53 protein-coding genes and 4 pseudogenes (1 of these 57 running past the window's edge) are annotated in these 57671 nt (G+C 43.8%); 22 read left to right on the plus strand and 35 right to left on the minus strand.

The genetic code is table 11. The features are described from left to right. Positions 1-162 (minus strand): helix-turn-helix domain-containing protein (locus F6K63_RS25125; RefSeq protein WP_353813095.1); only part of this gene is annotated, 162 nt, incomplete at its 3' end. Between the two features lie 29 nt (positions 163-191). On the opposite strand from F6K63_RS25125, the pseudogene F6K63_RS25130 reads away from it, so the two are divergent. After that, positions 192-473, plus strand: a pseudogene (locus F6K63_RS25130) (glycosyltransferase); the annotation flags it as partial. A gap of 68 nt (positions 474-541) precedes the next feature. Next, the gene (locus F6K63_RS25135) at positions 542-649 is read left to right on the plus strand and encodes a four helix bundle protein (RefSeq protein WP_008179236.1); all 108 of its coding nucleotides are present in this window, start codon (positions 542-544) and stop codon (positions 647-649) included. A gap of 1442 nt (positions 650-2091) precedes the next feature. Here F6K63_RS25135 and F6K63_RS25140 read toward each other — a convergent pair. Further along, a complete protein-coding gene (locus tag F6K63_RS25140; RefSeq protein ID WP_287313415.1) occupies positions 2092-3165 on the minus strand; it encodes an IS630 family transposase in 1074 nt (357 codons plus the stop codon). 108 nt (positions 3166-3273) lie between these two features. Between F6K63_RS25140 and F6K63_RS25145 the strand changes: the two genes are divergently transcribed. Then, positions 3274-3798 carry a phytanoyl-CoA dioxygenase family protein gene (locus F6K63_RS25145; protein ID WP_287313416.1) on the plus strand — a complete coding sequence of 175 codons (525 nt, stop codon included), beginning with the start codon at positions 3274-3276 and terminating at the stop codon, positions 3796-3798. A 29-nt stretch (positions 3799-3827) separates the two neighbouring features. Then, positions 3828-4079: a hypothetical protein gene (locus F6K63_RS25150; RefSeq protein ID WP_287313417.1), complete on the plus strand. Its 252-nt coding sequence runs from the start codon at positions 3828-3830 to the stop codon at positions 4077-4079. 552 nt (positions 4080-4631) lie between these two features. Here F6K63_RS25150 and F6K63_RS25155 read toward each other — a convergent pair. Beyond that, positions 4632-4871, minus strand: a complete 240-nt coding sequence (locus F6K63_RS25155) for a hypothetical protein (protein WP_131826983.1) — start codon at positions 4869-4871, stop codon at positions 4632-4634. A 15-nt stretch (positions 4872-4886) separates the two neighbouring features. Here F6K63_RS25155 and mraY point away from each other — a divergent pair, with 15 nt between their 5' ends. Continuing rightward, complete coding sequence (gene mraY / locus F6K63_RS25160) at positions 4887-5996, plus strand: phospho-N-acetylmuramoyl-pentapeptide-transferase (RefSeq protein WP_008179230.1); 1110 nt, start codon at positions 4887-4889, stop codon at positions 5994-5996. A 649-nt stretch (positions 5997-6645) separates the two neighbouring features. On the opposite strand, the gene F6K63_RS25165 is transcribed toward mraY, so the two are convergent. From F6K63_RS25165 to F6K63_RS25185, 5 genes and pseudogenes are all read right to left on the minus strand, one after another. Continuing rightward, positions 6646-6900 carry a hypothetical protein gene (locus F6K63_RS25165; RefSeq protein ID WP_008179228.1) on the minus strand — a complete coding sequence of 85 codons (255 nt, stop codon included), beginning with the start codon at positions 6898-6900 and terminating at the stop codon, positions 6646-6648. Between the two features lie 136 nt (positions 6901-7036). Continuing rightward, positions 7037-7372, minus strand: a complete 336-nt coding sequence (locus F6K63_RS25170; protein WP_287313418.1) for a hypothetical protein — start codon at positions 7370-7372, stop codon at positions 7037-7039. Positions 7373-7898: 526 nt separating this feature from the next. Next, positions 7899-8871 (minus strand): annotated as a pseudogene (locus F6K63_RS25175) (transposase family protein); the annotation flags it as partial. 435 nt (positions 8872-9306) lie between these two features. Further along, positions 9307-9510 carry a hypothetical protein gene (locus tag F6K63_RS25180; RefSeq protein WP_008179222.1) on the minus strand — a complete coding sequence of 68 codons (204 nt, stop codon included), beginning with the start codon at positions 9508-9510 and terminating at the stop codon, positions 9307-9309. Continuing rightward, on the minus strand, positions 9498-9629 hold the full coding sequence (locus F6K63_RS25185; protein ID WP_267873691.1) for a hypothetical protein: 132 nt from the start codon (positions 9627-9629) through the stop codon (positions 9498-9500). Before F6K63_RS25185 ends, F6K63_RS25180 begins: the two co-directional genes overlap by 13 nt. Before the next feature lie 110 nt (positions 9630-9739). Between F6K63_RS25185 and F6K63_RS25190 the strand changes: the two genes are divergently transcribed. The 3 genes from F6K63_RS25190 to cbiM all read left to right on the plus strand — a co-directional run bounded on the left by F6K63_RS25190 (position 9740) and on the right by cbiM (position 11969). Then, on the plus strand, positions 9740-10549 hold the full coding sequence (locus F6K63_RS25190) for a DUF4382 domain-containing protein (RefSeq protein ID WP_287313419.1): 810 nt from the start codon (positions 9740-9742) through the stop codon (positions 10547-10549). Positions 10550-10810: 261 nt separating this feature from the next. Further along, on the plus strand, positions 10811-11305 hold the full coding sequence (locus F6K63_RS25195) for a carboxypeptidase-like regulatory domain-containing protein (protein WP_008179218.1): 495 nt from the start codon (positions 10811-10813) through the stop codon (positions 11303-11305). After that, positions 11292-11969, plus strand: coding sequence for a cobalt transporter CbiM (cbiM, locus tag F6K63_RS25200; protein WP_287313420.1), 678 nt, complete (start codon positions 11292-11294; stop codon positions 11967-11969). The genes F6K63_RS25195 and cbiM overlap by 14 nt, the downstream gene beginning before the upstream one ends. 75 nt (positions 11970-12044) lie before the next feature. Here cbiM and psaK read toward each other — a convergent pair whose 3' ends face one another. Then, positions 12045-12335, minus strand: a complete 291-nt coding sequence (psaK, locus tag F6K63_RS25205) for a photosystem I reaction center subunit PsaK (protein ID WP_008179213.1) — start codon at positions 12333-12335, stop codon at positions 12045-12047. A gap of 504 nt (positions 12336-12839) precedes the next feature. Between psaK and F6K63_RS25210 the strand changes: the two genes are divergently transcribed. Further along, on the plus strand, positions 12840-13166 hold the full coding sequence (locus F6K63_RS25210) for a TMEM165/GDT1 family protein (RefSeq protein ID WP_287251328.1): 327 nt from the start codon (positions 12840-12842) through the stop codon (positions 13164-13166). Between the two features lie 147 nt (positions 13167-13313). Next, a complete protein-coding gene (locus F6K63_RS25215) occupies positions 13314-13601 on the plus strand; it encodes a TMEM165/GDT1 family protein (RefSeq protein ID WP_008179209.1) in 288 nt (95 codons plus the stop codon). A 96-nt stretch (positions 13602-13697) separates the two neighbouring features. Here F6K63_RS25215 and F6K63_RS25220 read toward each other — a convergent pair whose 3' ends face one another. The 3 genes from F6K63_RS25220 to F6K63_RS25230 all read right to left on the minus strand — a co-directional run bounded on the left by F6K63_RS25220 (position 13698) and on the right by F6K63_RS25230 (position 15707). Continuing rightward, entirely contained in the window at positions 13698-14213 is a 516-nt protein-coding gene (locus F6K63_RS25220) for a DUF4149 domain-containing protein (RefSeq protein WP_287251331.1), read from the minus strand. A gap of 151 nt (positions 14214-14364) precedes the next feature. After that, positions 14365-15552 (minus strand): 1-acyl-sn-glycerol-3-phosphate acyltransferase, encoded by a 1188-nt coding sequence (locus F6K63_RS25225; RefSeq protein WP_287251333.1) that lies wholly within the window; start codon positions 15550-15552, stop codon positions 14365-14367. 29 nt (positions 15553-15581) lie between these two features. After that, entirely contained in the window at positions 15582-15707 is a 126-nt protein-coding gene (locus F6K63_RS25230) for a hypothetical protein (RefSeq protein ID WP_267871979.1), read from the minus strand. An 83-nt stretch (positions 15708-15790) separates the two neighbouring features. On the opposite strand from F6K63_RS25230, the gene F6K63_RS25235 reads away from it, so the two are divergent. Continuing rightward, the gene (locus tag F6K63_RS25235; RefSeq protein WP_008179204.1) at positions 15791-16456 is read left to right on the plus strand and encodes a DUF2808 domain-containing protein; all 666 of its coding nucleotides are present in this window, start codon (positions 15791-15793) and stop codon (positions 16454-16456) included. Between the two features lie 149 nt (positions 16457-16605). Next, entirely contained in the window at positions 16606-17403 is a 798-nt protein-coding gene (locus F6K63_RS25240; RefSeq protein ID WP_008179202.1) for a PhzF family phenazine biosynthesis protein, read from the plus strand. Positions 17404-17643: 240 nt separating this feature from the next. Here F6K63_RS25240 and F6K63_RS25245 read toward each other — a convergent pair whose 3' ends face one another. Together F6K63_RS25245 and F6K63_RS25250 are read right to left on the minus strand one after the other, a co-directional pair. After that, positions 17644-18867, minus strand: a complete 1224-nt coding sequence (locus F6K63_RS25245) for a quinone-dependent dihydroorotate dehydrogenase (RefSeq protein ID WP_287313421.1) — start codon at positions 18865-18867, stop codon at positions 17644-17646. 294 nt (positions 18868-19161) lie between these two features. Beyond that, complete coding sequence (locus F6K63_RS25250; RefSeq protein ID WP_008179196.1) at positions 19162-19635, minus strand: Fur family transcriptional regulator; 474 nt, start codon at positions 19633-19635, stop codon at positions 19162-19164. 303 nt (positions 19636-19938) lie between these two features. Between F6K63_RS25250 and F6K63_RS25255 the strand changes: the two genes are divergently transcribed. Then, a complete protein-coding gene (locus F6K63_RS25255; RefSeq protein ID WP_287313422.1) occupies positions 19939-20097 on the plus strand; it encodes a hypothetical protein in 159 nt (52 codons plus the stop codon). Here F6K63_RS25255 and F6K63_RS25260 read toward each other — a convergent pair. Beyond that, a complete protein-coding gene (locus tag F6K63_RS25260) occupies positions 20089-20247 on the minus strand; it encodes a hypothetical protein (protein WP_287313423.1) in 159 nt (52 codons plus the stop codon). The genes F6K63_RS25255 and F6K63_RS25260 overlap by 9 nt on opposite strands. A 784-nt stretch (positions 20248-21031) precedes the next feature. Between F6K63_RS25260 and F6K63_RS25265 the strand changes: the two genes are divergently transcribed. Beyond that, a complete protein-coding gene (locus tag F6K63_RS25265; protein ID WP_287313424.1) occupies positions 21032-23446 on the plus strand; it encodes a DUF8189 domain-containing protein in 2415 nt (804 codons plus the stop codon). Between the two features lie 189 nt (positions 23447-23635). Here F6K63_RS25265 and F6K63_RS25270 read toward each other — a convergent pair whose 3' ends face one another. The 4 genes from F6K63_RS25270 to F6K63_RS25285 form a co-directional block, all read right to left on the minus strand. Further along, positions 23636-28003, minus strand: a complete 4368-nt coding sequence (locus F6K63_RS25270) for an nSTAND1 domain-containing NTPase (RefSeq protein WP_287313425.1) — start codon at positions 28001-28003, stop codon at positions 23636-23638. Positions 28004-28009: 6 nt separating this feature from the next. Then, positions 28010-28168 (minus strand): hypothetical protein, encoded by a 159-nt coding sequence (locus tag F6K63_RS25275; protein WP_161603124.1) that lies wholly within the window; start codon positions 28166-28168, stop codon positions 28010-28012. 500 nt (positions 28169-28668) lie between these two features. Beyond that, positions 28669-28944: a hypothetical protein gene (locus F6K63_RS25280; RefSeq protein WP_154659663.1), complete on the minus strand. Its 276-nt coding sequence runs from the start codon at positions 28942-28944 to the stop codon at positions 28669-28671. A 467-nt stretch (positions 28945-29411) separates the two neighbouring features. Further along, positions 29412-29618, minus strand: coding sequence for a hypothetical protein (locus F6K63_RS25285; RefSeq protein ID WP_008179178.1), 207 nt, complete (start codon positions 29616-29618; stop codon positions 29412-29414). 308 nt (positions 29619-29926) lie between these two features. On the opposite strand from F6K63_RS25285, the gene F6K63_RS25290 reads away from it, so the two are divergent. From F6K63_RS25290 to F6K63_RS25305, 4 genes are all read left to right on the plus strand, one after another. Beyond that, entirely contained in the window at positions 29927-35194 is a 5268-nt protein-coding gene (locus F6K63_RS25290; protein ID WP_287252847.1) for an ATP-binding sensor histidine kinase, read from the plus strand. Between the two features lie 100 nt (positions 35195-35294). Then, positions 35295-36398, plus strand: a complete 1104-nt coding sequence (locus tag F6K63_RS25295) for a hybrid sensor histidine kinase/response regulator (protein WP_287252844.1) — start codon at positions 35295-35297, stop codon at positions 36396-36398. 612 nt (positions 36399-37010) lie between these two features. Next, positions 37011-37457, plus strand: a complete 447-nt coding sequence (locus F6K63_RS25300) for a universal stress protein (protein ID WP_044492228.1) — start codon at positions 37011-37013, stop codon at positions 37455-37457. 247 nt (positions 37458-37704) lie between these two features. Next, positions 37705-39498, plus strand: coding sequence for a sodium:solute symporter family transporter (locus F6K63_RS25305; RefSeq protein WP_008179163.1), 1794 nt, complete (start codon positions 37705-37707; stop codon positions 39496-39498). Positions 39499-39506: 8 nt separating this feature from the next. Here F6K63_RS25305 and F6K63_RS25310 read toward each other — a convergent pair whose 3' ends face one another. From F6K63_RS25310 to F6K63_RS25355, 10 genes and pseudogenes are all read right to left on the minus strand, one after another. After that, the gene (locus F6K63_RS25310; RefSeq protein ID WP_287256225.1) at positions 39507-39632 is read right to left on the minus strand and encodes a hypothetical protein; all 126 of its coding nucleotides are present in this window, start codon (positions 39630-39632) and stop codon (positions 39507-39509) included. 109 nt (positions 39633-39741) lie between these two features. After that, complete coding sequence (locus F6K63_RS25315; protein WP_287313426.1) at positions 39742-39933, minus strand: hypothetical protein; 192 nt, start codon at positions 39931-39933, stop codon at positions 39742-39744. Between the two features lie 16 nt (positions 39934-39949). Beyond that, a pseudogene (locus F6K63_RS25320) lies at positions 39950-41365 on the minus strand (glycoside hydrolase family 9 protein); the annotation flags it as partial. Positions 41366-43075: 1710 nt separating this feature from the next. Beyond that, complete coding sequence (locus tag F6K63_RS25325) at positions 43076-43423, minus strand: cupin domain-containing protein (protein ID WP_008179156.1); 348 nt, start codon at positions 43421-43423, stop codon at positions 43076-43078. Positions 43424-43431: 8 nt separating this feature from the next. Continuing rightward, positions 43432-44418, minus strand: a complete 987-nt coding sequence (locus tag F6K63_RS25330) for an endonuclease/exonuclease/phosphatase family protein (protein WP_008179155.1) — start codon at positions 44416-44418, stop codon at positions 43432-43434. A 228-nt stretch (positions 44419-44646) separates the two neighbouring features. Further along, positions 44647-46158 carry a GUN4 domain-containing protein gene (locus tag F6K63_RS25335; protein ID WP_008179151.1) on the minus strand — a complete coding sequence of 504 codons (1512 nt, stop codon included), beginning with the start codon at positions 46156-46158 and terminating at the stop codon, positions 44647-44649. A 286-nt stretch (positions 46159-46444) separates the two neighbouring features. Beyond that, complete coding sequence (locus tag F6K63_RS25340) at positions 46445-47338, minus strand: phosphodiester glycosidase family protein (protein ID WP_008179149.1); 894 nt, start codon at positions 47336-47338, stop codon at positions 46445-46447. Positions 47339-47438: 100 nt separating this feature from the next. Next, positions 47439-47921 (minus strand): VOC family protein, encoded by a 483-nt coding sequence (locus F6K63_RS25345; RefSeq protein ID WP_008179147.1) that lies wholly within the window; start codon positions 47919-47921, stop codon positions 47439-47441. Next, positions 47881-48042: a hypothetical protein gene (locus F6K63_RS25350; protein WP_154659662.1), complete on the minus strand. Its 162-nt coding sequence runs from the start codon at positions 48040-48042 to the stop codon at positions 47881-47883. The genes F6K63_RS25345 and F6K63_RS25350 overlap by 41 nt, the downstream gene beginning before the upstream one ends. A 29-nt stretch (positions 48043-48071) precedes the next feature. Beyond that, the gene (locus F6K63_RS25355; protein WP_008179144.1) at positions 48072-48890 is read right to left on the minus strand and encodes a uroporphyrinogen-III synthase; all 819 of its coding nucleotides are present in this window, start codon (positions 48888-48890) and stop codon (positions 48072-48074) included. 424 nt (positions 48891-49314) lie between these two features. On the opposite strand from F6K63_RS25355, the gene F6K63_RS25360 reads away from it, so the two are divergent. Further along, positions 49315-50895, plus strand: a complete 1581-nt coding sequence (locus F6K63_RS25360) for an ArnT family glycosyltransferase (protein WP_287265246.1) — start codon at positions 49315-49317, stop codon at positions 50893-50895. Positions 50896-51005: 110 nt separating this feature from the next. Here F6K63_RS25360 and F6K63_RS25365 read toward each other — a convergent pair whose 3' ends face one another. The 6 genes and pseudogenes from F6K63_RS25365 to F6K63_RS25395 form a co-directional block, all read right to left on the minus strand. Next, entirely contained in the window at positions 51006-51293 is a 288-nt protein-coding gene (locus F6K63_RS25365) for a hypothetical protein (RefSeq protein WP_131826986.1), read from the minus strand. Further along, positions 51251-52220, minus strand: a pseudogene (locus F6K63_RS37990) (SDR family oxidoreductase). The gene F6K63_RS25365 and the pseudogene F6K63_RS37990 overlap by 43 nt, the downstream one beginning before the upstream one ends. Positions 52221-52232: 12 nt before the next feature. Further along, positions 52233-52361, minus strand: coding sequence for a hypothetical protein (locus F6K63_RS25380; RefSeq protein ID WP_267871978.1), 129 nt, complete (start codon positions 52359-52361; stop codon positions 52233-52235). A 126-nt stretch (positions 52362-52487) separates the two neighbouring features. Then, a complete protein-coding gene (locus F6K63_RS25385) occupies positions 52488-52865 on the minus strand; it encodes a hypothetical protein (protein ID WP_044492157.1) in 378 nt (125 codons plus the stop codon). A 551-nt stretch (positions 52866-53416) separates the two neighbouring features. Beyond that, the gene (locus F6K63_RS25390; RefSeq protein ID WP_287256807.1) at positions 53417-53551 is read right to left on the minus strand and encodes a hypothetical protein; all 135 of its coding nucleotides are present in this window, start codon (positions 53549-53551) and stop codon (positions 53417-53419) included. A 74-nt stretch (positions 53552-53625) separates the two neighbouring features. Then, positions 53626-53853, minus strand: a complete 228-nt coding sequence (locus F6K63_RS25395; RefSeq protein ID WP_071986789.1) for a hypothetical protein — start codon at positions 53851-53853, stop codon at positions 53626-53628. 574 nt (positions 53854-54427) lie between these two features. Here F6K63_RS25395 and F6K63_RS25400 point away from each other — a divergent pair. From F6K63_RS25400 to F6K63_RS25410, 3 genes are all read left to right on the plus strand, one after another. Beyond that, on the plus strand, positions 54428-55702 hold the full coding sequence (locus tag F6K63_RS25400; protein ID WP_008179134.1) for an alkaline phosphatase family protein: 1275 nt from the start codon (positions 54428-54430) through the stop codon (positions 55700-55702). A gap of 654 nt (positions 55703-56356) precedes the next feature. Continuing rightward, positions 56357-57598, plus strand: a complete 1242-nt coding sequence (locus tag F6K63_RS25405) for a tetratricopeptide repeat protein (RefSeq protein ID WP_008179133.1) — start codon at positions 56357-56359, stop codon at positions 57596-57598. Beyond that, positions 57598-57671: the 5' portion of a tetratricopeptide repeat protein gene (locus F6K63_RS25410; RefSeq protein ID WP_287313427.1), read on the plus strand. 1018 nt of this gene lie beyond the right edge of the window; only the first 74 of its 1092 coding nucleotides appear in the window; the start codon lies at positions 57598-57600; its stop codon lies off the right edge, out of view. Before F6K63_RS25405 ends, F6K63_RS25410 begins: the two co-directional genes overlap by 1 nt.

The raw sequence follows: 57671 nt of genomic DNA on the forward strand, positions 1-57671 counted from the left end.
ACTAGCTAGATAGCGGCGGTGACCTCCAGGAGACCTAATGCATTGGATTTTTCCTGCATCTGCCCATCTAGCTAGGGTTTTGGGATTATAACCATATCGTTTTTGAGCTTCGGTTGGAGTAAGATACCTATTTGTCCGTATTGTACCGTTACATCCTAATATATCCCGATATTATGGGGCTTGGTTAAGCGGCGCTAGGTAAACCTATTGTTCAGTTTGACCTCCGAGAGGGAAGACGCTCTGCAGAGAATGCATCTGTTTATGCTACGCCTAATCACGAGCTGGAGTTTGCTGAGAAAATTCTGGAACTGCTCAATTCTCCTGAACTCAGAGAAAAAATGGGAGCAGAAGGTAGACGCAGGATGGAAGAGATGCTGGAGTGGCGTCATCAAGCCCCTAAACTTTTGGATGCTTATGGGAAAGTTTCCTTACCTTTGTCAGGGATTAGTATTAACTTAGGCACTAGGTATTAGGCTTGAGGCTTTAAGTATTAGGTAAGCATTCAGCAGTCAGCAGTCAGCAGTCAGCTTAATGCTTACGTTTGTCAGAAGCCGAACTAGCCCGTTTTCTTCAAATTGCTATGGGTTCAGCCAGTGAACTTGAATATCACCTGTTACTGGCAGAAGGTAAGCATTCAGCTATCAGCTAATGCGCTACCTCCCAGGGTCGAAGCCTGTGCCACGCACGCGACTTGAGGTGCTTATGCGCTATGGGTACGGTTGAGGAGGAAAGCGTTAAGAATAAAAGAGGTAAGCATTAGTTTAATTTGAGCAAAGTCCCAGGGTCGAAGCCTGTGCCACAAAGCACCTCAAGTCGCGTGCGCCGATGCGCAATGCGCAATGGACTTTTCTGGTGACTTTCAATTATCATTAATCTCGAACTATTAAATTATATCGTTTGGGCCATGCGCACGCTACGGGAACGAGCTTTATTTTAAGCTGACCGCTGACCCCTGACGGCTGAATGCTTACGGCTGAAGATCTTAACTTAACTCTTAGCCAAAGACTATGAATCCCATCGCAGCAGAGGTATAGCGCTACGTGCCAGGCATGCTAGCATGCTAGCATGCTAGCAATAGCTGATTATAATAGCTTTTGCTGCTTTTATAAATGTCCTAACCTTAATGCGTAGTGCTATAACTCAGATTAAACTTTTGCTTACCTCTTTTATTCAAAGGTGCGCTTTCCGCATCTAATTATTAAATTCGCCACGGGTCGCACCTAAAAGCACCGATTGCGCTACTTGAGGTGCTGCGCGAACAGTAGCGTGCCCATAGCGCATAAGCACCTCAAGTAGCGTGGCCATTCGCGTAGCGTGGCCATAGGCCAAGGCCTTTGGCTGATAGTCGAAGCCTGTGCCACACTACTTGAGGTACTTTTGAATAAAATAAGCTGACTGCTGACTGCTGACTGCTGAATGCTGACCCTGATGCTAGGAATTGGGAATTGGTAGTTTACGATTACCCATTACCAAATAAAAAATATTTGGGAAATGATTAACCGGACTTTATAGTCGATGATAGGCTAGATATTTTATAGTCATAAGAGATAGTTATAAACTTAGCTTATTATAAACTTTTCACCGCAATATAAACTTCAAAATATTGATTTATGAAAATGCAATTATTCAGTATTAACCTATACATTTGATTGTGGTATTCTATCAATTTAATTAGAACTATGTTATTGATTTTATGATTTTGAGTGGTAATTCTTTGGGAAAAAAGACCAAACGTTTACCGGGAAAAATTAAGAGAGAGTCTTTCCGCATACCGATGCTACATAATTTCTACTATGGGGACTATCTCATCCGACGATAAAACCATTATAATTACCTTCCTGCCCTAGCACCAGTAGATTTCCCATTGTTGAATTCTCTAAACAGACAAGGAACGTTTGTTACTTCTTTAGAAGAGTTAGGAATTTACTCTAAGGAACTGATAGATAATGCTGAGGATATATTACCAAAATTACGGGCATTGCCCATACCGAAAACGGAGTCTTGTATAATACTAAATCCGGTTTATAAAAGCTTATAAACTTTAGTCATAAGTTAACCAATGATAATTAGTTAAATTTTTAATCTCTGAGCTCATGGTTTGTTCGCGGAGCGTCTCCGTAGGAGAAGGAGCTGACAACGAGTTACTAAACGTTCTTCAATTTCATCTATAGTTTGAAAATATTCATTCACCAGAGGTTCATCTATCAAAGACCACAATCTCTCTGCTGGTTGTAGTTCCGGAGAGTAAGGAGGAAGAAATTTCACAATTATTCCCTCTGGTATTTTTACCTGTTGACTCCGATGCCATCCGGCATTATCTTCTACTAAAAGAATAACTTTTTTAGGTTCCCTTGACCCAAGGTCAAGGGCTTCTTGATAAATTCCCACATCTAATGCGAAGGCTTGATAGACTAAACTTAACCATTGATTGTTAACTCTTGGTATTAAATAGCAGAGAGTTTTTCCGGTTTTTGGTTCAACAAATCCATAAATATATAACCACTCATAACGATGTTGGACTACTGCTGTAGGTCTTTCTCCTATAGGAGCCCAGATTTTTTTGATAATTGGCTTTAATCCGACTCTGTGTTCATCAAAAAACCAGACTTCTACCTGAGTATCGGGAAATTTTGATCGTAATTGTTGGACTATCAAAGGAAAATTATCCTTAAATTTTTGTTGTTCAATCAGGTCTCCTTTCTGATGTTTGGGTCTGGGTTTCTGCCAAGAATATTTGGACTTTTTTAAGTAATCCCACCCCCTTTGATTCCAAACTTTTTTCTTTCCGGTTATAGTTTCAATCCATCTAGCTACTTTTGGTCCAGTCCATATTCCTCCATCTGGTGGTCTTTTTTTAAGTTGAACTGTTAATTCTTGGAACTGTTGTTCGTTTAATAATGGCTTTTTTACTCTGGGATGGTTAACGCTTTTTTTCTTAAGATTTTTGACTCCTTGTTCTCCCAATTCATTATATTTTTTAATAATTTTAAAAGCATATTGATAGTTAATTCCTACAGCGACTGCTGCATTTTTTATTGTCCATCCTAGAGAAATTTTCCATAGTAAATGCCATCTTCTTGCTTCTACAGGGTCTTGAGAAGCTCTGTATCTTTTTTTCAGTTCACTATTACTCAGATGGTCAGCTAAATAAGCTTTTTTGGGCATTTGAAATTCTGTTCTTGTATTAAGTATATTATAACCGGATTTAGTATAACCTATCGCGAAGAGCTAATTAGTTACCCACAAATTTTAAAGTGGGGACTTAACGAACGATTGCTTGATATTGTAGAAAATTACCTTGGTGTTCCAGTGTTCTTTGTTGGTGTAACGCTTCAAAGGAATATTGCCGATGGAAAACCAGTACATGTCAGGCAATGGCACGTAGATCCAGAAGACTATCGCATGGTGAAAATCATTATCTACTTGAATGATGTGGGGTTAGATGGTGGCCCTTTTGAATATATTCCCAGAAATTTAACCTCATCATTAGCTCAAACCCTGAACTACAATTATTACAGTTCTGGTTTTGTCTCGGATAAAGACATGGCAAGGATTGCGCCTAAATCTATCTGGAACCCTTGCTCAGGACCCTACGGCACAGTAATTTTTACTGACACACGCAGCATTTTCCATCGTCTGAAACCACCTACTGGATCAGAGCGATACTCAATGACTTTTGGCTACACTTCTAGACGACCGATCACAACCTTTGAGAGAATGATCTTCTCTAAAAACCAGTTGCAAGCCATTGCCAGCGGGCTAAGCCAACGACAACAAGATTGTCTCTTTTTAGATTAAAGCTGTGATCATCACAGTGGAGTTGCGCCATGATTAACCCAGCTGTTCGTAAGCATTCAGGGGTCAGCCGTCAGCAGTCAGCGGTCAGCCGTCAGCGGTCAGCAGTCAGCGGTCAGCCGTCAGCCAAAGGCTCACGCTACGCGAACAGCTTTGTGGAAATAACTCAGAGTGAAGTACCCCAACCTGCAACGCTCTCGGTTGGGGCTTCCAATTCTCAACTCAAATCAGGGACGGTCTTATTCGTCAAAAGGGTTTCCCGCGCGCGTCCCCGACGCCTCTAAAAGCCGCGCTAATATTGGTCTTACTCAGCGTCCACAGGCAGACATCCGCCTTCTAAGGACGTATAACTTTCACGACAGACTTACCTTGGAATTACAGCACTATGACTAACCAGCTGGGGCAAGTCTCTTCCCTGAGCTCCGCTAGTACTTTTATACCTTTTGGCCTAAAACTGATTGGATATTAGACCGTTTGCAAGGTAGCCTTTTAGTCGGTCAGGCGGGTCAGCAACCATAATTATTATAGCATGATTCGTCAAGATTTGTCACAACTTGTCGTTTCGCTATCCATCCCCAACCTGAACGTTCGCGTAGCCTGGCCAAAGGCCAGGTTGGGGAATTCCGCGAATCTTGTTAAACAAATGGTTAGCTGTTTTATTCAAAAGCTGAAAGCTGAAAGCTGATACGCGACACGCTGATAGCACCTCAAGTAGCACCATCTGTAGCCCATAAGCTGTTGGCGTAGCCTGCGCGTAGCCCATTAGCTGATACGCGACACGCTGATACGCGACACGCTGATAACTGAATGCTAACTGAATGCTTACGAGCTGACCATCACCATCTGTAGTGTTTCTGATCTCCCCAGACCTTGGTAGTGATCCGGTCATGGCGTGATGCGGTGATCCGGTCATCCTGTGATCCGGTCATAGCTTGATCATCTCGTAAATTTTCAAAAATCAGTCCTACCCTGAGCGATCGCAGACCTTTGATGTTAGGATTTGACTCGTAACCGTAAATTATACGGATATAAGCAAAGATACAGGGAATTGTATCTTTGTGAGGAGTGTTCAACAAAGGAATAAGAGGCTTGTGGTAGATTCTAAACGATTGTCTGGGCAGTTGTTCAACTTAACGGGAACTAAACTCCTATATATTCTATCAATCGGCTTAACTCTGGGTGCATTAATTCTGGATGGGACAGCAGCTCGCTCCCTGATCGCAGGTAACTCCATCACCATACCCCTGTTGATCTGTGCTCTGGTCACTACTGGGATTGGATATCGAGCAGTCCCCTTTCTACAAGCACTCAAAATGGGTCAGATTATTCGTCAAGAGGGTCCCCAATCCCATTTACAGAAAGCGGGTACCCCCACCATGGGTGGCATATTTTTTGTGCCGGTAGCGGTGGTGATTGCCCTGGTGTGGTCAGGATTATTCCTCCCACAGCAGGATTTTACCCCAGTCCTAGCGGTATCCCTAGCCACCCTTGGCTATCTGTTAATCGGCTGGGTGGACGATTGGCAAGTAGTCCAACGCCGTTCTAATAAAGGGATGTCACCGAGAATGAAACTGGCCTTACAAATTGTGGTCAGTTTACTGTTTTGTATATGGTTAGCACAAACGCAGCCAGCCAGTATCACTAACATCACCCTACCCTTGGGAATCGTCTTACCCTTGGGATTTTTGTTTTGGCCCCTGGGTATATTTGTGCTATTAGCAGAAAGTAATGCTACTAATCTTACCGATGGAGTGGATGGACTAGCAGCAGGAACCTGTGCGATCGCATTTTTAGGACTAGCTGCCCTGATTGCTCCAACCTCCCTTGGTTTAATGGTCTTCTGTGCTTGTATGAGTGGCAGTTGCCTGGGTTTTATTGCCCACAACTGCAATCCCGCCAAAGTCTTTATGGGGGATACCGGTTCTCTAGCCCTAGGAGGAGCACTAGCAGCAGTAGGACTTTTGACTGGGAACCTTTGGGGTTTATTTATAATTAGTGGTATTTTCTTCCTAGAAGCCGTCTCAGTGATTGCTCAAGTTAGTTACTATAAAGCCACCAAAGATGCCAATGGGGTGGGTAAACGTTTATTAAAAATGTCACCGTTCCACAATCATCTGGAACTTTCTGGCTGGTCAGAGACCCAGATAGTGGCGGTATTTTATTTAGTTAATGGGCTTCTGGTCTTGTTGTGTTTGGGGTAACCAACCTACAACAGCTAGCTCATAAACGGACTGGATCATTAGTGTGGAAAAATTCCTCCCCCCAATCTCGTTAAGGGGGGAGTTTTTGCTGAAGGTTTACCTGACTTGACGAATAGGTAATATTATCTCCGGTTGAATAGTTACACTTTGGCAAATCGAAAGCATTTGGCATTTGGCATTTGGCATTTGGCAGAAGAAAAGGAGTAATGTCTAAAGGGAAATGGTTTTTTATCATTAATTATCCGGACATGATATAAGCCGCGATCGCGAATTAGCCAACTCTAGCAACACTCAAGTATCAAAGGTCAACATTGAAACTGTTACCTTTCAGAGTTAATTTCCGTCACCACCCATAAATCAGGCAGTCTAGAGGAATTTACTTCAGTTTTTACTCCCGCTTCCCTTTTAAAAAAAATTCGGTCAAGTTTTGGTTAACGCCAATCCTTGACCGAATTATTTATTGCCATTTTCCACGCTTCACAGCCTAGCTGCACCTCAAGCCACTAGTGAAACCACCGAATCATGTTAGTTGTGCTCTACTTAGCCGGTCAATTGTCGGAATCCACAACACACTAAATTATCCTTGAAACTTGAGGCTTCGTCTTAGCCAGGGATTGGAATCCCTGGCAAATTACTATCTTAATCTAGCTTAATCTAGCAGCACATATCGAATCAAAATACTGATCACCTCTCCAGGATTTTCAGTAGGTTGAGGTGTGCTCCAATCATTAACCTGCGCGTAACCAACGGCATAAAGTGTAGAAATTGTGTTCCGAACAGCTTGGGGAGAACCACTTAAGATATGTTTGATTTGTTCCCGTCGTCGCTGTCCCTCACCAGAGGGCTTAGGCACACTAGGCTGGTTGGGATTATCACCAGGGTTGGGGACGAAATTTTGAGCCATAATGATTCGTTTCCTTTTGCTGAAAATTGCAATATATTTATTGTATACTTTGACGACGTTAAGGTCACTTATTTTTGATATTAATTTAAATTAATTAATATTTTAAGGTTGAACAAAATATTGAATTGCTAATAAATTAGGGAGTCGGGAGTCGGGAGTCGGGAGTCGGGAATCGGGAATCGGGAATCGGGAATCGGGAATCGGGAGTCGGGAATCGGGAGTCGGGAATCGGGGTGGGGAAAATTGACTGGAGCTGATCACGATTACAGACGCGATCGCATATATCAAACAGTCGGGAGATCCCAGTCGGGGCGGGGAAAATTGACTGGACTATTTCACCAATACTTTCGCGATCGCATATATCAAACAGCTTTGTAGCACAGGCTTCGACGCTGTGACCTAAATCAGAGCCTAGAAACTCCTCAAAATATGTATCCAAATCTACCAAAATATCCGGGATAATTCTCCCCATCTCCCCATTTACCCATTTCCCGACTCCCCTCGACTCCCGACTCCCGACTCCCTATTCCCTCTTCTCTGTTCTCTGTTCCCTATTCCCTGTTCCCTGTTCCCTGTTCCCTGCTCCGAACGCGCCCCGCGTGACCCACGGCCTCAGTCCCTGCTCCCTAAAGACCGCTATACTTCATTCTTTTTCTCCCACAACAAATAAAATAACAAAAGAAAAAACAGCAATAATTATGTCCCTAATTTCCCTAATTAGCTATTTATCTAATCGAATAATAATCCCATAGTATTCCAGGCAAAGGGCTGGCATCCAAAGTAAAAATGACGAATAACCAATTACTACTACCTAAAAGACACAAGGCATTTTTAATGTCCCTAAGCCTTTTAAAAACCCCTTGCATACCAAAAAAAAACCGCCTAGGATGTAATTGTGATTAGGAAATAATTAACCTGACACAAACCAAAAATAAATGGCTCTCCTAGATTAAGTGTGGTAAATTAGTATAAAAAATCTGAGGGGGTGACGAAATAAGCTAAAACGCAGATTCTATAAGCGACATAGCCCTTAAACCTCGTTGATAATACTTTCGTTTATTAGGATTTAATTTCATTAATTCGGTTACTAATTCTAGACAAACATCCTTAAACTTTATCCAGGTTTGACCATATAAACCAACGTAAAAACTGGACGGTGCGCGCCTCCAAGGCCGGGTTCCCCGGCCTTGGGTCGCACCGCTATGTCTCCGCTCCATACGTCCATATTCTTTTACACGACCCACATAACTTTGGATTCCTTTACGTTTAATATGTTGACCTTTAAAAGTTGCAGAAGTATAAGCTATAGATATCAATAAAACTATAGAAATAAACCGTTTACCCTCAACTTTAGTGTTTTCTAAATTATAACCACCACTCTTGAAATCTCTAAACACTCTATATTAAATCTTTTTTTGTAAGCGGAAATTGCCAACTCTAATTTATCAAAGTTTGTCAAAATAAACCATCCTTCTTTGGCCTTGGCCTTTGGGCCACGCTGCGCGAATGGCCACGCTACGCGAACGGCGCTCTTCCTTTGAGTTTACGTTGCCACTTACCAGCAACATTAAAACTGGAAAAACCACGGGTTTTGGTAACTTTAACTCCTTGTCTTGATGCAGTCGCTCATGGGGTAAACCCCATGAGCGACTGCATCAAGAAGCGGGATAACTTTTGACAAGATTATTTGTTGTTCTGTTAAATTACTACTCCCTTTGGCAACAAAGTAAAATATACTGGAAACGCCCTTTTCTCCCAAATTAAGCTAACCATTAATAAATTGATGGAACCCCAATTCGTTCTATCAATTGCTAAATAAATTATTTGATTATCAGTAAAGTAGGTTTTCAATCAGTCTTCAACTATTGGCAACCAAACTTTGTCAAGTGTTAGATTGGGAGATCATAAAAATCTTTTAATTATTTTTATTATACTTTCAAATTTAATCGGTAAAGGGAGAGCATTGGCTAACTTTTATAAACTCACTTTTTTAATTGACTGTAAGAGATTGACGAAAATTTTTAAGGAAATATATTCGGCTAGAGTAAATTTCCTTGTTAGGTGGTTTTGGTATAATGTGGGTAACATTGTTAATAGGTAGGTTTTGTTGCAAATAAAAGACCTACCTTTTTTTACCATTTTATGGTAAAATAGCGGTTTTTAATCTAGTAAGGTACAAGTTTTTGGGTTTTAGGGAGCAGGGACTTCGGAAGAGGGAAGAGGGAAGAGGGAAGAGGGAAGAGGGAAGAGGGAAGAGGGAAGAGGTAAAAAAATATGTGTACCTCATGAGGATAAAAAGCGCTATATACCATTTTTTGATTCAGCAACGCCGGATTTCTTGGTGTTATGAGAAATCACGATTGGGTTTGATGATATAGCAATTTTCATTTTGGTGAGGTACTTTGCTTATCCTTTTAAGGCAGAGGGCAGAAGTAATAAGACATTAATTTTGAAGCTTTTAAAGGCAATGAGCTCCAATAAAGACTGTACCTCATAAGTATGATAAAAGCGGTTATAGCGTTTGAGATCTGAAGGGGTACATTCAATTTTCCCGCTTAGCCAGTCCCGACTCCCTCGGTGCGCTTTCCGTAGGCGAATTAAATTCGCCACGGGTCGCACCGCTCCCGACTCCCTCGGTGCGCTTGACCCGTAATTAAATTCGCCACGGGTCGCACCGCTCCCGACTCCCTTAATGGAGTGTGGCGAGATGGGGGAGAGGGGCATTGCACATTACCCCAAAATTCAGTTTTATTAAGTTTTGTATACTAATTAAGGTAAAAGCGAAGGTAGAAGCGATCGCATAATCATGATCACAAAGGTGCAAATATGGGTAAACATAATGGTTATAGCTGTCTTTTTCCTCTCAGGCTGTGGTGATGGTGACCCCAAGAGCGAGACTAAGCCTACAGCAGGGAATGGCAAGCTGCAATTTCGGGCTAACGGTGAAGACTTTGTCCGACAGGGCTTTGTTTCCAAAGACCGTTGGCAAATATCTTTCGATCGGGTTTACATCAACCTAGCGGACATGACAGCTTACCAAACTAACCCTCCCTTTAACCCCGATACAGTAAAGGAAATCTCAGTCCAAGAGAAAATTATCCTGCCCAATCCCAAAACCATCGATTTAGCGGAGGGGGGAGAGAATGCCGAGCCAATTCTGATTGGTGAGATAGCTGATGCACCAACTGGTCATTACAATGCTCTTTCCTGGAAAATGCTCAAAGCCAAGATTGGTCCAGCAATGGGTCAAACCTTAGTCATGGGTGGTAAAGCTAGTAAGCAGGGACAAACCATTGATTTTGTGATCAAACTCGACCAAGAGATTGAATACCGCTGTGGTGAATTCGTCGGTGATCAGCGCAAAGGGATTCTAGCCAAGGATGGGGAAGCTGAGATAGAAGCTACCTTCCACTTCGATCACATTTTTGGCGATAGTGATCTGACCGCCAATGACCCCCTCAACACTGGTGCGATCGGATTTGAGCCATTAGCTGCACTGGCTAAGGACGGCAAACTAGAGGTGACCATGGCTCAGCTTCAATCAGCACTCCCAGCTCGCACCTATCAGCAGCTTACTCAAGACATTCTGCCTAACCTAGGTCATGTCGGTGAAGGTCACTGTAAATCCACGCCAATTTCTAGGTCATGACGTACCCAACACCCTTACTCCAAACCCCGGAGTCTTATAACCTAGAGTCCTGATCAAGACAAGGAAAAATCGAGAGGTAGTGCTAGAAAAATCAAACCTGATCAGCTCTGACCCATCGCGCTTTGCATGACTCTTGAAGAGGGGGAGAGTGGGAGAGTGGGAGAGGGTCACAGAGATTGACGACTTTTCCGGAAAGTAAAAAATATGCCAATTAAATGCACACTAGCTTAACAGTCAACACTCAACAGTCAAGAATTAAGGATGAAGTGGAAAGGTTTGATGCTACTGAGCCTGGTTTCTGTCTTGAGTTGGTCAGTCAATGCTGAGGCTCACGGCACTAGGCTTGAATCTAAAACTATCGAGGCGATTGAGATTAATGCTAATTACGACACTGGTAAACCGATGTCCAATGCCCAAGTAACCATTTATGCTCCCAATAATCCTACCACCCCTTGGCAGACCGGGACTAGTGACACCAACGGCAGGTTTATCTTTGCTCCCGATTACGCTCAGCAGGGAAATTGGACAATTCAGGTGCGCCAAGCTGGTCACGGTGGCATGATTACTCTTACTCTTGGTGAGGAGAATTCTGCTGTAGCGGGTCAGTCATCAGCAGCGGGTAACTCCCTAATGATCTCATCAACCAGTCCTAGTTACACCCCTGTTCAGAGAATGCTCATGGCAGCTGCTGGTGTCTGGGGATTTGTGGGTACAGCACTCTTTTTCTTAGGGAGGAAAACTAATGCACATTCCTGATGGTATTCTCCCTGCTTCTGTCTGTCTTGCTGGTTATGCAGCTACTGGTGGACTCACTTGGTATGCCCTACGTCGAATTGATCAACATCAAAACCCCCAGGAGGCAATTCCCAGAGCGTCCTTACTGACTGCTGCCTTTTTTGTCGCATCCTCAATTCACCTCCCCATCCCACCAGCGAGTGTCCATTTCGTTCTCAATGGCTTGTTAGGGGCAATTTTAGGTTATTACGCCGTTCCTGCCATTCTGATTGGTTTGTTTTTTCAAGCAGTTATGTTCCAGCATGGTGGACTCTCCACCCTCGGGATAAATGCAGCCATGATCGGAGTATCAGCAATCTTGGCTTATCACCTGTTCCAATTGCGGCGGGTGTTTGGTAAAGGCAATCGAATTGTTACTGCTATCTTCAGCTTCTTGGCGGGTGCTGCTGGCTTGGGAGTGGCGACGCTAATATTCTTCGTCCTAGTCATTACCAATATTCCTGCTAATTTTAATGTGGCAGCAGAACGGATAGCAATTTACGGGCTAATGGTTGCCCATATTCCCCTGATGGTGATCGAGGGGTCGTTTTCAGCGGCAGTGGTGTTATTTTTGCAGCGAGTTCAACCAGAATTGCTAGGGGAATCGGGAAGGGGAAGCAAATACGATATCAAAAGTCAAAAATAATTTTAGACTAATTGGGGCTTCTGCCACTGCCCCCTCTCCCCTCTCTTCCCCTGAAGCTAAGTCCTTTTTAAGACCTTACAGAACACCACTAGTGGCTAGACCTAAGATGACACCAGCCCCTAGGATGTGACCCAGGCTAGTAGTTGCCAAGAGTTCAGGGATACCAAAATTGGCAAACAGTCCAGAGGCACCAGGTAAAGCTGGGCCTTGACCGGGGTTTTTGATGGCAAAGCGACCAACAGTAATCGCAAACAGATTACACAAAATCATTACTATCCCCACTGTGGGACTCCACTCTGGGGTCACCGGAACAGAGGTTTCCACAGCAGCTAACAAAATTGAGTTAATCAATGCAGTTTCTCCCATATTTGATAAATTGATCAGCAATCAAAGCAACTAAGCAATCAGTAATCAGCAATCAGCAATCAGCAATCAGCAATCAGCAATCAGCAATCAGCTTTTGAATAAAACAGGTAAGCTTTGGCCTGTGGCCACGCTACGGTAACGTTTAATCTGAGTTACGGCTGACGGCTGACAGCTGACAGCTGAATGCTTACCAAAGCAATCATAAGAATTTTCGGGGAGAAAAGTCTCAACTTGTTTTAAGAATTTACATTTAGGACTTACGCATTTGCACCCGTTGGTCCCCCAGAGGGGGACTTTGACATCATTACCCCTCCCGGTGCGCTTTCCGTTGGCGAATTTAATTCGCCACGGGTCGCACCGAAAAATTGGGGGGCTAGGGGGGCGAAATCAACTTAACCGCCTAAGTCCTGACATTTTGAGAGCGATCACAGCCTCAGAATTTATGTAAAGTTATGCAAATTTTGGTAAATTGTATAGAGTACCTATATCTTGAGCAGTTTTCCAGTGACTCAATCTGACCAGAGTCAGCCAGTAAAAGCAAACCAAATGGCTGTATGGGGAATCTTTAGTTCAACCTTCCTAACCATCTTTCTAGCGGAGATGGGAGACAAGACCCAACTAGCAACACTACTAATCACTGCTGAATCCCAGTCTCCATTGATTGTGTTTGTTGGTGCTGCCGCAGCACTGATATCTACTAGTTTGCTAGGTGTACTGATTGGTCATTGGCTGGCTAAGCGCTTCTCCCCTGAGATGATGGATACTGCTGCCGGAACACTTTTACTGTTGATCTCAGTTATGCTTCTGTGGGACGCAATTAAACTGAATTAGTATTAGTTAGATGGTTGAAGGTTAGACGGTTGAAGGTTAGACGGTTGAAGGTTAGACGGTTGAAGGTTGTTCGCGTAGCGTGGCCGAAAGGCCAAGGTTGAAGGTTGGAGGTTTAAAGTTGAAGGTTAGATGCTTTAAGGTTAGACGATGGATTGGCAATTACTAGGACTAAGTTTCCTAACGGTATTTTTAGCTGAAATTGGAGACAAAAGCCAATTGGCAGCGATCGCACTCAGTGGTAGTCTCAATTCCCCCCGTACTGTGTTTTTGGGAACTATAGCGGCACTGATACTTGCTAGCTTTCTGGGAGTAGTAGCTGGGGGAGGGGTGGCTCATCTATTGCCTACTCGTCTACTTAAAGCGATCGCAGCCATTGGCTTTGCTTTGATGGCATTACGGCTATTGTGGCCTTCAGAAGGAACGGTGGAGGATTGATCCCCCACCACCCCACCTCCCTTTCACCCGATTAACCTGACAATCATTTCGACGAGCATTAATCACCTCTGGGGTTAGGGGGAGTGTGGGAGCAGGTCACGAACACACCAATCTACGATAGTCTTGATAGCACCAGCTAAGTAGTGTAGTCCCTCCGATTAACTTGATTGCTTCTAGCAGCCAGTAGCCTTCATGCATTTGCACCATTCCTGCTGGCATGCCACTCACTGGCTCTAGAAGATTCAGTTGTAGAGCCATAGCGCTCATCTGGGGTGTCATGATGTAGGTATAAATGATTGCGATCCCTAGCATGAGCAGGGATAATAAAATAGACCAGCGTCTGACGTAATGATAAAGATTAGAATTACCACGCAGCACTAGGAGGCTGGCTAATATTAAAGCGCCACACAAAAGCTCAACACGATTAAATGTCCAGAAGATTGAATAGCCAGCTGTAGCAAAACTAGCCTGAGTCATCATGCCAGCTGTAGACATGCATGGCATGATCACAAAGTCTATAACCAAACTGCTACTGAGCCAAAACCCTAAAGCAAACATGGCAATGGTTCGCCAGCGGCTTTGCTGTGAATCCACGCCAAAAACAGCGTTCATAAAATTTCCTCTACTTTCTATCCTGCTCTTAGCTTAACCAATTGTTTTTGGAAAAAGTGTGAAGTATTTTTGCAAACAAAAGTATTTTTGCAAACAAATTTTAAATTAATTGTCAGGACTAATTTCAAATCCAGTTGACGTAAGCATATGCTTACGATAAATTTTCTTGAACTGTCTGTTGTAGTTGTTGGGTCAACATCTCCACTGTAGCTGCTCGGTTTTGTCTGTAGGACTCAAAATGCTCTTTGAGGTTTATGGGGTCTCCAATGCGGAGCATCGCTTTCCGGTGTCCTTTCGCCAAAGGTCGATTAAACTTAAACACTTCCCGCTCTAGTCGAGTCAGGGTATCCAAAAAACGCTCTGGCGTAGGGGAGGCAGCAACATAACCATCGTAAATTGCATCGAAGTTCAGCAGGCGGACAGTAGCTTGGTAAATCGATTCATAGGTCGTTTCATCAAACTCTTCTAACTCTTGAGCACGGGATTTTAAGACTGACTGAATTTTATACACTCGTTCTCGGATTGGTGTCATGGTTGCTGGTGTTAGCTCTAGCTTCTGTTCACACTCACTCAACATACGAGTTTTGAGCTGGTTAATCCGTTGGTTCCAATCCATCTGAGTGCTTTGGTCTAGATTAAGGTCGTATTCAGTCTCTAAGCGAAGAATTACTTGCTCAGCCACACCCCGTAAACGCCCATAGAAGTTTGGTGCGATCGCATTAATGTTGAACGCCTTCTCTAGACGGGACAGGGTCTGATCAATCACTGGCTTCATGGAATCAGTGTAGTGGTACTTCAGACTTACCGGTACTAAATAGAGATTAGGAACAGGTTCACCCTGTTTGACCATTTGGTTCATTGCTTGTAGAGGCAGTTGAATAGCTCCCGTTCGGAAGGGCATAACCGTATCATTTTGATAAGAGCAGCCGCCTTCGGGGAAAATTACCAAATCACAACTCGGTTGCTTCAGTAACTTTAGGGTTTGGGCAATGCTGGCGCGATCGCCTAAACCCCGTCTAATCGAGTAGGCTCCCATCAGGGGCAGAAATTTTTTGTTCCATCCCCGGAAACTCTCGTAAGCCACAACATAGTGAAACAGTTGCCCTAACCGAGTTGATAACAGAAACAGAACCACCCCATCATCAAGGGTAGGATGATTCGGGAGATAAACCACCCGTTCCTCTTCCAACCGAGCCAGTTTCTCTAGGTCCGTAGACTCAACCACTAACTTCAGTTTATAAAAATTATCGGCGAGTAGATCAGAAAAGCTTTGACAGAGGCGGGTTAATACGGGATTGAGCCTAGGTGGATAGAATTGAGGGCTTGACAAAACAGACATAGGATGTATTCCAAGAGGAGATCGGAAGATCACGGAGATGGGGAAATAATAAATACTAGTTTGACTTTAAATACTTGATTTTGCCATTGTGCATGGTGCCATGCTTCCCCACCTTTACTCCCTTCGTGATTTTCCTCACTACAGACAGATGCCATAGTTGTACAGGATCAATTATGCTTTCCCTACTAACCTTTTACCTTAGAATTATCAAATAACAAGAATCATCACTAGTGTCAACATGTTAGATGGTGAAATCAAAGAAAAGACGGCCTCATATACCACCGCGTCACCCTTGATCCCAGCTCTAAAGAGATTGAGCTTCCGTGCGCCCCTTCTGTTTTCGGTAAACTTGCTCAAAATTACTATAGCCTTAGTCTTATCCTTAGTAATTTTGGATACTCCCTCAACCCAAGCCGTTCAGTTAGCGGATGGCAGAGTTTCATTTGAGAAATCTCCTAGGTTGTTGGATGCAGTAACTACGTTTAATCAAGCTGATGTTCGAGGAGGAACATACTATTTCACCGTGGACTTACCAGGGGATATAGGTGAACCACTCCAAAGATTAACCATTAATCAGCGTCAAGGAGGATATAAGATTCGATTCTATCCCGAGAAATCCTCAGCATTTGAAGGAACCTACCAAGACCGGGGTCAGCCGTTATCTCTGGGAAGGGTAACAAAAGACGACTCAACCAAAACAATTTCAGTTACCTTCGATCCACCAGTAAACCCAGGAAAAACCATTACAGTTGGGCTTCGTCCTGTTCGTAATCCACGATGGGGTGGTGTCTATCTGTTTGGGGTTACAGCTTTCCCCCCTGGAGATAGGCCCTATGGTTTATATTTAGGTGTTGGACGTTTACAGTTCTACTCTCCCGCCGGAGACAGGCTCAATTCTAGATAACATCTTCGGAAAATTTATGGCATGTTAATTGTTAATTAATTGTTAATTTTAAATTGTTAATGATCAAGTGACACTTAACAATTTAAAATTAACACAATCAATCATTTTAAAAATCCTTAACCAGACTTGATTTAACCTTTTGCCTGATTATGGGACAAACCATTATTCAAGTAGACGCTTTCACCAGTAAACCCTTTACAGGAAATCCTGCTGCTATCTGTGTTTTACCAACTGCCCAAGATGACAGCTGGATGCAAAACGTAGCCCGAGAGATGAATTTATCTGAAACCGCATTTCTAGTCAAGCAAGAGGATGGTTTCAATTTGCGTTGGTTTACACCAACAGTGGAAGTCTTCTTATGCGGTCACGCCACCCTAGCTAGTGCTCATGTTCTCTGGTCAGAGGGACATGTCTCCCCTGATCAAACGATTCGGTTCTACACCAAGAATGAATTGCTGATAGCTCAGCGCCAGGGTGAGTGGATTCAACTGGATTTCCCGGTGATTCCCTCAGAAGTTATCAGTACTCCAGAAGCACTCAGCCAAGCCTTAGGTGTACCCATCAAGTGGGTTGGGAAAAATTCCCTAGGCTATTTGGTGGAGGTCGAGTCGGAAGAGTTGGTCAAGCAGATGCAGCCCAATTTCCAACTGATGAAAACCTTACCTCTGTTTACAGTAACTGTTACTAGTTGGGCTGACAGTGATTCAGAATACGACTTTGTTTACCGATTCTTTGCCCCCAGAGTGGGAATTGATGAAGACCCAGTTACAGGTTCTGCCCATTGTTGTCTCGCTCCCTTCTGGCGCGAGCGCAATAGTAAAGATGAGTTCTTAGCCTACCAAGCCTCCTCTCGGGGTGGTGTAGTAAAGGTTAACTATACCGGTAGCGATCGCGTTTTTCTGAGTGGACAAGCAGTTACTATCCTGCGCTCAGAATTGGTAATCTGAATTTTTGAATTAAGAATGTAGAATTAAGAATTAAGAATGTAGAATGTAGAATTAAGAATGTAGAATTAAGAATGTAGAATTAAAAATGTAGAATGTAGAATTAAGAATGTAGAATTCTAAATTCGGCCTTCTAAATTCTGCATTCTAAATTCTGCATTCTGACAGACAACCTTGGCCAAAAGGCCACGCGATCGCGTTCAACCAAACAACCTTCAACCTTCAACCTTCAACCTTCAACCTTCAACCAGACCCAGAACCCACTGCCTCAGAAATTGAACTCATGCCTCTTTCCTCCAACTTCTGCAACAGCCCTTGCAGAATCTGCCTTACCATCCATGGACCGTTATAAATCCAACCCGTGTACACCTGAATTAGACTAGCACCTGCAGTAATCTTCTCCCAAGCATCCTCCGCCGTAAAAATCCCTCCAACCCCTATAATCGGTAAAGTTCCTTGAGTTTCCTGCCAGATAAATCGAATTACGTCTGTAGAACGTTGACGCAAAGGAGCTCCACTAATCCCCCCAGCTTCTTCCGTTACCGGTTTGCCCGTTGCCGCAATCCGTTGTGTTTTGAGCAGATCCCGACGGATGGTAGTGTTAGTAGCAATAATCCCAGCTAACCCATAGGTTTGGGCAAGTTCAAGAAGATCTGCGATCGCATTCCACTCTAAATCCGGGGCAATCTTGACCAGAATCGGCTTTTGGGAAACGTTTTGCTGTTGCAGAGCATCTAAGATCAGACTAAGTTGACTGGCATCCTGAAGCGATCGCAATCCTGGTGTATTCGGTGAACTCACATTCACCACAAAGTAATCCCCCAATTCCCTCAACAGGCCAAAACTCGACCGATAGTCATCTGCTGCCTCTGCTAGGGGTGTTACTTTAGATTTACCTAGATTAATGCCAATTGGAATAGTTAAACCTGAAGCTTGGATCCGGTTTTCCCTTCTGGTAGGTTGTTCGCCCTTGGCTTTCTCTTCCGGTAGGTTCTTTTCTAAACCTGCAACCTTTAACCTGTTAACCTTCAACTGTTCTAATCGAGCAGCCATTGCTGTAGCTCCGAGATTATTAAATCCCATCCGATTCAGAGCAGCTTTGTCCTCTATCAAGCGAAATAGACGAGGACGAGGATTTCCCGATTGACCATGAAAGGTTACAGTACCGAGTTCAGCAAAGCCAAACCCTAAGCTTCCCCAAATTCCAGCAGCCACACCATCTTTATCAAACCCTGCTGCTAAACCGACAGGGTTGGGGAAGTTTACTCCCCAGAGGGTTTGTTGGAGGCGAGCATCATTTAGGCAAAACCTTTGCTGTAATTGACCCTGAAGCCAGTGACCTAGAGTGGAATCCTGATTCGATGACAGCCAGCTCAATAGCGCTAGAGTTCTATTGTGTAACCATTCTGGATCTGTCTTCAACCCAGAAAATAGAATTGGACGAATGGTAGATTGGTAAATATCCATCGTAATGAGTCGGTCAGTAGCTCAGTGCTTAACAAAATACTCCACCATCTGGCTAGTTTTTATTAACAACTGTGGATTTACTTCAATTTTTAATTGCCCCATTCAAACGTCATACTTTGATTGATTCTTTGATTGATTAGTTGCGTTATGGCCAAACCATAAAAAAAAGTCTGTTTTTTCGGTAACTCAAATGACATTTTTTCACTGAAGTACAGTCAATTTTCGCAACCCCTACTCCCTACTCCCTACTCCCTACTCCCTACTCCCTACTCCCTACTCCCTACTCCCTACTCCCTACTCGCTTACCCCCTCCGAAGGGGAGTTAGGTGATTGGTCCTGACGGTAACCATAAAAATCAATCCGATATTCCGTAATCTTTACACCAGTTTGTTCCTCAATTTGCTTGAGCAAGTTTTCCGGTAGTTCTACATAAACATCAAGAATCTGGTTTGTATCCAGGCAATTGACATGGCTATGATTATCGCTGATATTGCCGTACAACCGTCCATCCGAGCGCTCAATACATTCAATAATACCTTGACTAGATAGGGCATCTAAATTCTGGTAAACAGAAGTATGACCAATATCTTTCCCTTGTTGATTCAATCGGTCATAAATGTCTCGCGCTGACAGATGGTCTTTAGCTTCCCATAACAGTTCTAGGATGAAGCGACGTTGACGACTCAGACGCATACCCAGGGTCTGACACTTATCGATAGCATCTTCTAGTGAACGAATTGGTTTAGCAGCTGCCGCTTCTTGTTGCATGACATGAGTTGATGAGTTTAACCAAAAGGAATCCCCTATAAATCTACTGATAGCTCAGCCAGCTATCCAGTTAATCCAGGGCAAGGCTCTTGTGTGATCGGGAACGTAAGTATTCAGCTATCAGCTATCAGCTATCAGCTATCAGCTCTCAGCTATCAGCTATCAGCTATCAGCTCTCAGCTATCAGCTATCAGCTCTCAGCTATCAGCTATCAGCTATCAGCTATCAGCTATCAGCTAATGCGCACGCTACTTGAGGTGCTACAGATGGTGCTTTTGAATAAGCGATGCAGAGGTGCGACCCGTGGCGAATTTAATTACGGGTCAAACGCAGCATTACGGTCTTGGGGAGGCAGCGCCGCCAAAGGGGGTTCCCCCCATGACCGCGCTGCCGTGGTTTCCCCCACTCGCGCTTGGGATCAAGACAACAGGTAAGCATTGGAATAATGCTGAGTTACTTTAGCTGACGGCTGACGGCTGACGGCTGACGGCTGACGGCTGAATGCTTACTCGGGAACCAGGAACGGGAAAAGGTAAACGGGGAATACTTTCTGTTCCCAAGTTCCCTATTTTCTAGTTTCTCCTTGACCTTGAATGAATGCCCCTGTTTCAATTTATTTTCAGTTAAATTTGGTAGCCGATACTTTTTAGCTACCAAAGTCTACCAAGAACGACTTTTGCCCGCCAATGCAAGATGCCATCGCATCCAGGGGGTATCTCCGCGCTTCTGTGACGGAATATCCCGCGAGCGCCATAAAAATGTCAAAAAAGTTCGTTCCACCGGGATTACAGCGCAACTATTAAACCCTTGGTTTTCGGCTTTAATTTAAGTTACATAATAATCCCTGTCGGTGTTACCCTAATTTAAGTCTAACAAATAATCAGAGTTTTTGGTAGACTCTGCGACATTTTCTCTAGCTGTTTACTAACCCTCAGCCTTATATCCTATATTCTACTACAAACTAGTGAACTAGCCCACCCTACAATCCACCAAGGTGGTGCTTCTGGTTTCAAACTCGATCTGCTTTGGTTAGCCATCGGACAAGGGACCTTGAGGGAGTTGCTGCAAGTATTCAACAACAGCCTCAACTTCTACTCGCCGTTGCCCCGGGGCATCAATATTATAGGAATCGAATTGCACAGCTGTATCCCCTTCAGCTTAGGTAACAGTCCAGATCCGAAAGCCTAGACCTAAAGATTAGATAACACAGTTCTGTTGGGGAGTAGGGATGTTTAACGTTTTCTTTGCAAGTTAAGGGGAAAGTCTCGACTAAGCCATTGCTCTTCACAGCAGCTAGTGCAGTAATGCAGCTGAGTTATAACGGAAGTATATCACCTTTACAAAAACTTTGAGAAAAAATCTGGAATTCTTCAGGGTCAATGGGTAGTTGACTGTATTGCTCAGAAACACTCACATCAACCTGATCCTGAAACAAAAGCTAAGACAGACTCCTCTCTATCGAGCCAATTATCAAACATCATCAGAAATTAGCACAATGGAAAACATAGAAAGTCACGAACCAATGGTTCCAGGTATGACTAATGGTGAAGCAACTACCAATGGCATGTCCTTAGGGGAAATGGCTGATGACCAGATGTCATCCTTTGACATGAATGCTGTATCCAGTCAAGGCAATATACCCACAGCAGTGCCAATGAGTTCATCTGTTCCAGATAGTCCTATGGAGAACGTGCTGGTAGAAATGCGAGCACCTAAGGGTCAAGGCGCTAACTTGTTTTACATGGCAGGAAGTTTCAGGGTTCCTAGCTTCCAAATCGATTATGACTACGAGCCAGTATCGATGGATCCTGAGACACCGGAACTGGCCATGCAACTTCAAGCCTCTGATGAAGAGGTGATCGTTGTCAAGGGCAAAGTTGCTCAAAACCAAATTGCCGCCCTCGAAGCCCAACCTAATGTCATCAAAGTCTGGCCAGACACCCAGATCGAACCCTTCAGCACTACCACGCTACAGCAAGAGTATCCGATGGTAGAACCAATGGCAGGGTTTGGTAGCTGTCCGATTGGTTCTTGTGACTGTAACCCTGGGGCTGCTAAGGGAACTATGGCGGACGTAGCCAAATATCTTGGCGTTGATAAAATTCACGCTGCTGGTTATAAAGGTCAAGGTATTGTTGTTGGTGTCGTTGATGGCGGAATTACAGCAGCTGGTCGTCCTGTGCGTCCCGGAGAACCCTCCAAGCGAATTCGCCATGTCATTGGTGGCTACCACCGCAGCGTGGAATGGGGGACTCAAGCTCGCAGCTGGGGCGAACATGGCAATATGTGCGCTACAGATGTGTTGGGTATGGCTCCAGAAGCCAAGCTCTATGACTTTCCACTAGTAGGGAATGCCATCTCTAATGCCCTGGCTGCCTTCAATTGGGCAATCAAGCAGCATAAAACTGACGGCACACCCCACATTCTCACCAATAGCTGGGGAATTTACCAGGAACAGTGGGATAAGACTTATGCCAGAAATCCAAACCATCCCTTCACCCGCAAAGTTGTGGAAGCCATCAATCAAGGGATTCTAGTTCTGTTTGCCGCTGGTAACTGTGGTGGAACCTGTCCTGATGGTCGTTGTGCCTCAGATTTCGGTCCTGGTAAAAGTATCTGGGGCGCGAATGGTCATCCCCTAGTGATGACAGTGGGTGCAGTTAACAAGAATGAACAGTTTGTCGGCTATAGCGGCCAAGGACCAGCGGCTTTGTCCCCCCAAAAGCCTGACTTCTGTTCCATCACCCACTTCCGGGGTTACTTCCCCTGTGATAACGGTACCTCCGCTGCTACACCCATTGCTGCTGGAGTAGTAGCCTTGCTCAAGCAAGCCAAGCCGAGCTTGACTCAGCAGGAAGTTAAGAAACTCCTGGAGAGTACTGCTAAAAATATTGGTTCTCAGGGATGGAATCAGCATTCCGGTGCTGGCATTATTCAGCCCAAAGTAGCCTTTGACAAAATCAAAACTCCCCCCCCTCGCCCCCAACCTCGCCCCAGTGACGGTACTTGGAGTGACTGGGAAAATTTAGGGGGCTATGGCCTATATAGTCCAGCAGCTGCTTCCTGGGGACCTAACCGCATTGACACCTTTGTGATTGGTACTGACCACGCTATGTATCACAAGTGGTGGGATGGCTCGGCTTGGCGCGGCTGGGAAAACTTAGAGGGTTACATTATTTCTACACCCGCAGCAGTTTCTTGGGGAGCTAACCGCATTGACACCTTTGTAGTTGGTAGCAATAATTCCCTGTACCGCAAGTGGTGGGATGGCGACGCTTGGCGCGGTTGGGAAAATCTAGGGGGCTACTGCCTGTATGCTCCAGGGGCTTCTTCCTGGGGACCTAACCGCATTGACACTTTTGTCATTGGTACTGACCACGCCGTCTACCACAAGTGGTGGGATGGCTCGGCTTGGCGCGGCTGGGAAAACTTAGGAGGCTACTCTATTTCTGCACCCGCAGCAGTGTCTTGGGGGCCAAACCATATCGCTATCTTTACCATTGGTCGCGATCGCGCTCTATACTACAAGACCTGGAATGGTTCCATTTGGAGTCCATGGGAAAAACTGGGAGGCTACTGTCAGTATGGTATAGCTGCTGTCTCCAGGGGAGTCAACCAGCTCGATTGTTTCGTGATTGGATCCATGGGCAAGGTCTATTGCCGTTCCTGGGATGGTTCTGCCTGGAAAAATTGGAAAAACCTAGGTGGTTACAGCATTGCTGGGCTAGCAGCAGCATCTTGGGGACCTGACCGCCTTGATGTTTTTGTAGTTGCTGGTGATCATGCTCTGCAGCACAAGTGGATGGGTTGAGGTCAATATTACTGATTAAGGAATTACAAGGTAAAGAATTAAAAATTAAGAATTAAAAATTAAGAATTACGGATTTTGAATTTTTAATTCTTAATTTTTAATTTTGAATGGTCCCGTTCCCGTAGCAGCTATTGGTCAAGTCCCTTGACCAATAGCTGCTACGGCCTTAAAAACTTTTATCTTTTGCAACTACTTCTTTACATTGTCGCACAAGTGCCTATCGCTCTCCCTGACATTAGGATTATTCTGCAAATAATTGCGCACCCAATCGCAACTCCTCGCCATTAAAGAGTCTAAGTTTAAGTCTAAATGCCAGAGTTTGATAGTGTGATCAAAACTGCCAGAAGCCAAGGTCTGGCCATCGGGGCTGAAACTGACGCTATTGACATTGTCATCATGCCCGATCAGGGTGAGGATTTCGGTTCCTGTCTGTAGATCCCAGAGTTTGATGGTGCGGTCATAACTGCCAGAAGCCAAGGTCTGGCCATCCCGGCTGAAACTGACACTATTGACAATGTGATCATGCCCGATGAGGGTGCGGATTACCTTGCCTGTCTGTAGATTCCAGAGTTTGATGGTCTTGTCACTACTGCCAGAAGCCAAGGTCTGGCCATCCCGGCTGAAACTGACGCTATTGACCGAGTCATCATACCCCACGAGGGTGAGGATTTCCCTTCCCGTCAAAAGATTCCAGAGTTTGATGGTATTGTTCTCATTGCCAGAAGCCAAGGTCTGGCCATCGGGGCTGAAACTGACGCTCGTGACACCGTAAGTATAGTCCTGGAGGATGCTGATTTCCCTTTCCGTCTCTAGATTCCAGAGTTTGATGGTGCGGTCACTACTGCCAGAAGCCAAGGTCTGGCCATCGGGGCTGAAACTGACGCTCTTGACACCGTCAGTATGCCCCACGAGGGTGCGGATTACCTTGCCTGTCTGTAGATTCCAGAGTTTAATGGTGTTGTTACTACTGCCAGAAGCCAAGGTCTGGCCATCGGAGCTGAAACTGACGCTCCTGACCCAGTCATCATGCCCCACGAGGGTGCGGATTTCCCTTTCCGTCTCTAGATTCCAGAGTTTGATGGTGCGGTCATAACTGCCAGAAGCCAAGGTCTGGCCATCGGGGCTGAAACTGACGCTAAACACATAGTCATCATGCCCGATCAGGGTGCGGATTTCCCTTTCCGTCTCTAGATTCCAGAGTTTGATGGTGCGGTCATCACTGCCAGAAGCCAAGGTCTGGCCATCGGGGCTGAAACTGACGCTCATGACATCGTCATTATGCCCGATCAGGGTGCGGATTACCTCGCCTGTCTTAGGATCCCAGAGTTTTATGATGTGGTCACTACCGCCAGAAGCCAAGGTCTGGCCATCCCGGCTGAAACTGACGCTCCTGAAAAAGTGATCATGCCCCTGGAGGGTGTGGATTTCGGCTCCTGTCTCTAGATTCCAGAGTTTGATGGTGTGGTCATCACTTTCAGAAGCCAAGGTCTGGCCATCCCGGCTGAAACTGACGCTATTGACACGGCCAGTATGCCCGATCAGGGTGCGGATTACCTCGCCTGTCTTAGGATCCCAGAGTTTGATGGTGTTGTCAGTACTGCCAGAAGCCAAGGTCTGGCCATCCCGGCTGAAACTGACGCTATTGACACGGCCAGTATGCCCGATCAGGGTGCGGATTGTCTTGCCTGTCTCTAGATTCCAGAGTTTGATCGTGTTGTCATCACTGCCAGAAGCCAAGGTCTGGCCATCCCGGCTGAAACTGACGCTCCTGACAACTTCAGTATGCCCGATCAGGGTGCGGATTACCTTGCCTGTCTTAGGATCCCAGAGTTTGATCGTGTTGTCATAACTGCCAGAAGCCAAGGTCTGGCCATCCGGGCTGAAACTGACGCTCGTGACCAATTCAGTATGCCCTTCCAGGGTGCGGATTACCTTGCCTGTCAAAAGATTCCAGAGTTTGATGGTCTTGTAACTGCCAGAAGCCAAGGTCTGGCCATCCCGGCTGAAACTGACGCTCCAGACAATGTCATCATGCCCCTGCAAGTGGTTGCGTTCGCTGCCTTCATAAAGAACTTTCTGCAGGGCACTCATCACCTGTGGGTCGCTTTTCTTGTGTTTTTGTAGGATTTTTCCTGCCCTAATCGCCTCCACGAAAGCCTCCATTTCTTTATGTTCAGCAAACAGGGACAAAGAAGAGCGACCGAGAGAATTGGCATAATTAAGTTCAGAGTTTCTCCATTGGTTCCAAACGGCAGCACTGAAAATCATTGCCCCCAAAAGAACTGAGCCAGCGATGCTCCAACCCACCATTGTGTTACGGCGTTTTTTTCTAACACTGCGCCGCACGAAATCAACTTCTACCTGGTTTAACCAGTTATCATCCGATAAATATACCTTTTTCAACAAATCCAGACGAGGGTTAGCATTCCAAAGAAACTTTGCCTGTTGCTGGCTTTTCCACTCCTGGGCTACGGTCGTCAACCGCCGTTGCAGAAGTAGGCTTTCCTCCTCCTGTTGCTTCCATCCCAGCAATCTTTGCCATCCCCGTACTAAAGCATCATGGGCAGGTTCGACATAGGGCTTACCCTCACTATCTTGTCCTTCTACTAATAACCGTGCTGTGCTAAAACGCTCAATTACTTCCTTAACTAAACCATTTTTTGCTGGTGGATATTCTAGTTCCGATAAAGGTACCCGCCTACGGGCTAACTCACCCCCACCTAGTGCCACCATCCGCAGCATCACATGACGGATTACTTGGTCATAAGCGGGATTTTCATTAACTAGCGCCTCATATTCTTGATCAGCCCTTTGAGTTAGCGATCGCATTACTCCCCCCAATTCCTGATAATCGGCTTGAGTCAACGCCCGGTCAATAGTAATACCCCTGTATTGTGCCTCCCGTTGCCGCCTTAAATACTTGAGGAATAATTCACTCAATGCAAAAGACAGCAGGGGTAATGCTCCGGGCATATCCGCCACTTCATCAATTAATTTTTCTACTAATTCGTGGGGTTGAAAATACATTACCCGTGCTTGAGCCGGTTTTTCAATGGCTTCCTTTAGTTCCCCTCGTGTCATCGCCGGTACAATAAATCGTCCGCTGTGCCAACGCTTTGTAAGCACAGTGTTTTCCACGTTATAGTCTGTGGGGACAAACTTTAAGCCAGCATCCCTGACTTGGGGTTCAAAGTCAGACCGTAAGGTTAATACTACCCGTAATTTATCCCCATGGCCATTGATGGCTGTGAGTATCTGTTGGAAAAACTCCTTACGCTGATCTAAGTTTTGACAGAGTGTAATAATTTCTTCGCTTTGGTCAATAAACAGTAATAACTTAGAGTTGGGGTTATTTTTCCCCCAAACATCAATGCTCATTGCCAGGTTCTGCTGTGGGTTTTGTGGCTCAACATTAGGTAACTTAGCATTAAATAGCACATTATTTAATGCTGGCAAGGGAGTCTCACCAGGACGGATGGGTGGCAAAATACACCATTTCTCAGTATTATCTTGCCGTAGTTTGGGAATTAATCCGGCTTTTACCAAGCTAGATTTACCGGAACCGGAAGCACCCAACACCACTGTCAGGGGATTAGCTTTGACAAAATCTTCTAACTTTTCTACTAGTAATGTTCTACCGAAAAACAGTGAACTGTGTTTCTCGTCAAAGGAGTTTAAACCGCGATAGGGATTTTGTGACTCATCTAATGGTGGTGCTGGTGGTAAATTAAGTTCATGTCCCGGAGAAAGAAAGATATATTCTCCCTTATCGTGCTTATTTAAACACCAAATACCAGGGGTTTGTCGTAGACGGTATTTTTCTGTGGGTATTTCTACTCGATCCCGTAAATATAAATATAATTTTGTGGCTGTAATTACCCCATCTCCAGCCGGTTTACCATTCGTGGCAGGAGGATAGATATCTGCTGCCCCTTCTAGGGCTTCTAATAATGCACTAGCAAAAGGGGAATGATTACCGACTTGACTGCGTTCGCTATCTAAATTCAAGTTATCGAGGGCTTTTTGGTCAGAAGCTGAAGAAGTAATAATTTGCCAGGCTGGGTCACTAATAAAACGGTCGTATCGTTCTTGGTGAATTACTTCTGGCGAGGTTAATAAATCCCTAGTACTCGACCATTTAAAAGCACCAGCAAAACAGCAGTCGAGGATACCCAAGAAATGACGACAGGGTAATTGACTTAAAGCATCGTGTAACTTCGTCATGGGCAGATAACTATTAGTATCCCCCAGTAAAGCATCTTGAGGAATTAAGTAACCAGCCGGACCATCATCCCCATTGAGAGCGACTCCATGACCAGCAAAGTAAAATAATAAGCGGTCATTTTCAGTGACTTTTTCGGGTAAGGTTTTTTCTAAAAATTTGTTAAAGTTAGACAGAGTTGCCACTTCGTCTAGGCATTCCCAGACTTCGTAATCATGCTTTTTGCGGAGAATTTCCACTAATTTTTTGGCATCGTTTACGGCAGTGTTCAGGGGAGAAATGCCGTTTGTGTAGTTATTGATACCGATGATCAAGGCGAGATTGCGGGAGAACATGTTATTCTACAAGCACTTAGAAAGATAACTTGAATACTCTTGATTGTTAGCATCAAATTTTGGCAAATATATTTTTTTATAGCAGTCGCCAGCGATGCAGCGCGGTCTTGGGGAGCCAGTGCGGTCTTGGGGGTCTCCCCCATGAGCAACTGGCGTGGTTTCCACGGGGCTTACAAGGTGCGGACGCAGGTTCCGCACACAGCCCCTCCCCACTCGCTATTGCATCAAGACAGGGCAGTTAGAACATGACAAAAGTATTAAACCTAAGTAAGCGCAAGACTTTGACTCTCTTGGTGCGCATTCTGATGGTGATTAGAAATCACCAGGGTCGCACCGCTTCTGACTTCTGACTTCTGACTTCTGACTTCTGCTATATGTGGGCGGTATAATCACGCTCACACAGCAGTGGGATGCTCCCTATTTATTCCCCAAGATAATCTTTTGACTTTACGCAGAAATTAGTATTTTCGTAATAAATCTTTACCTATTGAGTTTGCAGGGTAACCTCATATTATTTTGTATTACAAACTACAGATAAAAGTTTTTTGATAGTATGTAAAACCGGAAATCTGCTGAATCAATGTCAATAAGCGGCCTCCATTATCAATAATCCCGAGATGATTGATAATCTGATTTGAGAAAACCGTTTTGAAAAATCCTAATGGCTAAAACCCTAATAATATCATGTCGGCATAATTACCCTTAATAAAAATTTCCCCCATCTGACCATCTGACCATCTGACCATCTCCCGAGACTTCCCACCCTCCCCACCCTCCCTCACTTGGGTAGGTTTTTTACCTAGCAGGGCGAGTACGTACTGGCATTGGGAATAAATTTCGGAAAATATGTCGGAAAATCTCCCAGAATTTCCACCGATTACCGACCCATCTCCCGCTCTTCCCCTCCTGGTCGGGGTTAGGGGTGGGTTCCGATTAGCCATTCCCCATTCCCCATTCCCCATTCCCCATTACCCATTACCCATTACCCATTCCCCATTCCCCATTCCCCATTACCCATTCCCTATTACCTATCTCCAAAGTAAAAAACCTACCCTTGTCAGCCCCGCGCCCGGGTCCCAAAATTGATGGGTATTCAACCAGACTTGATATATAGCAGTCGCCAGGGCAGTTAGGACATGACAAAAGTCTCACACCCTTTGTAAGCGATGCAGAGGTGCGACCCGTGGCGAATTTAATTCGCCAACGGAAAAAGCACCATTACGGTCTTGGGGGTTTCCCCCATGAGCGACTGCATCAAGAAGCGCAAGAGTTTGACTTCTGACAAATGACTTCTGACTTTTGACTTCTGCTATAAGTCGGTCAATCATGCTTCGCTCTTCCGAGTAGTAAACAGACTTTTCAAACACCATTCGATCAACCAAGTGATTAACTGGAGGTGATCTGAGTGTTACCTGAGTAGCATTTCCGGGAATTCTAGAGATGTAATCCCTAAAATAGGCTGTAGGAAACTATGCTGTATGGAAATTCTCAATTGAATGCAAGACAACTGACCTAAAGGTCGGGTAAAAGCAGAATGGGCAAAGGAAAAAGGGACAATAGCACTCCACCCTTCTCCCTTGACCGTTGAATTTTTCCTGACTAGGGCGGTAAGCATTCAGCGGTCAGCGGTCAGCGGTCAGCTAATCAACGGTCGGTAGTAAACAAGCTGGGGGTGCTGGTACGGCTGCTTGAAAATCTCTGCTGGTTTTACTGATCCGACCCAGTCCAGTTAAAGATTAATCTTCGGGTGGGCAGTGCCTACCAACGCCCTTTGCAAGGTTCATTATCTGTCTGGTGCACTGCCCACCCGACATCAACTACAGGAACTACTTGAGCCAAATCAGAAGCGCCATCACCAAGATTAAACAAGATTAAATCAGTATAGCTATCACAATTACTATATCTAAAAACTTCAAGGGAGAGATGATGTTACAATTCCCAAACTATCAAATTAAACTTCTAGAAGAACTAGAAGCTGGTGTTAGTACAGTTGTTTATCGCGGCTATCACCAGCAACAGCAAAGACCAGTTATTATTAAACTTATCAAATCGGACTATCCCTCCCTTAAAGAGATTAGCAGCTTACGACAAGAATATACAATCTCCCAAGCTATTGATTGTGAAGGCATTGTCAAATGCTACGGTCTGGAAAACGATAATAATGGATTGGCGTTGATATTTGAAGATTTTGGGGGTCAATCCCTCAAGCACTTGATCAACTCTCACACCATGACTATCAAGGACTTTCTGCGGATAGCTATTTCTCTAGTAGAAACCTTGGATGAGCTGCACAAAGTCCCGATTATTCATAAAGATATTAACCCCTCTAATATCATCATCAATCCGGAAACAGGACAAGTTAAAATCACTGACTTGGGCATTGCCTCGCGCCTGTCTCTAGAGAATCCCACCACTAGCAATCCTAATTGGCTGGAAGGGACTCTTGCCTATATTTCACCGGAGCAAACCGGGAGGATGAACCGCTCCATTGACTACCGCAGCGACTTCTATTCCTTAGGTGCCACCTTTTACGAAATGCTAACGGATCGGGTACCCTTTATCACCACCGATCCCATGGAATTGATTCACCATCATCTGGCTCAATATCCTGTCCCTCCTCATCAGCTTAATCCAGAAATTAGTGAAGTAGTTTCATTGATTGTGATGAAACTCCTAAGGAAAAATGCTGAAGACCGATACCAAAGTGCTGCTGGACTAAAGGTTGACCTAGAAACCTGTCTATCCCAACTACAAACCACCGGAAAAATTGAAACCTTCACTCCCGGGACCTATGACATCGGGAGCCGACTGCTCATCCCTCAAAAACTCTATGGTCGGGAAGGGGAAGTAGCCACCCTGATGGAGGCCTTTGAACGAGTCAGTGTTGGAGCCACTGAGTTGATGCTGGTATCCGGTTACTCAGGGATTGGTAAAACCTCAGTGGTCAATGAAGTTCATAAACCAATTGTCAAAGCGCGAGGGTATTTTATTAGTGGTAAATTTGACCAGTTTAAGCGGAATAGTCCTTACGCTGCCCTGCTGGAGGCATTTAGGGGATTAATTCGGCAACTGTTGACAGAACCGGCTCAAACACTAGGGATTTGGAAACAGAATTTATTACATGCTCTGGGTGCCAATGGCAAGGTCATTATTGATGTCATTCCCGAAGTGGAACTGATTATCGGTGAACAGCCGGAAGTGCCCCAACTCGGAGCATCGGAATCCCAAAACCGATTTTTACGGGTGTTTCAACAATTCATCGGTGTCTTTGCCCAACCCCAACATCCCCTGGTGCTCTTCCTTGATGATTTACAGTGGGCAGATTTAGCTTCATTAACGTTGCTCCAGACCTTAATGACGAACTGCGATCGCAACTATTTGTTAATCATTGGAGCTTATCGAGATAACGAAGTCAGTCCGACCCATCCCTTGATTCAAACCATTGAGAAAATTCAAGAAACTGACTCGGTCATAGATCAGATCAAGATTGAGCCGTTACGGAAACAATACGTTCAGCAATTAGTAGCTGATACTCTCAATGACACCCAAGGGAAAAACCAGACCAAACCCCTAGCAGAGCTATTATTCCATAAAACCCAAGGTAATCCCTTCTTCTTGACCCAACTGCTCAAAACCCTCTATTCAGAAAACTTGCTGAGTTATGACGTCACCAGTGGCAGCTGGCAGTGGGATATTGATCAAATTCAAGCCATTGGCATCACTGATTATAACGTGGTGGAACTGATTGCCAGAAGTATTGGCAAGCTACAAGAAACCACCCAGCAGGTTTTAAAATTGGCAGCTTGTCTGGGCAATCAGTTTAACTTAGAGATGCTAGCCATTGTCAATGAAGACTCAACCATTATCACTGCTACTCAGCTCTGGGAGGCACTACAGATCGGTTTGATTCTGCCGTTGAGTGATAGTTACAAAATTCCTCTGCTATTTGAACAGGAGGAATCCGCAGATTTTGGCCTCAGTGATGTCAAGGTTAACTACAAATTTTTACATGACCGGGTGCAGCAAGCCGCCTACTCTCTGATTCCGGAATCCGACCAACAAGCAACCCACCTAAAAATTGGCAAATTGTTGCTGAACCATACCACTCCAGAGGCACGGGAAGAGAATATCTTTGCCTTGGTTAACCAACTCAATTTTGGCACGGACTTACTCACCGCTCAGTGGGAAAAAGATGAGCTAGCTCAACTCAATCTGATCGCGGGTCAGAAAGCCAAGGCCGCAGCCGCTTATGCCAGCGCTCTCAAGTATCTGAATGTAGGTCTAGGACTCCTACCAGCAGATACCTGGACTGACAACTATGACTTCACCCTTGCTTTGTATCTAGAAGTGGTGGAAGCGGAATACCTCAACAGCAATTTTGACCAATCAAACCTCTTGGCTAGAGTGGCTCTGGAACAAGCCAAAACCCAATTAGATCAAGTCAAGGTGTATGAACTAAAAATCCACGGTTATATTGCTCAAAACCAAATGCAAGTCGCCCTGGATACGGGGCTACAGGTTCTAGACATGCTCGGGATTCCACTGGAGCAAGACCCCCCCAAAGACCTGATTAGTGAGGATTTGGCTGACCTACCAGAAATGACTGACCTGACTAAACTAGCAGCCATGGGGATCTTAAAGTCTGTAGGAACCCCTGCTTTTGTTGCTAATCCGGCATTGTATCCACTGCTGATCTTTACACAAATCAATCTATGTATCAACCATGGGAATTCACATCTGTCTACGAACACCTATATTTCTTACGCCATGATCTTGTGTGGATTTATGGGAGATATCGATGGTGGCTATACATTTGGTCAACTGTCTTTGATGCTGTTAGAGCAATTGGATGCTGAGGAGTTCAAATCAATAGTATTAGATCTTTTTAATGGTCATATCAGACACTGGAAAGAGCATCTGAAGGAAACCCTAAACCCCTTACTAGAGGCGTTTAACAGCGGTCTTGAAACCGGAGAGCTAACCTATTCCGGTTTTGCTGCCCTCAACTACTGTACCAACCTATTGTTTGTGGGAGATGATCTCGACCTTGCTGCTCAGAAGTATGGGCAGTATCTGGAGTGGCTGCAAAAAAGGAAGCTAGACTATCATGTTATTTATGGTCAAATCGGCAAACAATTAACCTTAAATTTACTCGGTAAATCTGACGATCCCTGTCAGTTAATTGGGGAAGACTTTAATGAATTAGAAATGCTTCCCATTTTAAGAGAACAGAATAATGGAACGTCTCTGTTTTATCTATATCTTGCCAAATCGATTCTGTTTTATTGGTTTAAACAACCCGAGCAAGCTATTGCTCAGGCCAGGGCAGCAGAGCAATACGCACAATCTGTCGCTGGCTTGATTCTTGTTGCTGAGCACAATTTCTACTATTCTCTAGCGCTTTTGGCTCACTATCCCCATGTCGAGCCACAGCAGCAAGGTGAATACCTGACCCAAGTAGCAGCTAATCAGGAAACCCTGAAAACCTGGGCATACCATGCTCCATCAAACTTCAAACATAAATACGAGCTAGTGGAGGCAGAGAAAGCACGAGTTTTAGGGCAACACTGGCAAGCCATGGAACGTTATGACCAAGGGATTGAAGGAGCAGCGGACCAGGACTATATCCAGGAAGAAGCACTAGCCAATGAACTAGCAGCAGAGTTTTATCTCTCTTGTGGCAAACGAAAGATCGCCCAGGCTTACTTGACTGATGCCTACTATGGATACAGTCGCTGGGGAGCTCTGGCAAAAGTGAGAGACTTAGAATCAAGATACCCCCAACTCCTTAGCAAAATTACCGCCCAACCAACAACGAAAGTTCCACTAGATTCCATAACCAACTCAACGATAGCAGTAAGTTTAAACGCCCTGGATTTATCTGACGTGATCAAGGCATCTCAAGCCATTTCAGAAGAAATAGTTTTCGAGAATTTACTGGACAAATTGATGCAGATTCTCCTGACTAATGCTGGAGCGAAAAAGGGGTTTATCATTTTGTCAAAAGACGATAAATTGATTATAGAAGCGGCAGGAACAGTGGTTAATAATGGAGTAACATTCCGGGAGTCAATCCCAGTTACCATTACTCAGCATTTGCCCATATCCGTGATTAATTATGTGGCTATCAATAAAGAAAATTTACTTTTAAATAATCTTGTTAATAACTCTACTTTTGCTGATGATATATACATCATAAATAATCAGCCCAAGTCAGCTGTGTGTTTGCCACTTCTCCGGAAAAACAATCTGATTGGTATGGTGTACTTAGAAAATAATATGGTTTCTGGAAATTTTACCAATGAACACCTAGAAGTGTTAAGCCTTCTGTGTAATCAAGCGGCAATTTCTTTGGAAAATGCTACGCTTTACCAGACTTTGCACGAAGTTCAAGTTAGGGAGCGACTGGAAAAACAGATTCGCAAATCTCTGGAAAGAGAAAAGGAACTCACTGAACTCAAATCTCGATTTATCTCTATGACTTCCCACGAGTTCCGCACCCCCCTAACCACTATTATGGGGGTTACTGAAATCTTCAAATATTACAGCCAGAATTGGACTGATGAGAAAAAACAAAACTATCTAGATCGGATTCAAGTCAATGTCAAACATATGCTCCACATGTTGGATGACGTGTTGGTAGTCAATAAAGCTAATGCTGGAAAACTAAAATTTAACCCTGCACCATTAAATTTACTTGAATTCTGTCGTGATTTAGTCGAAGATATCGAACTAGGTATTGACACCCAACAAAGCATTGTTTTTTCTATTCAATGTGAATGCCCAGAGGTTAATTTTGATGAAAAACTGCTCAGACACATCTTGATAAATTTGCTCTCAAATGCCACTAAATATTCCCCCAATGACAGCACCATAAACTTTGACTTGATTTGTCAGCAAGAAGAGGTTATATTCAAGATTAAAGACCAGGGTATTGGTATCCCAGAAGAAGACCAAAAGCAACTGTTTGAGTCATTTCATCGATGCAATAATGTGGGTAATATTCCAGGAACTGGACTTGGACTTGCAATTGTAAAACAGTCTGTGGAAGTACACGGTGGTGAAATTACGGTAAATAGCCAAGTTGGTATTGGGACAACCTTTACTGTCACCATTCCACTGTACTCCCCTGCAGTACCAGAGCAAGTACAAAGACCGAGAGCTGTTTGCCAGTTGGCAGTTGGCAGTTGATCCTAATAGTAATTAGGATTATGCCTAGAACAAAGGATTAATTTTACTTAGTCTTTAAAAGCGTTTATCAATGTTAAGTTGTTTAAGGATAAAATGATCTATGTCGCAGATTTTAGTTATTGAAGACGAGGAAGATATCCGTAGCATTGTTGTTGAAATACTTCGGGCAGAAAATTTCGATGTTATTCAAGCAGAAAATGGTGAAATAGGTGTGGAATTGGCGAAAAAAGAAAGTCCTGATTTGATTATTTGCGATATTAAAATGCCGAAACTGGATGGTTATGGTGTAATGATTCAGTTACAAGAAATTCCATCCACCCAGACAATTACCTTGATTTTTATTACGGCTAAATCTACAAAATCTGATCTGCGTATGGGGATGGAACTGGGCGCAGATGATTATCTGACCAAGCCATTTACTAGAGATGAATTATTAGGAGCAGTCACAACCCGCATAGCCAAGCAGATGGCTTTTGAGCAAGAATCTCAGAAACAGGTCGATGAATTGCGAGATTGCATTACTCATGCACTACCTCATGAGTTGCGTACTCCTCTCAATGGTATTTTGAATCTTGCCCAATTCCTCATAGAAGACTATGATACTATAGATCGTGATGAAGCTATGGACATGCTTCAGCAAATTTGTGTCTCTGGGGAACGTTTATATCGGCTCACCCATAATTTTTTACTCTATGCAGAACTAGCGCGAATCGAGCAACAACCTAAGCAAGCCAGGAAGCTGATTAATTATGGAGAGCAAAGTTTTACTAGAACAATTATCCAAGACCTTGCTATGCAAAAATTTAAGAAGGTAAACCGGAAAGACGATTTGCACTTAGAACTGCAAGAAGCAGTTGTAAAAATTTCCCAATCAAAATTCACTAAAATTGTTGAAGAAATCATTGATAATGCCTTGAAGTTTTCCGACCTTGGTAAGCCGATTCAGATTCAGAGTTATTTTCAGGATAATCACTTGAATCTTTTGGTGATCGATCAGGGACGAGGCATGACACCAACTCAAATTGCTAAACTCGGAGCCTATATGCAATTTGATCGTAAACTATACGAACAACAAGGCTCTGGATTAGGGTTGATTATTGCCAAACTGCTAACTGAATTACACGGTGGAGAATTAAACATAAGCAGTTTCCCAGTAAAACAAACAATTGTCCATATTATGCTTCCAGGAAAATTATCAATTTAAGGATTGATTGTTGATTGTTGATTGTTGATTACTAAAGTTTTTTTTAAACTTTAATTGCTCAGGGTTCATCTATAATATCACGTATCCTCTAAGAGGTTGTCTGAAAAGTCTCATTTGCTACATCCAAGCCCCCTAAATCCCCCAATTTTGGGGGACTTCTACCAGCAAATTGATTCTTGTTCCCCCCAGAATTGGGGGGCTAGGGGGGCAAAATTCAGTATCAAAAAACTTTTCAGATATCCTCTAAGCATATGCGCTACTTGAGGTGCAGTCAGCTATCAGCTATAGCAAAGGGAACAGGGAATAGGGAATAGGGAATAGGGAGTAGGGAGTAGGGAGTAGGGAATATGGCATCAAAAATTCTCACACACAATTGATTGAGGTACTCTATAGTAACTGCTTGTGCAGCATGAAGCTATGGCGTTAGCTGACTGCTGATAGCTGATAGCACCTCAAGTAGCACCATCTGTAGCGCATTAGCTGAATGCTTACGTGTTAGTTTTTTGGTCAAAAGTCCGTTGTCATTTGTTATTGGTATCGAGTGTCCATAGCCTCAACACCTGCAGAAGACTCTTGTGTTATACAATACCAATGCGCTTCGGACTTGATATCATGCAAAACTTTCTTGTCGCCATTGATTTTTCCGAGATCACACCAGTAGTGATTGCCCAAGCCGAGTCTTTAGCAGCGGCAACCAAGAGCAAATTATGGCTAATCCACATTGCTGAACCTGAGCCTGATTTTGTTGGCTATCAAACTGGACCTCAGACCGAGCGAGATTATATAGCTCACAAGTTTCGCAAGGAGCATCGCCAGCTACAAAAGTGGGCAGAAAATTCACGCCAAAAAGGTATTGATGCGGCAGCCTTGCTGATCCAAGGACCAATAGTTGAGACAATTTTGGCACAAGCACAGAAATTAGCAGTCGATTTAATTGTGGTCGGTTCTCATGGACACAGCGGTCTCTACAAAGCTTTAGTGGGCAGCATCAGCGAGGGAATTTTACAGAAAGCTGATTGTCCAGTGATGGTGATTCCTGGACGCCTAAAAACGGTCTAGTAGCGATTCAGCAAGGGCACAGAGAGTTTTCCCCATGAGCTTGTAGGGTGGGCAAAAACAGTTTGGTTTTTTTGAGTATTCTAGATTATATTACTTTGCCCACCCTACTGTAATTGGTATTTATTTGACACTCAAGCTTGTCGGGTGGGCAAAAACAGTTTGTTTTTTTTGAGTATTCTAGATAATATTACTTTGCCCACCCTACTGTAATTAGGTTTTTTTTAATTAATCCTTCATAATAAAATTCATGCATCCAGTTGATTACATCATTGTTACTATTTACCTGATTTGCATAGTTGTTTTTGGGGTTATTCTTCAACGGAAAGCATCTGAGGGTATAGAATCCTACTTTTTGGGAAATCGCAATCTGCCCTGGTGGGTTTTGGGGGCTTCTGGAATGGCGTCCAATACTGACTTGGCTGGCACGATGGTGATCAGCGCCTTAATTTATGCTCTGGGAACGAAGGGATTTTTGATCGAGATCCGGGGTGGCGTTGTCTTAATTATGGCTATTTTTATGATATTCATGGGCAAGTGGAACCGACGGGCAAATGTAATGACTTTGGCGGAATGGATGCACTTGCGCTTCGGCTCAGGAAGGGAAGGCAATACGGCTCGGATCATAAGTGCTGTTGCTAATATTATCTTTGCGATTGGCTCAATGAGTTACTTTTCGGTTGGGGGGGGCAAATTCTTGGGGGAATTTCTGGGTATTGATGACCGCTATGCTTCGATATTTTTGATTTTGCTCGCCCTGGTATACACGGCTGTTAGCGGTTTTTACGGCGTGGTATGGACGGATGTATTTCAAGGTATTTTGATTTTTATTGCGATTATCTATATTTGTGCGATCGCATTCTCTACGGCAACTATCCCGGATACCTTCTCGGTCTCGATTCCTGGGGCTGAGCAATTACAAACCTGGAATTTCACGGAGTGGAGCAGCATCTCGCCCCCAATCACAGTTGATCTACCGGGAGACTATGCCATATTCAATTTGTTCGGTGGCGTAATTTTATTCTATCTGTTCAAAGAAATTATGGTAGGGTTTGGCGGCGGGGGTGGCTATATGATCCAACGCTATTTTGCCGCTAAAAGCGATCGCGAAGCCGGGTTACTGTCCCTATTTTGGATAATCTTGCTTTCTTTTCGTTGGCCCTTGGTTACAGCCTTTGCAGTATTGGGTATCCATTACGGAACCACTAAAGCGGTAATTGCTGACCCTGAACTTATCTTACCAACGGTGATCGCAGAATATGTGCCAGTGGGGATAAAAGGGTTGCTGATCGCTTGTTTTATTGCAGCAGCTATGTCTACCTTTGACTCCATCATCAATGCTAGTGCTGCTTACTGGGTTAAGGATATTTATCAAGCTTATATCAATCCCCAAGCCTCTAGCCAACAACTGATTGTTCAAAGCCGCTGGGCATCAATTGTAATTGTAGTGGTGGGATTGCTATTTAGTTTCAATATCACCAATATCAATGATATTTGGGGATGGCTAACCCTGGGACTAGGTGCTGGACTGTCTATTCCTCTGGTGTTGAGATGGTACTGGTGGCGCTTTAATGGATATGGATTTGCCCTTGGGACAGTGGCGGGGATGGTAGCAGCTATTTTAACCAAGGCAATAGTAATACCCAACTTAAATTACGCTCAATTTCAGGAATATGCGCTGTTTCTCATTCCCAGCATTTGCTCATTACTAGGATGTATCCTAGGGACATTTTTAACTGAGCCAACTGACCGGGAGGTGATGGATAATTTCTATCGAGTGACTCGACCGTTTGGGTTTTGGGGAGTAATCCGTCAAAACCTCCCAGCTAATAGTCAGGCAAAAATCAGGAACGAGAATCGGCGGGATATTCTATCGACATTGATCGGGATTCCTTGGCAGATAGTCTTGTTTTTAATGGGAATCATGTTGATGATGAAACGTTGGGATAATTTTGGAATCCTGTTGTTTTTATTTATTATCCTATCTATTTGTTTGTACTTTAATTGGTTTAGACACCTGTCAAAAGAGGTGAGATTAGATTAAGTTTGAAACTATAGCGCTTTGGAACAGGGAACAGGGAACAGGGAACAGGGAACAGGGAACAGGGAATAGGGAATAGGGAATAGGGAACAGGGAACAGTAGCAAAGACCGCGCTAGATCGCGCTAATCGCTGCATCACTACTCCCGACTCCCGACTCCCGACTCCCGACTCCCTAAAATCCCCCGATTACCGATTACCGAAACAACTAGACACGATATCAGAGGACAAACAAACCCCCAGCGCCCTAGCACTCTTTTCTCTTTTCCAGAGTAGCAATCGGGGCAACAATTGGCCAAAAAAGGGTTGCTATCGTCAACACTATCCAAGACAAGCAGATTTGCTCATGAGATAAATTAGTGTCTTTCTGGAACGCTTGAAACCAGATTAAGAAAAAGTAGAGAGCACCAAAAATGTAAAATCCCACTAGTACCGTCATAATGAAATTCCATAGACTAAATTATCAACTCACCAATCGGATTTGGTGTAGACACTAGTGGTTCAGGGATAGAACCCAGACTGACTGGACTGAGTTCCATCTCTTCAGCGTACAAATAGGCAAGAGCACCAGTAAAGCCAGCGTTGTAGTCAAGAGCTACTTCATTAGTGATAAAGTTTTCTCGACGATCTTCATAGGCATTATCATTTGCTTCAGATGGGCCTCCAACCAAAGCGCCTACGAGAACATGGCGGTTGTTCGTTGGTGATTGGATGTTATTGCTAGTGGAACCATGAGCCCCACGATGGTGGGGATTCTTGGGAGAATTGTCGCCAAAACCGACAACATAACTGCGATTGTTAGGATTTTCGCCAAGAATGTAGTCAATCTGATCCTCTGCGAAATCAGAGTAGCGACCATTAATATCATTAACGGTATCGCTATAAACACCAGCAAGGAAAGCGGTATTGGCAGCATATCGTAGGGAACCCCAGGTATCTAACCAAGCTAGTCCGCCCTCTGTATATTTGATCCCTTGACCACTGTCGTCACTCCAGTAGTTTAGCCAGCTTTCTACGTCTGTACGATACTTCTGTTGATTAGTCTCTTGAGCAAGAAGAATCCCTGTACCATAAGACTTGTCATCCCAAGATTGAGTCCATGTAGAAGGAATACCTCGGTAATGATTTTCTGCTTTATTCAAGTACCCCTGGTCACCAGTTGCTTTGTATAGCCACATTGCGCCCCAAGCTAGTTCGTCTTGGTAACCGCTCCAAGAATTGTAGAACTGAGCAGCATTGGTGATCGAGTCAGAGTACTTGCCGCGATAAGTTTCGGCAAAGTCAAATAGAGCTTTAGCTTCATCTAGTAGTTGCTTAGCGTAATCTTTATTCGAGGATTCAAAAACCATTGAAGCCGCAGCTAAGGCCGCAGCTGATTCACCTGCTAAATCAGAACCAGGATTTGAAGGATCAATTTTAAAAGCTGGTCGCTGCATGGTCATAGTTTCCGGCGGTCCCCAGAAGCTGTGGTCGATGTTACCGTCTCCAACCTGCCCCCAAAACTCTTTAGTTTGACCATTATTGTCGGTGATGTGGGCTTTGAGGATGTAATCCGTACCCCACTTAATGGCATCCAACGCCTCATCCCATTGACCCATTTGCTGGTAGGCGTCTTCATATTCGATTGCGCCCCAAGCCAGCATAGTCATGGAAGCAGCCATGGGGAAGCCGAATTTAACATGGTCTCCAGCATCGTAATAACCGCCAGTCAGATCAACACCGACATCTGCACCATCATTGAGGGCAGAATCTCCGCGCCATGGAATGCGATTGTCTCCAGGAAGTTTACCGGAGCGCTGAGCTTCATAAAACAAGAAGGACTTTTGGACAGCGTCACGATATGTAGATGCATTCATTGAATTATTTGCTCCTTGCTAATGCCTGATGAATTCGACGTTGCTGAATCCGGGTATGAATTTAGATTTTGAGACGTTGCACTATAACGTCTCTACACGGCTTGCCGTGATGCACCAAATCAATTTCATAGTTCAAATCAGCAACGCCTTGAACTGCAATGTGTCTAAGCTAAGCAGGCACACAAAATTGATTACACAAAATTGATTACACATTTCAAAAAACTCAAACCCTGACAATGTCAGGGTTAAAGAGATTGAGAATAGGTAATTAATTCTGTGTAGATTGTGTAGACTCTTAGGTGCTTAATGCGCATTTAAATTGGTTTTTAGCAGTTCCCAGATCAGCTGTTCCCTGCTATTTTTGAGGAATTTAGATATCACAATCTAAATGCTGCATAGGTTACACGGCTTGCCGTGATGCACCAAATCAATTTCATAGTTCAAATCCGTAACACCCACAATTAAGCAATGTAGCAAAGAAATATCTTGATTGGATGAAGGTTAATACCCCTCACGGGGGTACTAGGGTAAACCTATGGTTCTTCAGTACCTACTATGCTAAATTTATAGTTTACCCCCCCCGAAAAGCTTACTGTGTAAGGGTTATGAGGCTATTTAACCATAAATTTTTCCCATATAGCTGCCTCTTCCTCCTGCTCCGAAGTCCCTGCTCCGAACGCGCCCCGCGTGGCCTACGGCCTCAGTCCCTTTGGCAAAGTGTTAATTTAGCATAACAAGTACGGAAGAGCCAAACCTATCTTGTCAATCAGCCCAGCTATATAGTGGTTATTGGCAGTATTTATCACAAATATAGTTTTTTTTAAATTTATCTGAAAATACCTCAAGGGGTAATAACAATGCAAGAAAAGCTTAATTACTCTTGTGTGGTTTTAGATTCAAATGACCAACAATATATAGGCTATGTATTGTCAGTAACCTATTATACAGAATTATTGTTTTCATTAAAATGACGTAGATTTTTTGAATAATTAAGTAATATTATTTATTTAATACGACTAATTACTGAAATGAATTGGGATATCCAAGTAATTATGTAAGCATTCAGCTATCAGCTAATGCGCTACAGATGGTGCTACTTGAGGTGCTATCAGCTTATGGGTTACGTCCCAGCGTCGAAGGCTATGCCACGCTACACTGAATAGCTTTTGAATAAGCGATGCAGCGTGGTCTTGGGGGAAACCCCTAAGACCACGCTGCATCAAGACAACAGGTAACCTTCATTTAATCTGAGTTAAGTCTGCTGTTCACGTAGCGTGAGTCATTCGCGTAGCGTGGCCTTTGGTCAAGGCATTAGGCATTAGGCATTAGGCTGAATGTTTACGAGTTAAGGGAAAATGAGACGACAATAAATAGCGATCGCATTTCCCCATCACAACAGTAACCTCTAGTAAGTAATCAGGGCTAGCTAATCAAGTTATGAAACGTTTTACAAAACTTAATACTTTAGGATCATACTTGAAGGGCGATTACTCTATAGCGTTTCTGATACCTGATCTATTTGAGAAATGCTATAAGCGGGTTTAGAGTCCAGTTTTGGGCGTTGCTGAATCTTCGAATGAATAGGAGTAGAGTGGGCATCCTGCCCGCCCGAAGATTGTAACGGGCAAGATGCCCGTTCCACGCCTGATGCCCATTCCACAAAAGTCTTGAAATCATTCCATTATTAAGCAACGCCCAGTTTTGCGTAAGTCCTGAAAATTTTGCCTACGTCTGCTGCTGTTGCAAATTGCCATGAACGGCTAGCCAAATGCAGGGTGGCTCAGCACTGGTATATTCAACTCGATGCTTTTGATGAGCTTTAATAAATAGATAATCCCCTGCTTTGAGCTTGACACTGGAACCGTCAAGGTAGGCAAGGGTTGCTTGCCCTTGTAAGAGGATTACCCATTCGTCTTGGTCTTGGTCATACCACTCTCCGGTTGGTGTAGTTTGTCCAGTGGAGATGATGCGCTCGATTAATACGCTCTGGCTAGATATCAACGGTTCAAACAGTTCTTCGGTAGGAAGTTCAGGAGGTAAGTTGAAAATGTTAGCTATCTCTTCAGTGTTCATACATCACCTTATGAATCAAGTTCGATGGAGACAACGACCTGTCCGTGATCAGATTGCCAAGTCTCAATTTTCTCTTCACTCAAAGTTTCGTCGATCAGATGATCATTGAAAAGGGAGACATACCCAACTCTGCCAATGCGTTTGGGATTTTGAACCACGAATTCCTGACTAACCAGGATGTGATCTAGGCTCTCGTGGTGGCCATTATGGATGTGGGTGTAGTAGAAGTCACCATAGTTTTGTCGAGCTTGAATGTCTTTGACGTAATACAACAACACATCCCAGATGATCTGCTTTTGCTGAAACCAGAGTTTTCTCAAAGGAGGCTCTCCAGAAACGATTTGAGAGGTTATAGCCAGACCACTATCATTGACATCACCCATAACTATTACCGGATGATCCCTGTGCTGAAGCTTATCCATCAAAATTACCCGCAAAGCTGTTGCTTCAGCTGCTCGGAGGATTAGAGATCTCGCTTGTCCTTTGGCTTGTTCAATTGGGTCGTTGCGGTCTACTCCATCTGGGATGATCGGACGCTTGGACTTGAGGTGAATTACAAAAACTGTACAATCAATCGTGTCACTCAGCTTGAGATGTGCTTCCAACACTGGTCGAGAAAAACGCTTGAGTGGGATGTCTGTTCCTTGGATATCCAGGCATGCCGTAGTGGGAAAATCTTTGATGACGTTGTATTCAAGCACTGGAAACCTGGAGGTCAGGGCAACAACTGGACTTTTACCCGTAGGGTTTGCGAACACAGTGGTGGCATTGTCATAAACTTGGCTCTGAGCCAGTGCTTGTTGGAGAGCTTCTTTATGAAATACCTCTTGAAAGCCAACAATGTCAGCTTTCATCTTCTTCAGTTGTTCAGCGATCCAGGTGGTCTTAAGAGCGTACTCTGTTTGGGTATATATCTTTTTTCTATAGTATAGGACATCTGGTAGCACTAAGTTGCATAGGTTAAAGGTTCCAACTTTGAAACGGTTTCGATTCATGATTCTTATTTGTGCTGAGAATTATTTCTCCAGCTTGGCATTTCCTCAACCTAAGCGTTCAGCTGTCAGCTATCAGCTAATAGGTCCGATGCGTCGAAGCCTGTGCCACACTGTCTTGATGCAAAGCGCGAGTGGGGGAAACCCCCAAGACCAGGCTGCACCTCAAGTAGCGTGCCCATAAGCTGATACGCGACACGCTGACGGCTGATAGCTGAATACTTACAAACGCTATAACCAACACTCCTCAAGGTGAGAGAATAAATTAACCCTCATCCTCCAAATCGATAATACTCCCAAATTCATGCCATCACGACCAACCAGAGTTGGCAGGTGACCCACTGGAGCCCAGATTACGGAAAATGTAAGGTCTTCATAATTTTTCCATCGTCTTCTGAGGTGCAATCCTTTGCGCTGTCGCCATCCCACACTATGACCAAATTGTTGATAAAGCTGAGTTTGATACGCTAATATGTTAGGGAAATAATTACTGCGGGAAATACTGTTTGGGTTGTAATAGGAACTCAAAACATACACGCTTCGGTTGAATTCTAGTTTATCAACGTTATTCTCGTCACTATCAAGTTTTCCCCCAAGCTTCTGCCAAATTTCTTTTTGCAAACTGAAGCCGAATTGCCCACTGCTATACTTTAGCCAAAGCTGCTCAATGGTGTGTAGATCGGTGCAGGGAAAATTCTTGATTGACTCAGGATCGAGATTGTTGTCTTCTTCTCGATCAACTGCTTTAACCATTAGAGCAAAGGTTTCCTGATCGGCTTCTTTCCATTTACCGGCTTTGAGTAAATCTCGCAAGTTAGAGTAGTCTATGCCTTGATCAGAAATGAGTTGGTCAGGTTGGTGTAGGTCAACAGTTATCCCCAACTCTTTGTGTTTTTTATTTAATGTATATTGAACAATTTCAGGAATCTTACCATACCGTTCATAGTTTTCCACAATTTTGCGATACTTGGCTTCGATTTTGCGATACTCACTATCGGGATCATCCTTGGGGTCTTTATTCATTAAAATAGTCAGTAAAATATCCAACCCTTTATTATCGAGAAACAGAGCTGGCTCGATCTGGGGCTTAATAGTCTGGACTTTTTCGGTGGCATAGTTATGTAATTCACGAACATAGATTAAGCCAGCCCCATCTCGGTCTGCTGCACCAGTTTCAATGCCTTCGACTAAGTACTGGGTGTAAAGGGAACAATGAGGTGCTTCCTGTTCAAAAGAGGTTTGTGTAGTTGTGGAGGAGGTGAGAACTGCTCGCCCTGGAGCACTGAGTTCTTCCTTGAGATTGACACTCACAGGTTCTGTCAGCGAACCATCAGCGGAAGCACTATAGTAATCACACTCAAGAATTACTATTTGTTGCTGAGCATCACTACGACTAAATTGCTGGTGTAAAAAAGAAGCGGGTAATGCAGTACCTTCAAGGTTATCTTTAGTCGTGATGCTAGTTGTTAAATACAGTTTACCATCCTGATTAATAATTCCTTGGCCAGAGAAAAAAACTAGGGCTAAGTCATTGACACCACATTGGTCAACTAGGTTCTGAATTGCCTCTTTTAGGTTGACCATATTGGGATTGAGCAGCAAGTCTACCCGATTAAAATCCCCTAGGGTTTTCTCTTGTAAAACTCGCTGCATTGCTTGCACATCATGGGAGGCAGCTTGATGGGTAGTTAAACCTTCTGCATACTGATCAACCGCGATCAGCAGTGCTACTTTCTTAGCCATTTACTTTTTCACTAATGCCATCTATTATCTTCTTATAGCATTTCTAAAATAGGTGAGGTACACAAGTTTTGGATTTTAGGGAATAGGGAATCGGGAATCGGGAATCGGGAATAGGAAAACGGGAATAGGTCAAAAATCCTGTGTACCTCATAAAGAGGAGAACTGCTATATAATAATTAAGGACTGATTATATTTTCAGATCGTTCCGACTCCCGACTCCCTCGGTGCGCTTACAGTCGTCGAATTAAATTCGCCACGGGTCGCACCGCTCCCGACTCCCTACTAGTCACGGGTCTTGGTTAACCATTAGAATCGATTTAATTTTTCGTTTGATTCGATTTCCGTTTTTGTCCACTCTCCCATAAATGGTTTTGCCGTTATAATAAAGAGCGGAGGAGCTTCCTCCATCTAGATTCATGGCTTTTTCCACCCCAGCAGTTTTCAGGAAGGTAGCTAGGGCCCTGAACGACATACCGGAATTTCTGGGAGCTTCTGGTTTTTGAGCGACCATGACTAACAAAATGCTGCCATCAGGAGTAATACCGACTGCACTTCTAGCATTGAGTCGGCTGCTCCCTAGGGCATCTCGTATGACTTTGCCATTTTCTACAGCTACAAAACCTTCGGTGACTGATGTAATTTGTGGAACCAGCAACGGACCACTGCCTAGGGCATCTAATAATTGACAACCGGGGGGGGTCGGTTCACTGTGTAGGGTAATATCATAGCGGACTGTTGACCCACAACGGTATCGCCGAAATTCTGATCGATTGAGAATTTTATCCATGTAGGGCTGTAAGTTGGGATTTTGGATTAGCCCCTGGTTGTCACGGGGATCTGCTACTAGTTGCCCTTGCTTGATTACGATTGAGGTGGTCTTCTGATTTTTTGGGTCAAAAAAACCGCCGTTGATGGCAGCTACAGCTTGGTGCTTTTGGGCTAAATCTTCTAAGGTGATTAACTGTTCCGATATGGCTGGAGTAACGGAAAATCCACTTTCAGCTGGAATTAATAAGGTATGAACCACACTAAAGTCTAGAGGATGGGATTGGTATTTGATCTGTTTCTGGGGTGGCGAAACATCTGAAGAGAGGGCATCGGGTGGCTGGTGATTCCGGATAGATAACCACCCAATGGCTAAACCAATGGCAATCAAGCTCAGCCCAAGGATTTTTCTCACGTTCTTTTAGAAGCAATAACTATAGCAAAGGGAACAGCGGATCTGGGAGTCGGGAATAGCGATGCAGAGGTGCGACTCCCTATTCCCTTCGCTAAATTACTCAACCAGATGTCACATCATAAAGCATAATCCGATGACCGTCGTAATCGCAGAATGCTTGCTCAGTGAAATTGAGGTTTGGTGGTCTAGTAAAGTAATTGGGCTCAATGGTTTCAAGGCCGAGTTCACGGATTTTCTCAATGGTTAGGGTCAGGTCTTTTACTCTGACCACCAGGGCTAAACGATAGGGAGTGGTAGGGGTGGGTAATTCAATTCCCTTGACTTCGGTCAGGGCTAGGGCTCTAGGTTCGTCTTCTGTACTGAGTGATGCAAATTTGAGCTGAGCACTTTTGGGAAACTGAAACACTTGGTAGAGGTAAGAGTCTGGGGATGCTTCAGCCAGATAGTCGAGCTTAAATCCTAGGATATCTTGGTAAATGGTGAATGCTCGTTCGAGATCAGCAACTACCAAGCAGGGGCGCTTGATGTGAAGCCGATCTAGATTAGGGGTATTGGGGTTGACTGAGGGCTGATTGGTTTCCATTCACCCACCTAAATTTCCCTTCGCTAATTATATAGCAAAGGGAATCGGGAATCGGGAATCGGGAATCGGGAATCGGGAATCGGGAGTAAGAAGTACGGAATATGGCATCAAAAATTATCACAATTTATTTAGGATTACGATAGCTGAAAGTTAGCTATTAAAAAAGTTTGCGATCGCATTCGCAAATCCCTCAAAGGAGCGGTAATTTTTAGATACAATAGAGACAGTTAACCCCAAGTTTTCAGTATTAGCAGCGGTATAGGGACCAAAGCAAGCAATGACACAATGGTTATAATCCTGGGGGGAGTTTACCATTGTCAAAAAAGCGGTCACTTCTGCGGTGCTACTAAAAGCAATAACATCTATCTTGCCTTGACGAATCAGATTCAATTCTACATCATAGATAGTTTTATCCAAAATTCGGGTTTGATAGGTCAATACTGGACTGACTTTTATGCCCAATTCCTGTAAACCGGAAATAAAATTGGGAATGACATTAGGTTCTGGTATCCCGACCACCTTTGGAATAGGAACTAATATAGTTTTCTGATCAATAGTTGGATAGTTAGACAATTCAGTAACCATTCCGGTTGGGCTAGCTTCAGCCGGAACTAAATCAGCTGTTACTCCAAAATCCGACAATCTTTCGGCATCTTTTCCAATGGCAGATAGTTGACAATTTTTCAGCACAGATTTAGAAATACCCAAGGATGCCATGCGGGCAAAAAAAGCGTCTATTCCGTTGCGACTAGTAAAGGCAATCCAATCAAATTTACTTATTTCCCTGAGAGCAGCATCTAATTCAGGATAATTTTCTAACAAACAGGTTTCAATGGTTGGCATCACTATGGGAAGTCCACCCTGGTTAATGATTTGTTGAGATAACCGAGACCCATAGGTTCTTGGTGCTGTTACAATGATTCTTTTGCCATAGAGAGGGAGTTGATTTGATGGAGATAGAGGATGCATCTTTTGATTATCAATCTATATCAAGACAGGGAACAGGGAACAGGGAACAGGGAATAGGTAACAGGGAATAGGAAAAAAAAACTGTGGACATTATAGTTATTAAAAACGCTTTAAATGCTGCTATAGAGTTAATAAATAAATACAAAAAAATAATTACAGTTTTTTTGATTACCAAAAATTCCTATATACTTAATTAAATCTTGCCTCTTGCCTTTCCCAAAGAGATTATGTTCACAAATCAAATGGAAATGCTATATAACCATCCTAGGGCGAAACTAGTCAAAACATTAATATAGCGTTTTTCATACTTATGAGGTACAGTCAATTTTGTTACCCCGTCTCCCGACTCCCGACTCCCTACTCCCGACTCCCTACTCCCGACTCCCTACTCCCGACTCCCTACTCCCTACTCCCTTTGTTATAGATGAACAAATTAGCACTTACCTTAAAAAATCCCTCTCTCACTGATATCAAGTGGATCCTAAGCCTTTTCCTGGCCGCCCTTTTCCTTTGGGGTATTTTTCTGGGAAATGTACCCCTACGGGACTGGGATGAAGGCACTAGAGCCCTGATCGCTAGAGAAATCTATCGCACGGGTAACTGGCTCCATCCTACTCTGTGGGGAGAACCTTATCTACTGAAACCCCCTTTGATGGATTGGCTGATTGCTTTAAGCTATAAAGTAGGGGGTGTCCAAGAATTCACTACTCGTTTGCCTGGTGCTTTTTTGTCAGCGTGTGGAGTACCACTGCTCTATTTAGTAGCACGAGAACTATTCCTTCAACGTCTCAGTGCCATATTTGCCGCTAGCGTCTACTTAACCCTGTTGCCAGTTGTGCGCCACGGACGTTTGGCAATGCTGGATGGCATGATCAATACTTGGTTTTTGCTGTTGCTATTTTGCTTACTTAAAGCTTGTCAGGCTCAGTCTTATTGGGCAATTGGGATCGGAGTTTGTTTAGGACTAATTACTTTCACAAAAGGTCTATTAGTTGTGCCTCTAGGGGCAATTGCTTTGGTCTTTATTCTGGCCAATAAAACCTTAGGGTTGTTGAAAAGTCGCTATTTTTGGTTGGGCATAGTCCTAGGTTACGCACCGGTTTTGGTTTGGTATATTGCCCAATGGCAGCATTATGGAGCAACCTTTTGGCAAGTTCATTTTCTCTCTCAAGGATTTGCTCGCATCTCTGAAAAGGTGGAAGGGAATCAAGGATCAGCGTGGTATTATCTTTTGGAGTTAATTAAGTATACTTTCCCTTGGCTATTGTTTTGGATAGGAGGATTCTATCTAGCTTGGCGAAAACCCCTCACGAGTTGGGGGAGTTTAATTTTAATTGGGACTATCGGCTATTTGACAATTATTTCTATGATGGCCACTAAGCTACCCTGGTATATTATGCCTGTGTATCCCTTTTTTGCTATAGCTGTTGCCGCTAAACTCACTGTATTTTGGCAACATTGGAGTCGTTATCCTAAGATTTTAACAATTATTTTAGGATTTATTGGAGTAGCTGCTTTAGGGGGATGTATTTATTTTATCTTGGCAGATCCCCAACCGGTTTTAATCCTTATGGGTATGGTGGTAAGCCTAACCATGACCCTAGCGGCTTGGACAATTAAACAGCATAACCGCAATTTTATCCCAATTTTATTGATAGGGATGTATATAACTTTGGTATTATTAATGAGTTCTCACTCTTGGCTCTGGGAGTTAAATGAAGCATTTCCAGTTAAGCCAGTGGCGGCTTTGATTCAGGAAAATACGGCTCCAGGGGATATTATCTATACGTCTTTTTCCTATCAGCGTCCTAGTTTAGATTTTTATAGCGATCGCAAAGTGATTCCCCAAGATGAAAATACTTTAAAACAGTTGTGTTCAACTCAATCTTACCTGCTCTTGGACAATTCTACGTTAGCGGCTTTGCAATTACCTAACCAAGTATTTTTAGGCACTGCTGAAGGGTTTACGTTAGCGAGAGGGGTGGGAGTAGGGAGTGGGGAGTAGGGAATCGGGAGGTAAGCATTCAGCTATCAGCTATCAGCTTTCAGCTATCAGCATTCAGCTTTCAGCTATCAGCATTCAGCTTTCAGCTTTCAGCTATCAGCATTCAGCTATCAGCCATTGGCCGTAGGCCAGGCGTTGCTGAATCTTCTTTTGAATAGGAGTAGAGTGGGCATCCTGCCCGCCCGAAAATATATTGAAACTGGCAAGATGCCAGTTCCACCAAGATGCCCATTCCACAAAAGTCTTGAAATCATTCCATTATTAAGCAACGCCGTAGGGCAAGCTACACCGAACAGCTTTTGAATAAAATAAGCTGACCGCTGACCGCTGACCGCTGACCGCTGACGGCTGATAGCTAAATGCTTAAGTACTCCAGAGTAGAAAATAGCCCTGGCCAATCAATTACTGATGGTCTCGCTCCCCTATTTATCAGCTCAAAAACTTTTCCAACTGTAACAGAGTTAGCAATGGATTCTACACAAGCTGATGCCACATCAATCCGGCTAGTTTGACCTGATAAAGTATCCCCGGTACCTAAGACTAACCCTAATTTTCCTGCTGTTGTCGCTTTCAACAGAGTGTTTAAATCATAGGAGGTAAACGGACCGTCGATCAATCGTCCTGGGCGAATAATAGTATAAGGTAATCCTGAATTAATGATAATTTCTTCAGCTTTTTGTTTGGCATCGAGTACACCAAAGGAATTAAGAATACTATAGGGTGGTTTATCTTTCCGTAGCACACCACAAGAGGATACAAAGACAAACCGCTTGAGGTCTTTAGGAGCTGCTGCTACCAGGTTGGTGACTCCTATAACATCAACTTGCTCAGGACTATTTTTGGCTTTAGTACGAGCGTAGGTGGGGTTGAGATAGATCTTGAGCCACTCGATCACACTTGGGAATCCTTTCGCCTGATCCATTGTGTCGAAATCCCACTTATTAGAAGGGAAAGCAGTCGTTCCAGTACAACAGATGATATGAGTAACATTTTGGATGGCAGGGGGGAGGCTAGGGCGTGTTTTCAAACTCGGAGATCCCCCTAAATCCCCCTTAAAAAAGGGGGACTTTGAGAATGGCTCCCCCCTTCCGCGCGGGGGGTTGGGGGGGATCTAAATCTTGCGGAAAACTTTGAAAACACGGCCTAGAGGGATAGCGGATATCACCAACTATAATCTCTACTCGGTTATCAAACATTTCCTGAGCTTTTTCAGCACTGCGAGTCAGAACACTAACCTGAAAACCTTTCTCTAGTAGCTTGGCCACCGTTAGCTGTCCAACCCCACCTGTAGCACCCGCCACCAGTACTTTCTCTGTTGAAGTCATCACCCCTGCTCCTCAAGTTTTGGTCTTAACTGGAATTGGAAATAAGTATATAGTAGTCGGGAGTCGGGAATCGGGAATCGGGAATCGGGAGTCGGGAAGTGTGGGAAGCCATGGCCAATAGGCCACGCTACGCGATCGCATTCAACAATCTCACTAATCCCAGGATTATTCTTGCTAATTGAAATTGTCAGCTATCAGCTGATAGCTGATAGCTGTTCGCTGAATCCTTACTTTGATTCCTAGGATTTTACAGAATCCAAAATGTAATTAGTCGCCAATAACCGTAAAAGTAAAGGCACTATCGGCAGGACGATCTGGAGAAGAAGTTTGTACGACCAAATAATCGGGTCCGACTTCAACAATTGCAGCAGACATATTGAAAGTCTTCCACGGCGAACCATATATAGAAACAGTAGGTGCTGGCAGACTTTGAAATCCTTCTTGAAACTGTATAAGATAAATACCTCCGTCGAGTTCCCGGCTTTTGAAACCCTCACCATACCATACTTGACCATCTGAATTAACAGCCCCATAAAGCTCACGAGCTTGAGCTACAGCAGGGTTAGCAACGAAAACAGACAAGCACAAAGCAACTAAAAGAAAGAAGGAAGCAACTTTCTTCCCGATAGACTGAAAATTCACCATCATATCTCCATTTGATGATCATTGTTAACCTAAAACTTTTGTTGTCTCAGGTTGCGATAACAACCTACCACGAACAGAGCAGACATTCCCCAAAGCCTTAACATTTTCTCAATATTTTTTTTAAAATTAATCTAGGATAGTAAACCAATATCTCTTACTTTGTCAAGCAAAGAAGGGAAGTGTGGGAATATCAAGAATCTCACCAATCCCAGCATTATAGTGCTACGCGCAAGTCAGAAGTCAGAAGTCAGAAGTCAGAAGTCAGCTATGACTAAGTTTCGGAATTTATGAATTTCAAACACCTTAATGCGTAGTGCTATATTCTTACTAATTGAAATCAAGCATTTCTTTTAAGCTAATAACCTTGGCCTTTCGGCCACGCTACGCGAACAAGCTTGGCCTTTGGCCACGCTACGCGAACAACCTGCTAACCTTATAACCTTTAACCTTTAACCTCCTAACCTTCAACCTCCTAACCTTCAACCTCCTAACCTTCACCCTTCAACCTTCAACAAAATAACCTTCAACCTTCAACCTTCAACCTTCAACCTTCAACCTCCTAACCCCAAAAAAATAGCCGCAGAAATACTATCCACGGCTAGAAAATTCACCTTGTCTTGATGCAGTCGCTCATGGGGGAAACCCCCAAGACCGCGCTGCATCGCTATGTCATTCAGTTTTTTCACCTATCCAGACATGATCCTATCTGATTAGACCCGATGGTTTTGCCGGGGGGAAAACCCCCCAGGAATTTAAGGTTTTACGGGATAATCAAGTACTTGACGGTAATTGTGATGAACTCTCCCGGAATGCCCGTTGGCTGAAGAGGAGTCCAGTCGGAAATTTCCGTGTAACGAAGTACATACAGGGTATGCATCGTATTAAGTATGGCCTTGCGGGACCCCTTTAAAATATGCTGAACAGGGATTTTTTTTGGGGAAGACTCGTCAGGATTATTATCTGAGTTAGGCGGTAATTTTGAAGGCATAAGGTGAACCTCTTGCTTTTTATTTATATTTATAATCGTAATGATTATATATGTTTTTGTCAAGAGTTTTGGAAAAGTTTTTTTTGGTTGAGGGAACAGGAAACAGAGAACATAAAAAAAAATTACTGTATATTATAAGAGGTTGTCTGAAAAGTATGATTTGCTAGATCAAAGCCCCCTCCCCCAATTTTGGGGGACTTATACCAGCAAATTGATTCTTGTTCCCCCCAGAATTGGGGGGCTAGGGGGGCAAAATTCAGTATCAAAAAACTTTTCAGATATCCTCTAAGAGGTAACAGGTAACCTGTAACAGGGAACAGGGAAAAAATACTATATACCTCATTAGGCGATAAACCGCTATAAATAGGATTTTTTTTAAATAAATTTGATATTTTTTTTTTGGTGTGTTAAATTTAAAGTAGTTTAAATAATCGATTAATAAATCCTATAGAATAGCGTTTCCATATAGTAATGAACTAAACAGGATTTTTCCCCGATTCCCGATTCCCGATTCCCGACTCCCGATTCCCTGTTCCCTGTTCCCGATTCCCGATTCCCTGTTCCCTTGCTATCTATGATTAACTCTGACTCCTTAAAAGCTATTGAAAACGCTAGACTAAATGACAACATTGGTAAGCCCCTTTATGACTCCTATTGTTTCTCCCAGATTCCCCAGATGATCTATCATCTGCTCACGGGTCAAGGAAACATGGGATTACCTAGGAGTGTATTAGGAGAATTACCGGAACGCTATGATAAGGTTATTCTGATTTTTGTTGATGCTTTCGGGTGGCGCTTTTTTCAGGACTATGTTGAACAATCGGAATTTTTGAAGCGGTTTGTAGTGGAAGGTGTCGCTTCTAAATTGACTACCCAGTTTCCTTCTACAACTGCTGCTCATGTGACTACTATTCACTCAGGGCTTCCGGTTGGTGAGAGTGGTGTCTTCCATTGGTTTTACTATGAGCCGCTGTTGGATGATATTATTGCTCCGTTGATGTTTTCGTTTGCGGGTGATAAGCAACGGGGAACCTTGCAAACAACTGGCATTTCTGAGCAAAGCCTTTTCCCTACCCAAACTCTCTATCAAAAATTGCAACAGTATGGTGTTAAATCTTATTGTTTTCAACACTACAATTATGCTTACTCTCCCTTTTCACGAGTGGTGTGTGATGGGGCAAGTATTGTTCCCTACAAAACTATTCCTGAAGCATTAGTTAACCTGACTGAAGCCGCGATCGCTGAATCCGATAAGAGCTACTTTTTCCTGTATTTGGATACTGTTGATGGCATCGCTCATAAATACGGTCCTGGCTCCCTGCAGTTCCAGGCTGAAGTTAGCACACTTTTGCTAACTATGGAGCGACTTTTATATCAGCAGGTAGCTGGTAAGCTGAAGAATACATTATTACTAATTACGGCTGATCATGGACAAATAGAGATTTCACCAGAGACTACTATTTATTTGAATCAGCTTAATCCTTCCATTGAGCAGTTTATTAAACGGAATGCCCAAGGTAAACTGTTGGTGCCAGCAGGATCATGTCGGGATATGGTGTTGTATATTCAGGAAGACCATTTGGATAAAGTCTATGATTTGCTGACGGAGCAGTTGGCAGATCGAGCAACAGTGTATCGCACTACAACATTACTTGAGCAAGGCTATTTCGGTACAGGTGAAATATCGCCACTATTGCTGAATCGGTTAGGCAATTTAGTGATTTTACCGAATAAGTATGAAACGGTTTGGTGGTATGAAGAAGACCGGTTTGAACAACACAAGTTGGGCGGTCATGGGGGATTGTCAAGGGAAGAGATGGAAACGATTTTGTTGGCTATTGATTGCTAAAAGTTGGTTGTTCGCGTAGCGTGGCCGAAAGGCCAAGGTTGAAGAGGGTTGAAGGTTGAAGGTTGAAGGGTTAAGAGGGTTGAAGGGTTAAGAGGGTTGAAGGGTTAAGAGGGTTGAAGGTTGTTAGGAGATGGGGAGAGCTTGTAGGGTGGGCAAAAACCGTTGGCTTCAAATGAGTATTAATGATTAGATTACTTTGCCCACCCTACTTTAATTGGTATTTTTTGTTCACTACTTCTAAAGTTGAAGCTTGTAGGGTGGGCAAAAACCGTTTGCTTCACATCAGTATTAATGATTAGATTACTTTGCCCACCCTACTTTAATTGGGATTTTTTTTATGATAGCTGATAGCTAATAGCTGATATAGCACTACGCATTCAAATTAGGACATTGTCTTGATGCAGTCGCTCCTAAACTCTGAAACTTAGTCATAGCTTACTTCTGACTTCTAACTTCTGACTTCTGACTTGCGCGTAGCGCTATAACTGAACCACTACTCCCTAGGGTCTACTCCTTACGGCCTATTTCCTAAGAGCTATAGCATTTTTAATACTTATGAGTTATGCAAGAGTTTTTTCCTAATTGCTCCAAATAGATAAAAAAAGATCTAAACTACAAAAGAATCATCTGTGCTATTGAGTTGTCAAATTATAGATGACTACTTCTGAGCTAGAAACTGCCCTTAATTGCTATCAAGAAGCACTCTCTAACCTAAAAGAGTCTCAATCTCCTCAAGTAAAGGAAGTGCTAGAGATTTTCAATGCCAGGGATGCTGTGCAGGCTGCTTGGAGTCAGTGTAATCACGTATCTACAACGGATCAACAGCAACTGGTTGAGTTGGACGCTCTGCTGAAGAGCAAAGCAGAGCAGATTACCAAAGTCATCGACTTAGCTGAATACCGAAACAGTTTTCAGCCTCCCGCCGCTGCGTGGTGGTGGCGATTGGAAACAGAAGCACCACCTCATCCCTGGGACCGCTGGGATTGGTTGTGGAAAGGGCTGACGGTGGGCAGTTGGACGGTGAATCTGAGTTTGTTGGTGGATATTGTGCCCCGATTTCTGAGTGCTGGCACCGGAGTTGCGGGAGTGGCAGTGGTGGCGTTTCCGAGTATCTTAACCCTATTGCAAGCCAGAAGCGAACTGACCCAGGCCGGAAAACAAGGGTTTGAAAAATTACTGAACAGGCTGCGTATTCCCAAGCATTACCATGAAGAAGCCAAATTCGCTTCCACATTGTTGCTGTGTGCGGTTCTAGCCCTATTATTCTCTAACAAGCCAGCTTTTTCCGATTGGTACAATCGCCAGGGAGTCAAGAAATATAATCAGGGGCAATTGGCTGGTGCTGAAGCCGATTATCTTCAGGCTTTGGCTCTCGATCCAGATAATGTCAACGCTCACTATAATCTAGGGTCCCTCTACGAAGACCTGCAACAGTTCGATAAAGCCAAGAGTCAATATCAATTTGCTGTTAAGGGGAATTTGATTAAGGCCGAGAACAATTTGGCTCGCTTGTGGATATTGGAGAATAAACCAGAATTGGCTACACCTCTGCTGTGGAAAAGTTTACAGGAGACGGAAAATCAGCCCTTGAGGATCAGATACAACTTGATGAAAAATTTCGGTTGGGCATTGTTGCAACAGCAGCAACTAGACCAAGCAGAGTCCATTCTAACTGGAGCGATCGCTTTAGCCACTACACCAGAGGGATTGGAACAAATCACAACTCGCGGCTCAGCCCACTGTTTGTTGGCTCAGGTCTATGAACAGCAAACGCGCAATAGCGAAGCCCTTGAACAATGGCAAACGTGTTCTGAGCTAGGTTCAATTGTTAATCCTGATCAACCGAAATGGTTAGTTTTAGCTTACAAAGCGTTAAAGAAGGCAGGTAAACTCTAATGCAATGGAAAAAATGGAAACTCTTGATTGGCTTGCTCCTGGGGCTGAGCTTGGTAGTCAGCTTAGCTAGACC

Source organism: Moorena sp. SIO1G6, assembly GCF_010672795.1.
Taxonomy (GTDB): domain Bacteria; phylum Cyanobacteriota; class Cyanobacteriia; order Cyanobacteriales; family Coleofasciculaceae; genus Moorena; species Moorena producens.

Bases quoted from the DNA above. Each gene is read 5' to 3' on its own strand.
- F6K63_RS25380 (WP_267871978.1), bottom strand. From the start codon at position 52,361: ATGCGATCGCGTAGCGTGGCCTATTGGCCATGGCTTCCCACACTTCCC.
- F6K63_RS25360 (WP_287265246.1), top strand. From the start codon at position 49,315: ATGAACAAATTAGCACTTACCTTAAAAAATCCCTCTCTCACTGATATC.
- cbiM (WP_287313420.1), top strand. From the start codon at position 11,292: ATGCACATTCCTGATGGTATTCTCCCTGCTTCTGTCTGTCTTGCTGGT.
- F6K63_RS25310 (WP_287256225.1), bottom strand. From the start codon at position 39,632: ATGCAGCGATTAGCGCGATCTAGCGCGGTCTTTGCTACTGTTCCCTGT.
- F6K63_RS25325 (WP_008179156.1), bottom strand. From the start codon at position 43,423: ATGAACACTGAAGAGATAGCTAACATTTTCAACTTACCTCCTGAACTT.
- F6K63_RS25150 (WP_287313417.1), top strand. From the start codon at position 3,828: ATGATTAACCCAGCTGTTCGTAAGCATTCAGGGGTCAGCCGTCAGCAG.
- F6K63_RS25215 (WP_008179209.1), top strand. From the start codon at position 13,314: ATGGATTGGCAATTACTAGGACTAAGTTTCCTAACGGTATTTTTAGCT.
- F6K63_RS25355 (WP_008179144.1), bottom strand. From the start codon at position 48,890: ATGCATCCTCTATCTCCATCAAATCAACTCCCTCTCTATGGCAAAAGA.
- F6K63_RS25400 (WP_008179134.1), top strand. From the start codon at position 54,428: ATGATTAACTCTGACTCCTTAAAAGCTATTGAAAACGCTAGACTAAAT.
- F6K63_RS25345 (WP_008179147.1), bottom strand. From the start codon at position 47,921: ATGGAAACCAATCAGCCCTCAGTCAACCCCAATACCCCTAATCTAGAT.
- F6K63_RS25315 (WP_287313426.1), bottom strand. From the start codon at position 39,933: ATGACGGTACTAGTGGGATTTTACATTTTTGGTGCTCTCTACTTTTTC.
- F6K63_RS25190 (WP_287313419.1), top strand. From the start codon at position 9,740: ATGGTTATAGCTGTCTTTTTCCTCTCAGGCTGTGGTGATGGTGACCCC.
- F6K63_RS25165 (WP_008179228.1), bottom strand. From the start codon at position 6,900: ATGGCTCAAAATTTCGTCCCCAACCCTGGTGATAATCCCAACCAGCCT.
- F6K63_RS25240 (WP_008179202.1), top strand. From the start codon at position 16,606: ATGGGACAAACCATTATTCAAGTAGACGCTTTCACCAGTAAACCCTTT.
- F6K63_RS25395 (WP_071986789.1), bottom strand. From the start codon at position 53,853: ATGCCTTCAAAATTACCGCCTAACTCAGATAATAATCCTGACGAGTCT.
- F6K63_RS25330 (WP_008179155.1), bottom strand. From the start codon at position 44,418: ATGAATCGAAACCGTTTCAAAGTTGGAACCTTTAACCTATGCAACTTA.
- F6K63_RS25300 (WP_044492228.1), top strand. From the start codon at position 37,011: ATGCAAAACTTTCTTGTCGCCATTGATTTTTCCGAGATCACACCAGTA.
- F6K63_RS25140 (WP_287313415.1), bottom strand. From the start codon at position 3,165: ATGCCCAAAAAAGCTTATTTAGCTGACCATCTGAGTAATAGTGAACTG.
- F6K63_RS25280 (WP_154659663.1), bottom strand. From the start codon at position 28,944: ATGGCTAATCGGAACCCACCCCTAACCCCGACCAGGAGGGGAAGAGCG.
- F6K63_RS25170 (WP_287313418.1), bottom strand. From the start codon at position 7,372: ATGGGGAGAATTATCCCGGATATTTTGGTAGATTTGGATACATATTTT.
- F6K63_RS25305 (WP_008179163.1), top strand. From the start codon at position 37,705: ATGCATCCAGTTGATTACATCATTGTTACTATTTACCTGATTTGCATA.
- F6K63_RS25405 (WP_008179133.1), top strand. From the start codon at position 56,357: ATGACTACTTCTGAGCTAGAAACTGCCCTTAATTGCTATCAAGAAGCA.
- F6K63_RS25195 (WP_008179218.1), top strand. From the start codon at position 10,811: ATGAAGTGGAAAGGTTTGATGCTACTGAGCCTGGTTTCTGTCTTGAGT.
- F6K63_RS25235 (WP_008179204.1), top strand. From the start codon at position 15,791: ATGTTAGATGGTGAAATCAAAGAAAAGACGGCCTCATATACCACCGCG.
- F6K63_RS25220 (WP_287251331.1), bottom strand. From the start codon at position 14,213: ATGAACGCTGTTTTTGGCGTGGATTCACAGCAAAGCCGCTGGCGAACC.
- F6K63_RS25290 (WP_287252847.1), top strand. From the start codon at position 29,927: ATGATGTTACAATTCCCAAACTATCAAATTAAACTTCTAGAAGAACTA.
- F6K63_RS25285 (WP_008179178.1), bottom strand. From the start codon at position 29,618: ATGCTTACCGCCCTAGTCAGGAAAAATTCAACGGTCAAGGGAGAAGGG.
- F6K63_RS25385 (WP_044492157.1), bottom strand. From the start codon at position 52,865: ATGGTGAATTTTCAGTCTATCGGGAAGAAAGTTGCTTCCTTCTTTCTT.
- F6K63_RS25230 (WP_267871979.1), bottom strand. From the start codon at position 15,707: ATGGCATCTGTCTGTAGTGAGGAAAATCACGAAGGGAGTAAAGGTGGG.
- F6K63_RS25335 (WP_008179151.1), bottom strand. From the start codon at position 46,158: ATGGCTAAGAAAGTAGCACTGCTGATCGCGGTTGATCAGTATGCAGAA.
- F6K63_RS25225 (WP_287251333.1), bottom strand. From the start codon at position 15,552: ATGTCTGTTTTGTCAAGCCCTCAATTCTATCCACCTAGGCTCAATCCC.
- F6K63_RS25295 (WP_287252844.1), top strand. From the start codon at position 35,295: ATGTCGCAGATTTTAGTTATTGAAGACGAGGAAGATATCCGTAGCATT.
- F6K63_RS25250 (WP_008179196.1), bottom strand. From the start codon at position 19,635: ATGCAACAAGAAGCGGCAGCTGCTAAACCAATTCGTTCACTAGAAGAT.
- F6K63_RS25245 (WP_287313421.1), bottom strand. From the start codon at position 18,867: ATGGATATTTACCAATCTACCATTCGTCCAATTCTATTTTCTGGGTTG.
- F6K63_RS25270 (WP_287313425.1), bottom strand. From the start codon at position 28,003: ATGTTCTCCCGCAATCTCGCCTTGATCATCGGTATCAATAACTACACA.
- psaK (WP_008179213.1), bottom strand. From the start codon at position 12,335: ATGGGAGAAACTGCATTGATTAACTCAATTTTGTTAGCTGCTGTGGAA.